This is a genomic window from Rugosimonospora africana (assembly GCF_016862975.1).
In the GTDB taxonomy this organism is placed as follows: Bacteria; Actinomycetota; Actinomycetes; order Mycobacteriales; family Micromonosporaceae; genus Rugosimonospora; species Rugosimonospora africana.
The window spans coordinates 1-46,848 of record NZ_BONZ01000109.1; the positions used below are offsets into that span (position 1 = coordinate 1).

The following is a 46,848-nucleotide window of genomic DNA, read 5'->3' on the forward strand; positions in this document are numbered from 1 at the left end:
AAAAGGCTCAGTGCCTGCGGCGGTGGTTGTACTCGTCTTTCCAATCGCTGATGACGACACGGGCGTGGGTCAGGGATCAGAACAGGTTGATGTTCAGGCACTCGTCGCGCAGCATGGCGTTAAACGAACTGACCATGACGCGCGCGGCGCGGGCTACTGCCTACCCGACCCCAATCATCAGCTCGCGACTGCACACACCGACGATCCCTAAACCCTTGCATTCGCCCGGTCTCGGCTCGGAAGGCTAGGAGTCAGGACCGGGCGCACGAGCGGTAGACCAGCTCGGTGATGACGAGCCCAGCCCAACGATGTGGACGCGGCCCAGTCACCCTTGGGAACCCACGCCGCCGCCGGTCACTTGGAGGGCCACCTGGCGGCTGGCCGCGGCGCGTTGAAACTGTCCGCCTGCATACTCCTGACGTGGCGGGCGTGTAGTAGAACGATTAGTCATGACTATTCCCGTCCCGACGACTGTCCTTACGCCAGGTACACCTGTACTCGGCCTTGAGACCACCGAGCTTCCCCAAGTCCTCGGCTTCTCTTGCGACGCCGCTCCGGTCGACACCCATGCCCGGCGGGCGAAGCCGTGATGAATAGGAGGGAGGAGCGCAAGAGGATTGACGAACTGCGCCGCAATCACCGCGGTTCTGTTAAGGACATCCTGACCGACCCCGCCTATCCGCCCGACGACCCCCATAACATCCCTGGGGTTTACTTCATCGTCCAGTATGCCGACTGGGTCAACGGCGGGAAACCCTACCAAGTCAAGATCGGTAAAAGCGACGATCCCCGTCGCAGACTCGCTGACCTCCAGACCGGCAACCCGGCCGAACTGGACTTGGCGCACGTCATCTACGCACCCGACAGCGTCCGACGTCATGCCCTCGAAACTGACTTGCAGCACAGTTTCCGCCACCTTCACGTAGTCCGCGAGTGGTTCAGCTGGTGTGACGAACTGAGCGACTACATCAGCACCTCGTGCAGAGAGCAATGCTGGGAGAGATGGTACCTGTGAGCGTGACTCGCCCGCGATCACTGGCGAGCGAGATCGGCCGGACCCGACACCTGATGCGCCGCATCAAGAAGCACCTCGACGACCTCACCGAGGACGAACGCGCACAGATCCAGGACGCAGTCACGTTGACCCGCCGCACCCGCCCCGCCGTCTCACTCGGCATGCCGACGATCCGGCCACGCTCATGACGGCGAACCCCGCTGCTTCCACCTGGGCCCGTCGAGACGACACCGCCCGCCGCCGGCAACGCGTCTCGACGCGCTCAAGACCGTCGCCGGTTCGGCCGCCGAGCCGACCGCTTTCGCATTGCGACCGCAGCCCACGTCCACCGCAGCTTCACCTATCGACACCCCACCACGGAAGATTTCTTCACTGCCGAAGTAGACCGAGCCTTCACGACCGTAGGCACATCAAAGCAGGTAAGTCGTCCCATGACGATCAGAGCTGTTGAGCAAACGGATCGCGGCGTGGCAAGCACGAGTCTAGTGATCATCGATGAAAGCACGATGAGACCCATGTTCCCACGCGGGCCACCCGCCCTCGATACCGCCGGCCTACTCCAGTTCGCGGCCCGGGTGCACATGACACCACCAATGCCCGCTGTGCCGTGATGGAGGACGTCACGCGACGTCAGTATGGCCTTCGCAGTTGTCCTCGTTGTCCTTCTCCATGCTATGTCTGCGATACTTCCCTACGTGAAGCTCAGCCTCGGAACTTTGGCCATGGCGGCGCTTTTGGCCGCCTCGGTGGCTGTGCAGATGATGGGTGGCTTAACGGCCGTACCCACATTGTTCCAGGCAGTGATGATATCGCTTGCCGCGGTTCTGTCAGCGCTGGTCAAGCTGCTGGACGACCAACAGGGTTTAAAAAAAGTCCGCACTGTAGAGTTTTACTCTACAGTCGATGATCGATTGTAGGGATGGGCCCATAGCACGGGCGACTCCTTGTCATCGCGATCGGCGCGCCGGAAACGGTACTCCGACCGGGAGTCCATCTCGAGGTACGCGTTCGTGGCAGCGTCCAGATCATGGACATCGTCAGACGTCGGCTTCTGGAAATCCCAAATCATCGGAATGGTCAATTGCGCTCGTCGTCGCAGTTACCCGGCGAGCGACCCCCGCCCAGTGGTGCGGCGTTCGTAGTCAAGAAGCTGTGCCCCGTGCATCGAACCCGGCATCACCGATCAATGGGGTGACCATGTGGCCGGGCGCTGCGGTCGTGGCAGTGCGTACGTGCTGCCGGTGTTCGAGTCCGCCCGCGTGAGAATGGCAGATCTGTGCAACCAGATCATCCATAGCTGGGTTTGGTCCTACGCCGTTGAGGAAAGGGCGGCCTCGCTGGTGTCTACGTTCCTTCGGATGGTGAGCGACCAAGCTGTGCGTACCTCATCGACGTCGACACGCTCGTCGAACTGTTCCGTTCCAACGAATACGAGGACATTGTGGGGCTCGTGGCCGCGCTTCCGTCATCGGCACCGACGAGGAGCCGCCAGGCAGGTGGAATTCCGCTATTGCTGCATTCCACCAGTGGGCATCGACAGTCACACGCTGCTCCAAGACGTGTCGCCGCGGCCGGGCCAGTTCCTCATCACACTCAACGGGCAGCCGCAGTGCGGGCAGGTCGGTCGGCGTCGATGGCACCTGGCAACCGTTTCAGAAGCCCGGCCACATCAGGTCATCGCGGGGCACGCGTTCATACAGAACCTTCGACGCGGCTACTACGAACTCGCGGCCGACACACCGCCCGCGCTGCGGGTCGCTGCTGCGTTCAACGAACTCGCCCAGGCGACCTGACCCGGACCCCGAACACGGTTCAACGCGCCGGCCGATCCCACAACGCAACAGCCCCGTTATAGGCCGCCGGAGGCCGGATCCAGGTCGTAGGGCCGGAGGCCCCACCCGCCGGAGGCGTGGGCCTGTTGAGGCCGTACGGAACCCCATCCGGTCCTGATCCCGTAGCTGTTCCGGCTATGTTCCGGGACTGCTCTGATTCGGTCTTATCTATTTCGGCACCACAGCCGCTTCAACGATCGGGGGTTCGGAAGCCTGAGAGCCCAGCTGAGCGTGCGTTCCGCTTGCAGAAGGAGCAGGCACGGCAGGCGGCTGAGGCCGCTACGCGCTCTGCCGAACAGAACCGGCATGCTGTAGCGGAAATGCAACGAGCCGAGATGCAAGAGCTAGTCGGCCAGATTATGCCGCGACTTGCCGAACAGAACTGGCGCGAGCAAGTCGGCGTCCCATTGGTCCAGGAAGTTCGGAAGTGGGGCAGGACGCACCGCGTCGAGATAGAGCAGCATGGACGGTTCGTCGCCCGCTACAGCTACGAAGCCGGACCTCGGTTTTACGGAGAGACGACCAAGATAACCGTCACGGTTTACCTCGATGAACGCGGGAGTCTCCGAGACCAGCAGTGAGAGCCGATCGGGAACATCGAACCCTTCGCGGACGAGACTCGCAAATGGGTCTACCCTCGCGACTCGATACTCCTTGGCCTCAGAGTGCTACACCGTGCCCTGACCGAAGGCTCGCCCCTGCCAAAGAGAGTCTGAGTAGAGGCGAGTCACACGGTCCCTTGCGCCCTGGCCTGCCCCGGTCACGTCCAGTGGCGTGGTGTAGCAATACGCCGCGACCGGCGATCTTTGTCCTAGTTTAGGCGGCGGTGGTCAGTTCTGGCTGTGGCTTGGCGTTGGTGTCGTCGGGCTGATCGTCGGTGGTCTCTTTCCGGGCTTTGGCGAGTAGTTCGGGTCCCATGTAGCGGCGTTGCTCGGTCCACTCGTCGGTCTGTTCGGCCAGGACCGCGCCGACCAGGCGGATGATCGCGTCGCGGTTCGGGAAGATCCCGACGACGTCGGTGCGGCGACGGATTTCCTTGTTCAGCCGTTCTTGCGGGTTGTTCGACCAGATCTGGCGCCAGATCTCGTGCGGGAACGCGGTGAACGCGAGCAGGTCGTCGCGGGCCTCGTCGAGATGGATGGCCGGGTTCGGGTACTTCCCGGCGACGGTCTCGACGACCCGGCTGAACTGAGCGGTGACCTGGTCGGAGTCGGGTTGGTCGAAATTCGTCCGCACCAACGTGGCGATCCAGGGTTGAGCGGACTTCGTGACCCGGGTGAGCAGGTTGCGTAGGTCGTGGGTGCGGCAGCGTTGCCAGGCGGCGCCGGGCAGCGCAGACCCGATCGCGGCGACCAGGCCGCGGTGAGCGTCGGAGATGACCAGGCGCACCCCGGACAGGCCACGGGCGGTGAGGCTGCGCAGGAACGCCAACCAGCCGGCGCTGTCTTCCTCGGCGCACACGTCCACGCCGAGGACTTCCCGGTGCCCGTCGGCGTTGACACCGACCGCGATCAGGCACGCGACGTTGACGGTGCGGCCGTCTTCACGGACCTTCATCGTCAACGCGTCCAACGACACGAACGTGTAGTGCGCCGAGTCCAACGGCCGGCTGCGAAACGCTTCGACTTGCCCGTCCAGATGTGAAGCCATCTCGCTGACCTGCGACTTCGACAACCGGGTCACCCCCAGTTGCTCAGCGAGCTTCTCGACCCGCCGTGTTGAGACCTCGAGCAGGTATGAGGTGGCCACGACGGTGACCAGGGCCTGCTCTGCCCGCCGGCGGTGCTCCAGCAACCAGTCCGGGAAGTACGAGCCTTGCCGTAGCTTCGGGATCGCCAGCTCGAGCGTTCCCGCGCGAGTGTCCCACTCCCGGGCCCGGTAACCGTTACGCCGATTCGTGCGGTCGTCGCTGCGTTGGCCGTACTCGGCCCCGCAGACCGTGTCGGCCTCCGCCGACATCAACGCGTTCGCGAACGCGGTCACCATCGTGGCCAACACGTCGCTGCTGCCATCAGCCGCCTGCTGGCGAAGCCAGCCCGCAGCGTCCGCACTCTCAAGTGCGGTCATCGGATACTCCTTCAAGATCTTGGTCGGTCTCTGAAGGATCTGTGAGTCTGTGGTGGCCGCTCTTGGTGGTGTACTGCCAGGATCGGAGCCGGTGGTCGCGGTTGACCCACGAAGGATCTGGCCGCCCTGTGCGTGCCTTGGGATTGACACGTCGCCGCGACCACCGACGCCGGCCTGGCTCACCCCGCTGACCTGATCAGAAGCCTGTCCGCTCTTCGGCGTGACTCATCACAGATATGTACGCGTGGTGTCTCCGCCCAGGCCGGCGCCGTTCACGGCCCGCCTTTGAGAGGAGACCGCATCGCCATGCTGGCAGAAACCGTCGACGCCGTCATCGGCGTGGACACGCACCGCGACACCCACAGCGCGAGCCTGGTCAACGCTCTCGGCGGAGAACTCGCCGCGATCACTGTCACAGCCGACACCGCCGGATACAACCAGCTGATGAGCTGGGCGCACCAGCACAGTCCAGGACCACGAGTCGTCTGGGCGATGGAAGGAACCCGCAGCCATGGTGCCGGCCTGCCCCGCGCCCTCAGGGCCGCGAAGCGGTTCGGCTGTTATTGACGACCCGCGACGGAGCGATCCGGGCCGCACGGCGGCGACCAACCAGCTCAAGGCCGTTATCATGGCCGCCCCTGACGACCTGCGCGAACGACTTCGTCATCTCACCGGCGCCCGCCTGGTCGAGGCATGCCTACGCTTACGCACCGGCCGCCGCGCGGACACCGAGACGCGTGTTCGCGCGACCACGCTACGCCGGCTGGGCGGACGCATCCGTAGCCTCACCGAGGAAATCAACTCAGCAGACAAGGACATCACCGAACTTACCCAGCAGCACGTCGAACCGCTGCTGGCACAGCCCGGTATCGGGCCGATCACCGCAGCCCAGGCATGGATCAGCTGGTCCGAGACCGGTCGATTCCGCAGCGAAGCATCATTCGCCGCCCTCGCCGGCGTGTGCCCCATTCCCGTCAGCAGCGGCAAGAACGAACGGCATCGCCTCAACCGGCACGGTGACCGGGCGCTCAACCGGGCGATCCACCAAGTCGTCGTCTGCCAGGAACGCTCTGACCCACGAACCCGTGACTACATCAGCCGGCGAGTATCTGAGGGCAAGACGCGGCGTGAGATACGGCGATGCCTCAAGCGCTACACCGCGCGCAAGATCTTCAAGATCCTCGAACGAACGCTGACCGCTGCGGCCACTTGACAAACATAGAAGTGTCAATCCGATGACCGTCTATGTAGTTACGGTCAGGTCAACGACCCAACCGCCGTACACCACCTCCGTGGACGTGACCTGCGAGCCAGATCACCGGTGGTCAGGATTCCAACCACCGCATCAGCGGCGGGACCAGCCTGACACTGAGGGAATTCTGAGTCCGGCACGCCGACGGGCGGCCGTTGACCACCTGATCCGCGTGATGGGGGTCAGCCAACGGTTCGCCTGCCGCGTGACCGGGCAGAACCGTGCAACGCAACGCCGCCCACCCCCGCGACCAGCGACCAACCGATCCCGACCGGGCACTGCGCGGCTGGCTGCGCGACTACGCCAAGACGCACCCGAGGTGGGGGTACCGGCGGGCCTACCACGACGCCCGCGGCGAGGGCTGGCACGTCAACCACAAGAAGCTCCAACGACTGTGGCGCGACGAAGGCTTACGAGTACCGCAGCTGCGCCGGCGTAAACGCCTGGGCGTCACCACCGCACCGACCCTGCCCGCAGCGGACGCCCCGAACCGGGTCTGGGCAGTGGATTTCTCGTTCGACGTCACCACCGACGGCCGACCAGTCAAAATCGCCTCGATCGTCGACGAGCGCACCCGGGAATGTCTCGGTGGCTTGGTCGCCCGGTCCATCACTGCCGACATCCTGATCAACGAGTTGGATCGTATCGCCGGGCAGCGCGGGTATCCGCAGGTGCTGCGTAGCGACAACGGCCCTGAGCTGGCCTGCGTCGCGATGGCCGACTGGGCAGGCGAGCGGGTCGGGCTGGCGTTCATCCCACCCGGTCAGCCCTGGCGCAACGGCTACGTCGAGTCGTTCAACGCGAGGCTGCGCGACGAGTGCCTGAACATCAACCTGTTCTGGTCCCTGACCCAAGCCCGCGTCGTGATCAGCGACTGGAAGGACGAGTACAACCACCACCGCAGGCACTCGGCCCTGGCCTACCAGACCCCGGCCGGATACGCTGCCGCCTGCACCCACCGATAACCGACTCTCGCAAGGCCCGGATCAGCTCACGGGGTCACGCCAGCTCCGAGCGGAACGGTACGAGGGATCGCACGAGGCTCGAAACCTCGAGGATGAGATTCGGGCAATGGCAGTCTGAAGACAGGCTCCGCTGTCTGCCTGGCTGCCTGTACCGATCTTCTTCGAACACATGTACTATACCCTACGAAGGCCTAGCGCCGATCTTTCGGTTTCTGGGCTTCCGACCGGCAACGATGGTTGCGATGGGTCGCCTTCGTAGAGCTCGACCGACGCTTAACTGGCAAGGTGGCCGGGTAAGTGGGCGTGCAAAAACGTCATACGCCGGATGTCTGTCTCGTGCGTACGGCGGACTGCCTCCTCTGGTCCTTGGAGGTAGAGTCGATGTACGGGCCTGTTACCGAGGAGCTACTCTGAGTGAGAGCCGTGTCAAGGCAATGACGAGCCAGGCCGACGAGACCTCTGCATGGTCGGTAGGCTTCCGTGCAGCTCTACAAGCATCCAAGCGGCCAGTCGAGGAGCTTTACCAATGCCTTGGGCTACCGGCCGGAGGTGGATGGCTGCGAGAAGCCCTCGACGGACGTAGGCGACCACCGACTCGCGACCTAGCTCTGCTCTCGGCCTTCTCCGGCGTCCCGTTGGCTGTGCTGACCGGAGAGGTGCAGCCAGAGCGTAGCTTGGCCGTGGCGCTTCGTGCTGGCCTGCTCCATACGCCGGACGAGGTGAGCCGGGCGACCAAACGCGCGGAAACAATCCTCGGCGATCTTCGCCTACTGCTGTCATGGTTTCCGCAGGAAGACGTACGGACGCAGGAGACGCTAAGCCGAGCGCGGCGAGCTGTTTCGGGTGACAACTTCGCCCAAAGGGCGGGCGTCCGGACCGCTGAGCGGCTCCGCGACCTTCTCGACTTGGGGGATGAACCCGTAGCAGACATCGTTCCGATTGTTGAGAGCTTTGGCGTGCCTGTCGTTCTTGAGTCGATACCAAACTCGATCCAAGGTCTGACGGTTCATGATGACGCTGGAGCGATAAGACGCTCGGTTGTGGTCGTCAATACCGAAGACTGGTGGGGGCGTCAGCGTTTCACCCTAGCGCACGAACTCTGCCACATCCTGTTCGACGATGCTCGTCCGGTAATCGTGGAACGCAAGGAAGTCGATCCGGAAGACTACACTGAGTTGCGGTGCGAGACCTTTGCGCGCCACTTTCTTGCGCCGACTGAAGCTGTAAGACATTTCTGGCGCGAGCATCGACCGCAAAGAGGCCACTCCTACGCTCGTTTCATAGCGATGCTTATGATGCATTTTGGTATCAGTAGGCAGGCAGCACTGAATACTATGCAATGGGACCTTAAAGTACCCGCTAGCGATCTTGACCCCTATCGCCGCGGGCGTATAGATCTGCTGATGCGGTCATCCGGTTTGAGCGAAGAGTGGGATGAAGCATGCCGGACGCAGCACGACCGCTCCGCCTCAGAGTGGTTGTTAGCTATGGCCCTGGATGCCTTCCAAAGTAGTTTGATAGACGCGTCAGTTGTTGCGAGCGTTCTCGGGAGAGACGACGACCTAAGCAACGTCCGGCAGGAACTCGTAGACAAAGGCTGGGCGCCGGCGCCTCCTCGTGGCTAGGCCTCAGAATTGCGTATTAAGTCACAGGTCGCGCAGGCCTGCTCTGCGGCGTCGCATACAAGTGTGGTCGCCGCTACGGGAAGGTCGTCGAGCGGAATACCGCTGATGCGCTGAGCTGCCACGAGAACTTCGAATGCTTCATCAGGACCGAAATGGCCGGCGCAAACCAGCTCCCTGAGGACGTGTCCAAAATTCCGCGTTGGCACATGATGAAAGGTCGCAACGACGCTTGCTCCACCGTCGTTACTTAAAAAGCTCACGCGCCGGCTCTGGCGTCGGCGCTTGATGCATATCGCGATTGTAAATGCTTCACCGACATTTGCGCGTTCGTGCCGAAGACCCTTTCCCGAGGCATGCGGTAACCGCGACAGCTGACCGTACACTTCGTCGAAGATCTTGCTCTCTGGTTCGTCATCGTCGACGACCACGGCTCCACTATCTAGGAAACGACCGCGTGCAGTTCGTGCTGCATTCTGCACTGCTCCGTCGATCCATGCTGAATTCGCCGGATCGGCGGCCCGTCGTACCTCGCCTTCCACTGTCGAGACGACAAACAGCCGACCATCATAATGGACCAGGAATGCGTTGAGGCAAGCCACCCGAGATGAGGCGGAATACATGACTCCCGTATCGAGATAAGCCCAGGCGCCGCTCATTCCGCAAGGTGGAATACTTGTACTGAATGCAGAACGTTGCGTCAGGTAGGCTGGTGGCCGCTGCGGGATAGATTGGATACGCTTCATCATGAGGGGTGTTGGCTTACGCGATTGGTCAGCCACTACGCGTCCCTAACCTAGGCTCTAGAACGGGGGGGTATCGTCGGACAGTTCGGCCCCTGGTCTGCTACTGGACGTGGCCGGTCTCTCCGTCCAGATGTCTCTGGCGTCGCACCAGCGTCGAACTGTGCAGGTCGGGCAACCGACGTAAGGCGTGGGTTCCCACCGTATGTCCGTCAACCAACTTCGGGCCAGACGACCGTGACGCCCGCGAGCCATCTTCATGAGATCGGTATCATCAGTGTCGAAAGTAAATACGCGTCCGCCAGTTGCCGTCAGCACTTCTAGTTGAACCTGACCCCGAGCAGCATGGAAATGATGGATGAGCGCTTGGTCCAACATCACAAGATCCCAAGCGACAGCGAAGAAGCGATCGAAGATCGAATCGCCGTCTACAGCTTCGCTCAATTGGTCCTGTGTGGTCTTGACTTCTCGGATCACGAGGGTGTCGCCCCGACGCCAGACCGCGTCAGCCTTGGTCGCCAACACAACATCACTTACGCGATCGTATGCGTACAACGTCTGTTCAGAGGCAACAAGTTCCAAAGGGTCCTTTCGTGGGCAGCATTCGAGGTGCGATAGCAGATATGGGTAGGCCAACGCGTACTCCGTCCGATCCAGCACCTCGTTGCCAACCGCAGGCTCACCATCACCAGGTACCGGCAGATCCGCTGCGCCGCACGGAGTCTCGCGTTGGTGGGCAGCAGCCATCCATCGATGGACTGCCGCGCCACGAAGCTGTTGCTCGTTTCCTTCTCGAGTCTGCGGCAGATGCGCTGCCCGCTCCATATGCCACTGCGAGGGGCATTTCTCATAACGCTCCAGATCTAACGCGGACACAGATCGGGTCCATAAGCCAGGCATTTCCGTCTGTATAAATCCGGGAGCGGGTATCAGCGCCCGACAGGCGCCGGCGAGCTTACAAGACGAGCAGTTGCGCCCTGGCTTCGCCTCGATCCCAGCAGTAGCTGCCAGGACGGCTGGTCTAGCGTGTTGCTGGTACAGACTCGCTGCCTCGGATCGCGAAATTCCGTTAATCAGGTGACGTTCGACCCCAGTCTCCAGACTAACTTCTGTCACCCAGATACGAACTGGTGCGTATCTGCCCGTTGTCTCGGCAGCGACGTGGGCCGCGACATAGGCCCAAGCAGTAAGCTCATCATGCGTGGCGCCGTAACGAAGCCTACGCATCTCACGATCCCCGTTGGCCGATTCATACAGAGCTCCCCAAGCCGTCAATCTAGCTGATCTTCCCTTGTCGAACCCGGGGAACGTGTCGATGAGATAGAGACGCCCTAGTTGTTCCTCCCGCGCCTCATGATACTGAAAGAAGCAGTCGAGTGCGTGGCGTAGGAAGTTGCGAACTCCAGTATGTTGTTCCTGGTTCAACATCGCCATGGACTTCTCGACAGCGTCCCACAGCTCCATCCCGCCGAGAAGGCGGCCGTTCACAGCCTTAATCGCATCGGTGAGAACTCCGAGCGCGAAAGGCTCCTTGCGCAGTAGCCAATCTCCGGTTTCCGGGATTGTTCGCGGGCGAACCTTGAGCGCTAAGTGCAGACGACAGTTCCTGTCGTCCTCAACTGCTTCGGCATCTGACGCGCCGACACGGAACGTCTGCTCATTCTGTCGAAGGCCCATTGGCGGGTTCCAAGACAAGCTGATACGCCTCCAGCAGCATCTTCGGTAACGAGGCGACTGCCCAGCGTCAGACTAGGCGTTCGAGTCCGGAAGAAACCAGCCCACAACAGCCGAGTGTGCGTCATACGTTCGATCGATGAAAGACGTGTCTTGACGGCTACCTCTCATACGCATGTCTAGTAGCGAAATCGCCTTCGTACGGATGTTCGAGAAGGGTCAATGCCCCAGCGCCTAGCAGTGAGAACTTGCCGACGAAGGGTTTGACCTCGTTGCGAAGCGTGAGGTCAGCGTCCTCGACGAAGTAACGTGCCAATGATCTGTCGGGCCCCAGGGCGTCCGTGACAGATCAGTCGCGGGACATGGGAGACACGTCGGGCTAGACGATCATGGTTGCGTCTGATTTTAGAGGTAGTCGAAGTAGCGGATCCACCATGTCGCTTCGGATGGCCCGAGGATGGCGGGGTCATAGACGCCGTCGTAGGGCTCCCGGAGGGGCTGTTCGGGGATGCGGATGTAGTGGAGGTCGGCCAGGGCGGTGTGGACGTGGTGAGCGTCGTCCGGGTGCAGGAGTTGGGCGGCTTCGTTGTCACTCCACACGCCGGGGTTGTCGACGGACAAGACCGCCAGGGGACCGAAGTTGCTGATGCTCGCGACGAGGGGCCGGCCGGTGGCAGTGGCCGTTGCGGGGATGTTGATGCGGCCGTAGAGGCTCGCGTCCTGGATGCTGCCGTCGGCCTGGCAGTGACCATCGAAGTACACGTTGAGTCGCTGCACCAGTTGATCGAACCGGATCCGGGCGCGGTGGTTGTCGAAGCCGGCGGGACGTTCGAGGTGGTCGGGGTCGTCCAGGGCGTGGAGCACGTGCCAGAGCTCGTGCTCGTCGAGAGGCATCGGGTCATTGTGCCGGATCGAGCTGGCATGGCGGTTCGGGTTTCGGACCTTGAACCGGGCGATCGGTCGGGTGGTGGTGCGGGCGACCTCGGTGAGTAGCTCGGGGCCGTCGTAGACGCGGAAGGTGTTGCCGGAGGTTTCGACGGTGACGGTGCGGCCGGCGTGGGCCATGCCGACATGGATGCGTTGTCGGGCAACGGCCAGGGAACCGCGGCAGCTGACCCGACGTTCGACCCGCACGGGTTCGGGTGCCGGTTGGGGTGGTGGCCCGGCGGGTCGGGCGTCGCGGATGCGGGTCAGATCGGCGGGGGTCAGCGGGGGCGGGTTCAACCGGTCGTCGCAAGGGCTCGATGAGTCGACGAGAATACGTCGATTCGATCGAGGGAGTTGTGATGAGGCGCAATCTGACGATGGAGCAACGCCAGCTGGCGCGGCGGCTTTCTGCGAAGGGCTTGTCGTTACGGGAGATCGGCCGCCAGGTCGGCTGTTCACACGAGATCGTGCGCAGCATAGTGCGGCGGGAGTCGAAACGTCCCGTGCGATCGGACTCATGGCGGCCTGGTCCCGGACGGCTGACCCTGACTGATCGGGAAGAGATCAGTCTTGGCCTGCGTGCCGGTGATTCCTTTACGGCGATCGCGGCCGGGCTGGGCAAGGCCGTCTCGACGGTGTCTCGGGAAGTGGCTGCCAACGGCGGTCGGGGTGACTATCGTGCCTGGCGGGCGCATCAGCGTGCGCGTGTGCAGGCGCGGCGGCCGAAGCCGTTCAAGCTGTCCGGTGGCCGGTTGGCGAGCCAGGTGACCGAATGGTTGAGGCAGTGGTGGTCACCGCAGGAAATTTCGCATCGGTTGCGGATGGAGTTCGCGGACGATCCGATGATGCACGTGAGCCGCGAGACCATCTACCAGTCTCTGTTCGCGCAGGGCCGCGGTGAGCTGCGCCGTGAGCTGGCTCGGTGTTTGCGTACCGGGCGGGTTAGGCGACGACCGCGTCGACGTCCAGAGAACTGGGGGCAGTTGCGGGACATGGTCATGATCAGCGACCGGCCGGCTGAAGTCGAGGACCGGGCCGTGCCGGGTCACTGGGAAGGCGACCTGATCATTGACAGAGACATGCGTTCGGCGGTCGGCGTCCCTGGTCGAGCGGACCACCCGATACGTGCTGTTGCTGCACCTGCCCGACGGTCGCGACGCGGTGGGCGTCGAGCGGGCGCTACGCGCCGCCATCGGCACGCTGCCAGACGAGCTGCGCCGTAGCCTCACCTGGGATCAGGGCAAGGAAATGGCTCACCACGCCCGTTTCACTGTCTCCACCGGCGTTCAGGTCTACTTCTGTGATCCTCACAAGCCATGGCAACGCGGTTCAAACGAAAACACCAACGGCTTGCTGCGCCAGTACATGCCCAAGGGAACCGACCTGTCGGTACACAGCGCGGAAGACCTCGCCTGCTATGCCCGAAGCCTCAACAACCGACCCCGCAAAACACTCGGGTATATGAAACCATCAGAGCGACTCGCCGAGCTCCTTGCGCACACCGGTTGAACCCGCCCACATCACCCGCCGGTTGTGGCTGGAAGAGGGCCTCAAACGGCCGCCGAGGGTACGTAAGAAACGCCGTACCGGTCCTGGCCGGCACCAGCGGATGCGCGCGGCTCGTCCGGACCAGATGTGGGCGTTGGACTTCCAGGTCGACGTCACCGCGGATGGCCGGCAGGTCCGCTTCCTGAACATCATCAACGAGTACACCCGTCAGGCACTGGCCACGAGGGCGGCCCGGTCCTTCACCGCGGACGCCACCATCGCCGTCCTCGACGAACTGGTCACCACCCTGAGCAGGCGTCCGGAGCACGTCCGGATGGACAACGGCCTCGAACTGACCGCGTACGCCCTCCAGGGCTGGTGCCGGTTCACCGGCGTGGATCCGGCCTACATCGACCCGGGATCGGCACCTGTGAGTCGTTCAACGGCCGGTTCCGCGACGAATTCCTGACCTGCGAACAGTTCGACACGCTGCTGGAGGTGCGGGTACTGGCCGAAGACTGGCGCACCGAGTACAACAGCTACCGGCCCCATGGCTCCCTCGGCTGGCTCACCCCAGACGCCTACCGAGAACAGTGGATCAACAACAACCGGCACACGAAACGCTCATAGCCGGTGGACCACCAACCGGGACCCAGTCACCGCGGTGATCTAGTGGTCGCGCAGCTATCACCGTGGCCGCAGATGTGCTCCCCGCGTATGCAATGCAGTTGGAGGAACGCTTAAACGTCTAGGGAGAGAAGGATCTCTCGGGCTAGCTGATCGCTGCCGGCGGCGACGAAGGTTTGTCGCGGGTTCATGGCCTTGGCGATGTCGTCGAGGGAGTCGAGGTTGTAGTCGAGTGGTAAGGGCCGGCCGGTCAGATCCAGTACGGTGCCACCGGCAGCGTCGAGCACGTAGTGGCCTGGTGCGAGGTCCCAGATAGCAAAGCCCTTGGCGAACTCGACGACGGCCTCGGTGAATCCGGCTGCGACGTGGCAGAGGCTGACTGAGCCGAAGTCGACGCCGATGCGTCCGCGGCTCTTGCCGTGCTCGTCCAGCTCGTCGAGTGCCTCGATGAATCGGCTCTGTCGACATAAAGGCAGGAGGCGTTCCGTGCCGCGCATGAGGAAGTTCGTGACTAGCGATTCCGACAGCCTTCTGGCAGCACGCGGAGTGAGTGGGTGGTGGCTGTCGTCGCTGGTGATCGCGTAGGCGCGGTCTTGTCCGTCGTCGCACCGAGCCGCGACGTAGAAGCGGATGTGGTGGTAGATGTCACCGATCACCGCGACGACGGGTCGACGCAGCGACCGCGAGTAGATCATGACGTGGGTGTAGCCGAGCAGGCCACGGACCGCCAGCTCGCTGGTGTCCAGAGGATCGACCAGAACACAGAGGTCCGGGTTCGGATCGCCGCCGATGATCTGGGGTTCGGCTTCTTCAGAGGCGTAGATGAACGAAGGGATGTATTGGCTAAGCGTGTCGCGGTAGCGTTCATGCATCCAGAGGTCGTGCACAGTGAGCAGGTTGTCGTGGTGCCGCGTATTCTCGCTCTCGCCGATGTCGCCTGTAAGCGCGGCTCCGATGAGCTTGGGACGGAGCTCCGACATGAGAATGTCGACAACTCCGATGGTTTTGCGGGCAAGACGGGGTAACGTCTCGTCAAGATCCATGTCGACCTCCCACGTCTACCGATGACGGTATGACTTCGTGTGTAGCTCAAGGCTGATCACGCGGACGTTCCTCCGCCACTGTAAGAGGACCGCGGTTCACATCGCCGCAGCGGGTCGTCCACACCGATCGGCCGCGTAGCCTCTCGCGTGTCCGGGCCCTGCTACCGAAGTTCCAGAGGCGGTTCGATGCCTGGCGGACTCATGGTCGCGGCGATGAACACCGCTTCTAGCTCCGCCGTACGCATGATCTGCGCGCCGGCCAGGTCGTCGAAACTAGCGACAGCCAGATCGGCGCTCTTTGTCATGGCGCCGAAGACAGCGAAGTAGAGGGATGCATCGGGGTATCGCCTGCGCAGCTCGCGACATGTGAAACCAATGACGTCAGCATGTTTGACCTCAAAATCGCAGATCAAGATCGTCGATCCTGGCGATGCGTCTGGGTAGAACGACTCAGGTGCGAGGGCGACGGTGTCGCGCACCTTGTGACACCGTAGGTATCCAATGGAGCACCGAGCGAACTGAGCCGAGGCGAGGAACGTAGCCATGACGAGGCCAGCCTCGTTGATGCCGAAGCATACATCCGCATCAAGGCGGCGCCCCATGTTCTTGATCTGGCGGATGAGCCGCTCGATGCCGAACCCGAAAGTCTCCCAAGTCAAGTTCAGTAGTTGACCTGGCTGAGGGTTCGGCAGTGTGAAGACGCAAACTTCAGGATTTCCATAAGCAATGGTAGGCACGCCGAGATTGAAGTCGGGCCCCACGATGTTCTTCCTAATGGCAGTCGTCGGTGAACGGCTCACGAGAAGATGCGTGTTGAGGTCTCCGGCAGCTGCATTTGGACGCCGGTCGTTGTATCGCTTGAGCGAGAGCTGGTCCTCTGGGGCGAGACGCTCGTATGCCTCTGATACAAGGTCGCTTGGTGAGATGTCCTCCGTTGTGATCCCGAGAGGTCCACGCCCGTAGGCTGTTGCCAGGACGAGCAGACTCGAGAACGTCGGTGGCGAGCCAGCCCCGCGCGTGCGGGCCCACGTTTCCCAGGCGTTGATGGTTGTTCCACCGAGGCTGGTCTGGTGGTCATTGACCTCGTTGTAGCGCACCGCGGCTTGATCCTGGGAGAGCCCGGCCGCGTATCGGTACGCCTGGATGCTCGGGACGTCGGGGTTCCGGCTCATCAGCTCGGCAGCTGCCGACTTTACTGAGCGTAGCTCCTTCCAGAGCTGTTGGCCATGGCGTGCTAGCTCTCGACCTCGGGCTTGAGGGCTGGGTTCGGCAGTCTTTCGCCCCTGTGTCGACGTCCCCATGCTGCTGCTCCGTCGTAGATGTCCCACTGCTATGAACCGTACGCACCGATCACATTACCGATTTGAATGGGTAACTGTCTTGTCCTCCGGCGTTGACGCAGGTCAGGGCGCCCAGAAATCCGAGCGTCTTTAGGCGTCCCGTGAGGTGCGAGGACAGAGCAGGGTTTGGGACGGTGTTGGTGGGTGTCCGGCACTGGGATTGAGAGTCTCGGACGGACCAACGCGACCCGGATGTTGGAGCGCCCCGCCAAAGACAGGAGGCGATGTGTTCGATCGGAGGGACGCGGAAGTGGGCTGGTTAACTGTGGGCAAGCGTGGCCCGATCGCTACGTCTGGCAGATGACTTCTGGCTTGCTTCCTGCAGCGGCATCACGGGCCGCCGCAAGCTCGGCCCGGCTGCTGGGAATCCGGTCTCAGCTGCATGTACGGGCCTGGTTGATGCACATAAGCTCTCGTGCCCACGACACGGTGGCCAGCTGATTGGTACGACTGATCCAGCCGGGCTGGACTGCTGAGCCCCGCACCGTCCGATCCGCGGCGTCCGGTCGAACGACGACTGATCCGACCTCTCACCCCTGCGGTTTCACGAAGGAGGCATATCGCCATGACCACCAACTCTCTGGCCGCCCCCGCGATGGTTGGGCGGCGCGGCGCCCAGATCCTGGCCCGGCTGTGTGGCGACGCCGAGTTCGCCGCGCTCCGCCGTTCGTCGCTTCGCTACGCCGACTGCTGGTCAACCTACACCGGCTATCCGTTGATCGCTGAGTGGAATCTGGATCTGGACGCGCCGCCTTTGTTCGACGAGGCGGTGAAGGTTCTCGCGCTGAAGGCTGCGGTATTCGAGCTGACCCGCGACGATGCTGCCGCGGAGCTGCTGGTGTCTCCGCCGGTCGATGAGATGGTGCACGCGGTCATCGCCCAGGCCGGGTTGGTGGCCCGGGTGTTCGCCCGGGCGGGTGCCACGGTGGTGCATCAGACCGACCATGAGCAGTTCGGTTGGACCTGGGGTGACTACACCCAGCAGTGCTACGTCGAAGCGGGTTTCGGTGTTCCTCCGGGCCGGTATTGGCTGGATGCGCGCGAGACGCGGTGGCGCCGGCAGCTGCTCAACGAGCGGTACCAGCGCATCGGGATCGGCAGGGACGGCTGCAGCCATGACATCAAGTTTGCGGATCCGGAGCTACTGACCGCGTAGCTGGGCCGACAGCACCCGGCGCATCGCCGCGACGATGTCTTTGGCGGGGAAGCGTTGGGCTGCGGTGGCCTCCGCCCGCCGGAGGGCGGAGACCATCTGATCGGCCGGCACGACCCGGAGCGACGCGACCAGCCACGCTCCCAGGTCCACCGGATCGTGCGGCAGCTCCAGCTGCGCCGGACTGGGCGCTGGCGGCTGTGTCGGGATCGGTAGCAGCGTCTGGCCGCTGCTGGCATACAGGCCGGGTGGCAGCCCGACGCGGAACGGGTGCACACAGGTTGGTTTCCCGGTGTGGATGTTGATCCGCCAGCCGAGTGCCGGGTCGTAGCGGTTGTCCGGGCCGGGGCGGTCGACGACGTCGAAGCGGCCCAGTCCGAGGCACTGCGCGGGGCACACGGTGCAGGTGGCGCCGTCCCACCCGGGAAGACGTCGACCGGTCAGGTCATCGGGTTCAGACACAGGGCACCGCGCAACGGGTTCGGGGCCAGGGACTTCAGGACCGCACAGGGATCCAGAAAGGAACGCTACGGTGAGTGTACTGACGAGGCCGCATCATCCGTTGGTCGCCACGGCATTCGGATTGGCTCGGCAATGGTGCGCCGGGCGCGAGATCGACGGCCATCCGACGCTGTCCCATGCGGTGCGGGTCGCGGTCAAACTCGACCAGCACCTACCGGCCGTGCCGCCCCAGCTGATTGCCGCCGTCCTGGTCCACAACAGTCCGGAGTTCGCCCCCGCCACCGTCGACGTGGACGCCGCGTTGACCGTGTGGCTGGGGCCGGAAATCACTCGTGTCGTCGCGGCGATGCATCGTGAACACGCCGCGATGGATGCCGGAGTGCCGGCGGTGCCGCCGCTGCGCGACCTGTGGACGCTCTACGCGAGTGCCGCCGACAAGATCGTCAGTGTCGGGTCGATTCTGGCCAGGGCCGCCGCAGCCGATGATCCGAAGGATTTCTGGTGCGGGCGGCAGGCGTTCGTGGCGCTGGTGCCGTACTTCCGGGAGTTTCACACCGCGACGTCGGCCAGGCTGCCAGCCGGTCTGCGCGACGAACTGGGACTCGCGGTGGCCCTGGCCGAGTCCGCCACGGCCGCACCGGCGTCGACGGCTGCCGCGGGCGATGCCGGCGGTTCCTCCTGCCCCGGCCGGTGGGGGAGGGCGTCGTGAGGTGGAGTGCGTCCACGGGTGCGCCCTCGGAGGGGCTGCGGAGTGCCCGCTCGGGCATCGACACGTCGGTCGCGCACCCGGCACGCCGCTACGGGTACTGGCTCGGCGGCAAGGACCATTTCACCGCCGACCGGGCCTCCGGGGACGCGATCGCCGCCGCGTTCCCTGACATCCGGACCGCGGCTGCCGAGAACCGGCGCCTGCACCGGCGGGTGGTCACGTTCCTCGCCGGTCAGGCCGGCGTCCGGCAGTTCCTCGACATCGGTGCCGGGATCCCCGGCCCGGACAATACCCACGAGGTCGCCCAGCGGATCGACCCAGCGTGCCGGGTGGTGTATGTCGACAACGACCCGATCGTCATCAATCACAGCCGGGCGTTGCTGTCCAGCAGCCCGCAGGGCGCGACCGCCGTTCTCGACGCGGACGTGCGGACACCGCAGGACATCCGGCATCACTCCGACGTGACCGGCACGCTGGACCTGACCAGGCCGGTTGCGCTGCTGCTGTTCGCCGTCCTGCATTTTCTACCCGACGAGGACAAGCCCCATGAGGTCGTGGCGGAGCTGGTCGACGCTCTGCCGGCCGGCAGCTATCTCGCGGTTTCCCACGCCACCTACGACTTCATGCCGCCGCACACGATCACAGCCCTGGAAGCGGCCACCGCCGTCCACGACCGGTTCCAGCCTCGCACTCTGGATGAGGTCGACCGGTTCTTCTACGGGCTTGAGGTGGTGGCACCCGGTGTCGTGCCCACCCCGCACTGGCGCCCCGACGACCAGGCCGCGTCGCAGCCCACACCGGCGGAGGCCGCCGCCTACACGGCCGTCGCCCGCATCCCACCTCGCCGGTGACCCGCCCATGCACGCGCTGAACCCAAACCGCACCCGTCAGTTCACCACCGTGGTCTCAACGGCGGCGGACGAACAGCCGCCCCCGCGCACCCGTCGACTGTGAGGAGATGATGATGAACCGCCAGAACCCGCTCACCGCCACCTCGATGAGGAGTTCAGCTCGGACGCAACCTGGCGCCAGGCCGGCAGGCGCACATGTCGCTGCGACCGTTGATCTGGGCGAGTCCGACATCACCGCGTTGATAGGTCAGCTCAAGACTTTGGATCTGCGTCTGGCGGTCACTCGGCTGGTCGTCAGGGATGTCAGCGAACACCTCGGCGACGATGAGGCGGGTATCGATCTGATCGTTGAGGACGTGTTGCGGCTGTGGCAGCAGTCCGGCCAGGATGATCCGGCAACGTTGGATGGGTCCGACGGCTTCTGGAACCGCTACGCCGACCGGATCGAATTCGCACCGGCTGGCGGCGACGACCGCTACCGGGCAGAGTACTGGCCTCCCGGCCAGGGAATCGGCTTTGAGGAGTACTACCGGGCTGTCTGGCGGGCGCACCTGTCGCAGCTGCGTGACGCTCACCGGGCAGCTCAGTCCCCATCACAGCCACAGGCTCCCCAGCCCGGATCGAACTGAGTCCGGCGCGAGGTGCAGCCGAAACACAGTGGACGGTCCTTCGAGTGGCAGACCAACGGGGCTATCCGTATCGCCATGGCAGTCCACCGGCAACACGTCACCAGCGCCGGAGATCCGGTGGTGTGTTTCGCTTTAGGGAAAGCACGTGAACGGTGTACGACGGCAAAGGAGCAGCGCCACCGGTGTCGGCGCCGTGACAGGTATGTCCGGGCCGGCAGCGCTGACCGGCTGCGGCGAGCACCGGACCGCCGGCGGCGGCCCCTCCCATATCGTGGCCCTGCCGAGCTGTCACATGCTCGTCAGCCGAATCCCGGCCTGCGCACTGAGGAGTCCGGTGCGGCGGTTCCCCAATCCACCAGGCCGGCACACCGACAGATGCTGCAGCCGAATCGGCACTGCTACACCCGATCATCGGGCGTTGCCGTCGACGGCACGGCTCCGTGGCGGAGTGCGGATCTGGCTGCACCGACCCGCGAGGGGCCCCGACGGTGGCGGCGACGAGCCGCCAGCCGTCGCGACCTGGCCGTGGAAGGGACGTCGCGGTGTTGAGCCACGAGCAGCCGGCGCTCGGAGCCGACTGTCGACGGCCAGATGGTGGGCGGCCTGGCCGTCGACTGTGGGCCGGTCGTCATCGGCGTCCGGATCGGCGCGGCACAACCACCCGACGCAGACGCACGGCTGCCGCGGGCCGTAGCGCAGGGCATCGCCGACGCTGTTTCCGCTGGTCTTTAACTGCCACGCATCCGGTGGTGAATCGAGTTGCTCGCCACGCACGACGGGTGCGGCCGGGCGTGCGTGCAGGAATGGGAGTGGACAGGGTGACGGAGTTGACGGTGCTGACCGTGAAGCAGGAGCTGGTGCAGGCCCGCGTCGAGAGAGCGTCGATGGCTGGCAGCTACGCCTTTTCCCAGAAACACTCTCCGCAGGAGACGCGGTGGTACCCGCTGGCCTCGGGCGTGCGTGCCAGTTCGGCGATTCCTGGTCGTCGGGCGGGAACATGAACGCGATCGCTACGGTAACCATTGCCACGTCGGCGACCGGACTGACCGCCTACGCCGTCGCCCGGCGCACCCGGGCCAACGCCGCGACATGGCTGCGACGGGCACCCACGTGCCGCCCGGCCGGTCCGTACCTGCTGTGGCGATCAGCTACCCGTCAGCGGTGTGCCCGCAGGGTAGGACTCCACCGACTGATCAGCGCGAACGACGGTGATCGTTGCTGGCGAAGTCGCCCGGTCCTGTGGGCCGAGCACCACGAGGTCGTGCGCGGGCAGCACGAAGACTCCTTTCGGGGGGCGGATTTCCACGCGTCCCTCAAGCTCCAGTTGGGTGATCGCTTTGTGGACGGTGGTCCGGCTCAGGTTTGTTCGCTGTTGGATGCTCAGCTCCGAGGGCAGGCGCTGACCGGGCTTGATCCGGCCGGCGTCAATGTCGGCACGGAGTGCGTCGGCTACCTGCTTCCAGAGCGGCCGGTCGATCGAGGGGTCGATAGTCATCACGTACCTACGTTACTCGCGGCTCAGGTCTGTCGGCTGCCGGCCTGCGGGCCGTCGGGGTCGCTCGGGTCTGGCGATCGAGTCTCTCGCCATCGCGGGCAGCCCCGACTTCAGCGGTCCGCAGCGCGACCCGGTGCCTTTCCCAGCGGACGCACCATGCCGGGGCGGGGTGGGGGACTCCAGGGGAGGCGCAAGTGATTGTCACGAGGGCTGGTCGGCGACTGGCTGCGGTCGCCCTGGGCGCTGTCCTCCTGCTGGCCGGCTGTTCAGATCGCACCGGAAGTGAGCCAGCCGGGCGTCAACCATCCAGGACCGTCGCTGTGGAATCCGCCGCGCCTTCACCGAGTGCCCGACCGGCTACGACACCGGCCCGATGCCCCGGCCTACTTCTGCAGTGGGCCGGTGTGATTTTCGACCATCCACACCTGCGGACGCCGTTACCCGTCGCCATGTCCCCCTTGGGCAATCTGGATTGCGCGACGGACACCGCCGAGTATCGCCGGCTCGGCGGGCACGGCCTCGCGCAGGTGTTCCTGGGAAGACCAGATCCGGCCAAGGTGCCTGCGAACATCCCACTGGCTGACTGGCTTGAGCAGGACGCCACGGCGATGGTCAGGATCGACTGCGGGCCAGGAACTCCTCCCGCGACCACGGTCGGTCCGGTCGTCGAGCAGCGCTGCACGCATTCGACAACGGCGCCCGGCTTCACCGCCGCGATCGCAGTCTCCAACGATCGGGCAGCCGCTGCCGCGATACTCGATCTCACCGGAGACACGGCGCCGGATACGGCAACGCGGCACTACCTCGTAGCGCAGGCACGGACACTGGCATACGCCATGTTGGGCAGTTTGTGAGGCCCAGGGATCGGCTGACTCACGTGAGCGGCGAGCGGCCCTGTGGTGACGGTCCGGCGGTGGGCCGGGTCCGTACCACGTGCAGCGGTAGGTTGCGCTTCGCCGCTGCTCGCGGGCCCCAGGCCAGGTTGGCGTTCGCGTGTCGCGGCGGTCCATGCGGCGTTAGACCGATCGGTGCGTGTTGGCATTCTCGCGAAAGGGTATCGGTTGTCGGTTGATGAACACGCATCGGCGAGTCAACGTCGCCAACTTGTCTGGATGAGATGTCCAGCGTCCAGAGACATGCGGACAGTTGGCGGCTAACCTCGAATCAAGGAATCGTCAGCCGTCAATCAATGGCAGTGTGTCCGTTCCAGGGATTGCGATGGTACCGGTGTGTCGGACCAGTTCGCGTGTCTGTCCGCGAGGGGAACGGCCGTGTGTCTATGCCAGAAGGGGAACCGCATGGCGCTGCTTCGTGATCTGCTGCGGATCGTGACGATCACCGGCCGTTCGCCGGACCGGTCCGTCACGGTCACCGCCGAGGGCTCCCCGGCCCGGATCGATGTGAGCCTGGCCCCCGGATGCAGCCGGAAACACAGTGAGCAGTCCTTCGAGCGGCAGATCAACGGGGCGATTCGCGTCGCCATGCTGGCCTACCGGCAACACCTCACCCGGGCCTGGGAACAGGCAGCCGGAATAGCCGAGGAACACACGTGAACGGTGTACGACGACTGAGCCGCGCTGTCGGTGTCGCCACAGTGGCAGGTCTGTCCGGGCTGGCAGCGTTGGCCGGCTGCAGCGACCGCCAGCCCACCGGCGCCCACGCCGCGGCGCTGCCCAGCTGCCGCACGCTGGTCGGCCGAATCCCGGCCAGCGCGCTGAAAAGTCCGACCGAGCGGTTCGCCCAGCCCACCAACGCCGGCACACCCACCGACTTCGTCCCTGCATCGACACGGCTGTGCCCGCTCATCGGGGTGGCAGCCGACGGCAAGACCCCGCTGCAGGTGCAGATCTGGCTGAACCGGCCCACCTTGAGCCCCGGCGGCGGCGACCAGGCACAGACCCTCGGCGACCTCGTCGTGGACGAGACGTCGCAGTACTGCGCCACCGTTCCACCAGTCACCACCGGAGATCCGGTGACCAGCAGTCGATGCTCCGGGCCAACAATCGACGGCCAGGTCGCGGGCCTCGCCATCGTCCACGGGCCGTTCGTCATCGGCGTCCGGATCGATTCGGCACAGGCACCCGGTCCCGACGCGCAGTTCCCGCAGATGCTGCAGACCGAAGCGCAAGGCATCGCCGACGCCGTCGCCGGCGGTCTTTGAGCACCCCACCGGACCGGAAGAACGGAGGACGGATGCAGACCCTCTTGGACCGGTACGAGCAGGCCACCCAGCGGCTCCCGATCGCTGTCACCTCACCGGGCGGGTGGGTGACGGTCCGGCGCAGCGAGACCGGCGAGGTGAGCGTGACGCTGCGACGCCACACGCTGGCCCGGATCACCGAGCGGGAACTGGCCGCGGAACTGCGGCACGCACTCAACGACGCCTACCGGACCTACCGCGACGAATGCCGGAAGCTGCGGCGCGCGATCTTCGGACCGGACTACGACGAGATCCACACCAGGAGCGGGGAATGGGCACCGGATATCTCTCGGTAGACGTGCAGCAGTTGGCCAACCATGCCAGCGCACGGTATGAGGATGCCCTGATCTGCGAGGCGCTGCGTTCGTTCCTGCTGTTCGCCGGTGACGTGCCCGCCTTCGCCTGGGGGACCATGGAGTGGTCCACGCGGTGGGCCAAGGACTGGGCAAGCGCCCTGGACTGCCGGGTGGATGAGGCGGTCACGGCGCGGGACGTCCAGGCTGAGACCGCCGCCGTCCTGGCCACGGTCGCCGCGGACTACGCGGATGCGGACATCACCTGTGCATTGACCTTCGACGACATCGCGGCTGTCAACGACTTCTTCGTGCCATGGCTGACCGACAGCGGCCAACAGGCCATCACCGTGCACCCCGGCGGCAGCCCCACCATGCCCGACTACGCCCATGGCACACCGCGTCCGAGGATCCCGAGGGGCGACCCTGGAAATCCTGACGATCTCAAGACCAGGGTCAGTTTCGCCAGCAGCGACCACGCTGTGAACAGCCCCTGGGTGGAAAGCCGCGGCGCGGTGACCGATCGGGACATGATGTTCCGGACGCTCGGCGAGACCCCAGGACGGCGCAGACTGCTGGACTTCATCCGGCAGAACGGTGGCCACGTGCGGCAGGCAGAGCGCATCGTCAGCCAGCTCGGCCTGGCTTCGGGAAGACTGCCGATGGAAGGCTTCATCAATGAGGCGGCGACGGCGTGGCCGGGCATCATCGCCAACCGCGCGGAACTGGTCAACGCGGTCAGCGCGGAGTGGGACGAGCGCCACGCGGACATGAGCGCGCAGACCACCGCGCTGACGGACTACTGGAGCAGCCCTGGCGCCGCGACCGCCTACCTCAACCACGCCAACCGCTGCATCACCTACTACGACGTCCTGCGGGATCAGGCAGCGTGGCTGGGTGGCCAGGGCAAGAACGCCGCCCAGGCGATCGACGCACTTCAGCTCGCCTACGCCAGGGTCGGCTACGACCACATCGACAACCTCATCACTAAACTCGAGGCGTACCTCGACGCGGCGGACAGCTTCACCGGCAGCCTCGACTCGCCGGCCAAGGCGCTGGCCGCGGCACTGTCGGCCATGGCCGCCGACATGCTGGCGAGCTGGCGGGAGGCCAACGACGACGCTGCGTCGGCGCTGCAGATCGCGCAGGCGGCACATGACAGCGCCCCGGATCTCGGCGACGCCACCCACCGAGCTCGGCCCTTTCCCAGCGAGCGCGGACTGCCGGGCTACGGCGACGTTGCCGGGTGGAAACCCAACCAGGGTTGACCCTCTGGCGTCGTCCCCTGACCAGCCATCAACGGCGGCAAACGACCGGCCGGCACCGGAGCGGGGCCGGTGTGTGGCGAGATGCCTCGCTGCTCACTGATCGGCCCGGTATCGCAAGACCAGCGCAGCGGCGGCCTGTCATCACCGAGCGGATCGCTCCCGCCGGCGCACGTGGCTCCCGGGACCTGCTGCCCTGCCGGGGGTCTGTTCACCCCGGATCAGGAAGAGCACGGCGAGGGACGGCGATGTGGCCGAAGCCGCCGGTACGGCGCTGAGACTTGCCGGTGACCCCCGTGGTCTGTCTCGTCGGCGGTCATGGATTCGTGGTGCCCGAAGGCCAGCCACCAACGACGGCTCGTGGACAACGCAGGGTCCAGGACGTCCTGAGCACGGGCATGCGTCCGGTTGTCCCGGCATGGCACGTCGCGATATCGGCTGATGATCGAGGCAGATATGCCGGTCCGGTACGTCCGTCGGAGGGCGGTAGATTCCACTCGTCACGCTCGACGTCCTCGAACACCTGTGCGATTGTGGTCGCCGTGGAGCGACGGCGGAGGCATTGGTGGAACGGCAAGTGGGGACGCATCGCCAGGCGGGACGTCTTCCTGAGTCTCGATGATGGGACCGGGCTGTGGTGGGTCGAGGCCCGCGAAGGCGGGGCCGAGGGCAGGCAGGTCCGCCAGGAGTTCGACTGCGAGCCGGACGCCCTGCGACGCATCCGCCGGCTGACCGAGGGCTCGCCGATCGACAACTGGCGCGAGATGCCGGCGGGCTAAGCGATGCCACTGGAATGCCAACTCTTGGCTGAGGGTGCTTACCTGATCACGAGCAGGTGGGCTCGGCTCGCCGGCTACTTCCTGCGGCAACACCGGGTGGAGCGAGCCTGGGTGACGGTCTGGAGAGGGTGATGCGCTTCAGCGCCGCCCACTGCCTGTGGCTGGCACCAGTACTCCGGAGAGACTGTCGCACGGTTGCCGCGGTAAACCGCGAGCAGACACGGACACCGGCGAGTGGCCGGTTCCACCTGCGCGCCCCGGGACCGGCTGGCCCCCGACGACTGGTGGTGGACGAGGCGCGGCTACGTTTGCGCGACGGGGAAGGCGCCGGGTTCCTGTTCCGCATGTCCAGAGCCGGCCGCAAACGCAACGCCGACCTGACCGTGATCACTCAGGACGACGTGGCCGACGTGCCCGGCACCGAACTCGGCCGAGCCGTGGTATCCAACGCTGCCCAGATCCTGCTCAGACAGGCCCCGCAAGCCATCGACGCAGTCGGCGACGCATTCGGACTCACCGCGGGGAAACGGCGGGTGCTGCCGCCCGTACCGGCCACGGGCTGGTGGTCTGCGGCACCAACCGCGCATCGTTCGAGGCTATCTTTTCATTGGCCGACCATCAGCTGGTGCTACTTCTCCTGGTCACGTCGTAAGTCTGCGAAATTACGATGGGAATTCTGAGACGGCGCAGCTGCGGCTGTCCGGAGTAGGGCGAGCTGTGCACGTCGTCATTTCTGTCACGCCGCTCGGCAGGCACTAGCTGACCTCAAGGTTGATTCGTCTGTCGGATCATGGATCGCCTAATGTCGGGGACGTACCGGTGCGCCACGACTTGACTGGCAGCACGCGAGTATATGCACCGAGTTGGCACTGGGCGCGTGGATCCGCTTTGCGATCACGCTTTTATGGCCACACTTGCTTCGCCGTGAAACAATCGGGTCCCCCTGAAGAGGCGAAGCCGGATGCGAGGGGAAGTCCTCGATGTCAGATCCGCTAACTTTGGCAAGTGTCGGCGCCGTCGCGCTGACCGAAGGAATCAAGTTCCTCTACGCGCAGGCCGGTGAGGCGATTAAGGCTTGGCGGACGAGGCGAAATTCGAATGAGCCTTCAGCCGAGGTGGAACTCGCGGCGCCGGACGCGGCGTTCGACCATGCCCCGCGACAGGCCAGGATCGACTTCGCGGTGGTGGGAGGACTGGAACAGGACCTACGCGATCTTCGAGCAGCGCTCGCCGATCTCAACGACGGCATCGAAGAGGTCGACCCCCATGACCACGCAACACTGGAACGCGTGGACGGCCTACGCCGCCTCCTGGAAGCTGTCTACGGCGAACGGTTCGTCTTCCGAGGCGAACCGGCGGTCTCGTCGAGCGCTGCGATCGTCAAGGGCGAAGCCGTAGTCGAGGACGTGCGCGGGTACGTGGCCGGTCTGCGGGCGCGGAAGATTCTCGGTGGCGCCGTCGCCGGTCACGTGCGAGCGGGACGCGTGGAGACCGGGGGCCGCGCGGTCGGCGTAGAAGTCGACAGTGTCGGGTGATGGCCTCGGGTCGTCCGACTTCACCGGGCGCCGGTGGTTGTTTCGGCAACTCAGCGCCTGGCGGCAGGGCGATGGTGTGGCCCTGCTCATCGAGGGCCCGCCTGGCAGCGGGAAGTCGGCGATCGCGGCACAAATGGACTCGGCGAATGCGGGAGAACTGGCGGAACCAGATCTACCCACGCCCGGCTGGCTGGCCTACACCCACTTCTGCCGGAACCGCGAACCTTCGACGCTGAGCCCCCTGACGTTCGTGGAACGCCTCAGCGAGGCGCTGGCCAGACGCGACGAGGGGTTCCGGCGAGCACTGCTTGAGGCTCGAGCGATAACGGTGGCGCCCGTCGGGGTCGTCCAGGCCGGAGAGATCCATCCGGGCGCCTCGGTCAGCGGCGTTCAGATCTCCGTCAACCTGCACAGCTACTCACCCGCTCTCGCGTATGAGGAGCTTGTCCGCAAGCCGCTCGCGCGGGCATCCGCCGGATCGGACGAGCGGGTGGTTCTTGTCGACGCCTTGGACGAGGGGAGCGAACTGGGCAGCGACAGCATCGCGGAGCTGCTGGCCCGGATCATCACCGACCGGGCGCCGGGAAGGTTACGCTTCGTGCTCACAGCCCGTAGCGCAGACTCCCGCATCGACGATCGCTTCCCCCGGGCCGGCCGCATTCACCTCGTGCGGGATGCACCTGTGGGAGCTCCGGACATTCGGGAGTACATCGCCGCTCGTCTGATGGAATTGCCGGCTCGGGAACGTGAGATCGCGACTGGCCGGATCACCGATGCCAGCGATGGAATCTTCCTCTACGCCAAGCATGTCGTCGACGCGTTGCTCGCCGACCGCAGAGCTTGGTCGAATCCGGAACGCTTCGCACTGCCCAGGTCGTTGACCGAGGTCTACAGCAACTTCCTCACCCGCGAGCTGGCCCGCGATCGGCAGCATCGCGACTGGCAGGAACGTTTTCGGCCGGTCCTTGCCCTTCTCGCAGTCGCTCGCGGTGAGGGTCTAACGCGTGAGGTCCTCGTCGGGGCCTCACGGCAGCTGTCCGACGCGCGACCGGCGCAGCTCTGGGACGCGATCACAGCTTGCCAGCCGTTCCTACAGGTCAACGCGGAAGGTCGCGTAAGGATCTTTCACGAGTCCTTTCGCGAGTTCCTCCTTGCTGCGCCGCCCTACCCGATCTTCGTTCCTGAGGCGCAGGATGCTCTGTGCGATTTCCTGATCGATCATCACGCCGCGGACTGGCAAGGGCAGGATGATCGATATTCGGTCGAGCATCTTCCGGCCCATCTGCTGGACGCGACTCGGGTAGCCACGCTGACGGCTCTGCTGAAGGAGCCCACTTTCATTGAAGCTAAAGTCTCCCGCTTCGGCGTTCCCGCGATCATGCGTGACCTCGCCGGTGCGGTCCACGCGTCGTCCGGCACCGAGGCCGGTGACCAGATGCGGGAGTTGTACGACCTGATCGATCGAGTCGCCCATCGACTCCCCGGCGCCGCCGAAAGCGATCGCCCGGGCCAGATCAGTCAGCACCTTCTCCTGGCCGCCCAGGAGAGCGGCAGCGAGTGGATCGGCGAACTCGCAGAGCGTCACCTCATCGGGATCGGCAGGCCCTATCTCCGTACCAAATGGCATGCCGGGTCCGCGAGCCCAGCGCTTCGCCGGACGCTTGTCGGGCATCAGGCGCCGGTACTGTTCGTGACGATCGACGCGCTGGGTGAGCGGGCGCTTTCGGCATCCGAGGACGGCACGGCACGGTTATGGGACGTCGAGACAGGCGAGTCTCTCCGCGTGTTCGGGCCGCACCCGACGGCTCTGGTGACGGCAAGATTCATCAGGGATGAGTCGGCAGTAGTGACCGCGGCCGGAGACGGCTCGGTCCGAGTCTGGGATATCCGTACCGCTGCGATGACAGCTGAATTCGACGTCTCGGCAAAGATCACGGCGTTCGAGGTCGGATGCGACCAGGCCTCGTGCCTGGTGGGCACCTCTACCGGCGTTGTCACCACCTGGAGCCTGAACGGCGAGGCCACACGACTGTCGCCCACGTGCGATTCTCCCGTGGGGATTCTGCGATGCAACGACCACGTCATCGTCGCCGGCACTCGTGGTGGCGACATACACGTATGGCGCGCCGACGGCCGCTACCACGGTCCGCTGCAGGGGCACACGGATTCGATATCTCAACTTCTCATCATCGACGAGATGCGAGCCGTCTCCGCCTCCTCGGACGGGTCGGTGCGGTTCTGGGACCTCGACACTCTCAGCTGTTCCCGCGACATGCGATCGGAGAATCGGGTTCAGTGCCTCGACCTGGCGTGGGTGCCCGGCTCGGACGTCGTGGTGTGTGCGGGGAACGCCTGGGCGATCCACGTCTACGACCACGAGACTGGCGATGAGGTCGGCACGATCACCTCTGACAAGATGCTGCCGAACTTGATGACCATGTCGCCGGACGGGACGATGCTGCTGGCGACCTCGACAGAGGACAGGCGCATACGGGTCGTCGACCTCTCGTCGATGGACGTCGTGGACGAGTTGAGTGGGCACAGCAACGGCGTGTACGGCATGTGCATCACCGCAGACTCCCGCCGCGTGGTCACAGCGTCCTATGACCGCACAGTACGAGTCTGGGACCTCACTACAACCCCCAACGAGGGCTTTGCCGGTCACGGCGCCTCCGTCCTCGCCGTATGCGCCGCGCCGCGCCACAACCTCCTGCTTTCGAGCAGCTTCGATGACACATTACGGGGCTGGGACCTGGAAACGGGCGAACCGAGGCTCTTCTACTCGCGTGTCATCCAGCAGTTCATCAACGTGATCCACGCCGGCGCGGCCGACAACGGCGCGTTGGTCGGCAACGCCCGGGGAAACATCGAGTTCTTTCCGATGGGCGAGGGCGCGCAGATTCATGCGCTCAACTACAGCCTCCGTCGCGTGGAGTGGATATTCGCCAAAGGTCTGAAGAGTGTCAGCTCACTCGCCGTGCTCAAGCACCAGAAGCTCCTGGTCTCGGCGTCCTGGCACGACACCCCCATCCACGTCTGGGACCTGTCCAACGGCAGTCTGGTTCACACGATGACCGGCCATACAGCACCTGTTCGGGCACTGGCAGCATTGCCGAATGACCTGGTCGCCAGCGCGGCGGAGGACGGCTCGATCCGAGTGTGGGACCCAGGGGAGGGAAGGCTCTCCTACACGATGAGCATGGACGACGGCGTGGGGATCCACGAACTCAAGGCCAGCCCGGACGGGCATCTTCTGCTTGCAGGTTGCGCCGACGGCAGCCTGCGTCTGTGGGACGTCGCCAACCGCCGGCAGATCCGTAACATCGACGCCCACCGGCTTGCGGTGAACGCTGTGGCCTGGTGGGCACCCGATCGGGCGTACTCGGTCAGCGACGACGGCTGGGTGGCAGAATGGGACCTGGCACAGGGCTCACGGACGCTCAGCGTGAATATGAGTTCGCCCATCAACCAGATAGTGGCCGAGAATGGCGCTCTCTACTTCGGCACGGCCGCCGGCGACATGCATTGCCTCGTCCGTGCCCCCGTTCAGCAGGCTTCGGTCTGCCAGGGAACGCAGATCATTGACGCACGGGAGTATCCCGGCCATGTCAATGATCTCAACACGCGCCTGCGCCTAGCCGATCAGCTCAGCAGATCGGGCGACCCCTCCAGCGCCGCCGAAACGTTGAAAACACTACTGCCTGAGCTCGAGCGAGCGGTCGGTCAGGATGATCGACGGAACTTGAACGCGCGGAGTCAGCTCGTCCTTTGGCACGGTGAGGCAGGCGACCCGGTCGCCGCGCTGGAGGCAGCCGGGGAACTGGTGGCCTACGCGCTCCGAATATTCGGGCCCGATGACGCCGACACTTTGAGGGCCCGTGGCACGCAAGCCAACCTTCGTGGCGAAGCTGGCAGTCCAGACGGCGCGGTTACGGCGTTTGAGCAACTGCTGGCCGACCGGCTCAGGCTGCTCGGTCCGGAACATCCGGACACACTGATGACACGGAACAATCTGGCCTACTGGAGCGCCAAGGCGGGTGATCCGGCTGGTGCCGTCGACGCGTTCGAACAACTTCTGGTCGACCGCCGCCGAGTTCTGGGCCCCGACCATCCCCACACGCTGGACACCTATCTCAACCTCGCCCACGCGCGCCTCGACGCAGGCGATGCAGCTGGCGCCGTCGATGCCCTGAAGCAGCTGGCGCATCATCAGAAGCGCGTTCACGGCCCTCGCGATCCTCGCAGTTTGGGCACTCTGCTGAAGCTCGCGAGCTGGCATGCCGAAGCAGACGACCCGGATAGCGCAGCCAAAGTTCTCGAACAATTGCTGCCGGACCTGGAACAGGCGCTCGGTGTCGACCACGTCACGACCCGGGCTGCACGCACGACCCTCGCCCAGCGGCGTGCTGAGGTCGCCGGAAGCGCCGGTACCCCAGACGCCGCGAACAATCGATGAGCACGGAGAGACGTCCACGGGACGGAGGCGCCGTCCCGGACCCTGTCGCTCAGGTCCTGCCAGGTCGGCCATGAACGATGTCGGCCGTAGCGGGCAGGCGCATCGACCTTCTGGCCATTCTGATCATCTGGTCTCGCGCGTGCCACAGCCTGGCATAATTCACCGCCCACGCGTCGTCATCGGGCGGCGACGGCGCATCAAACGCAAGTGAGACGAGGCGATGCTCGTGCTCATGAAGTAGTTCGGCGGCTGCCACGACGTCAGCGGAAGCAAGTAGCCTGAGGCGCGTCATTGTGGAGCGCTGTGTGTCGTGGGCAACCTGAGCTTGCTGTCGCAGCGTGGGAATGTCAGCAGAATCTTGTTCCCCTCTTCTGATGTCTATCGCAACCCGGCAGGCATGGCCTGCCACGTAGCTGGCCCCCATGTACTCCATGAATGCGTCAACGAGTGCCTCGCGCGCCCATTTGCCGTGCTCCCGCCTTCCGGACACTACTAAATTGATGCCGGCGAGGATCGCGGCTGCGGTTGCGGCAATTGGCGATAGCGCCGAGGGGATATCAGTCACGTCAGTCTCCTTCGGGGTCGCCGAAGTTCTCAGCATGCGGGGTCAACTCAAATCAATCCATGTTGGCTGAATACTCGTCCATGTTTCGGCCGCAGTAACGACAGATACCGGGCAGGGTCGACGTGAAGCGGGTCGGGGGAGACCTTGCGGACCAGCTCGGCGAGACAGCAGAACCGGGAACGGTCGTCCATCCACGCCACCACCTTGGCCTCAGTGCCGGTGGCCAGCCGCACGCCTCCGACGATGTCCGGTGGCCAAAGTTCCATGGGTACCTCGTGCTTCCACCGCCTGTAGTCCTCCCGGCGGCGTCGCCGAGGGACGACTTCGGCCAGGCCGTACCGGACCAGGACCGATGGACGATCCGCGATGGGATCGGTCCAGGGGCAGCCGTGGCGACCGAGTTCCTTTTCGATTCACCGGGCTCCTCATCGTGGATGGTGGCGGCGTAGTTCGCAGATCGCCGCTTTCACTTCCGGTGGAGTCTGCCTCGATGAGATACGTGGGAGCTCGGCCGGCCGATGGCCTTCCACGCCTTGATCGTGGTACCGGTGAATCCCAAGTCGCGCGCGGTCATTGGCGGGGGCGCAGATTGCGAGCACGGGGTCGGTCGCAACGGCGCTGAACGGCCCGCATCGGTCGTGAACGTTCGGCCCCGACCTGGGGCGCGTCGTGATTGCGCTGGTCAGGGCTCATTGGATGTTCGCTGACACAACCGCGCCGAGCGTCCGCTAACGGCGCTGAACGGCTGCGCGTCGGCCGAGGTCGGGTGCGTATTGATCGAGGTCTGCGAAAGGGGCCGGTGGAATCGTTGCTGGTCACTGGTGGAGCAAGCTGGGAGCAGGCTTCTGACCTCTGAGCGTTTGGAGAAGCGCTCCGTGGTCTCGCGGTCGAGTCGATGGTGATGCGTTCACGGCGCAGCACGAAGTACAGGCGGTGCAGGGCCGCGTTGCCAGCAGTGAACGGATAGGCGAATGCGTCGTGGACACAGAGGTTCCACGACGCCTGCACGTGGACGTCTAGCTTGGGTTGCTGGATGCCTTCAATGCGGCGGCGGCGTGCTTGGCGTGCGGGCCCCGCTCGCGGTACGCGTGCTGTGCGGCCTCGACGTGCGCGCGGGCCGTGGCCTCGGCGCGTTCCTCGTCGCCGGATTCGATCGTGCGCGCCATTTGGATGTGCTCGGTCCAGGTATGTGGAGCCCGTTCGGTGACGTCTGGCAGGTGGACCCACTGTGCGCGCTTGATCGTCGGTATGGCGATGGTCATGAGGTACGGGTTGCGCGCCATCTCCATGATGCCGATGTGGAACTCGGTGATCAGGTGGGGGAGCCTGTCCAGCTGTCCGTTGGTCAGGGCGGTCAGTGCCTGGGTGACAACGTCGTTCAGTGGCGCGACGCCGAGTTCGGGACCGTTGCGAGCGGCTAGCCGGGCCCCCAAGGGCTCCAGGGCCATGCGTACGTCGAAGAGGTTCTCGGCGTCTTGGACCGTCAGGTGGGCGACGAAGGCCCCGCGTCGCGGTGTGATCTCGACGAATCCTTCGGCGGTCAGGACACGGATCGCCTCGCGCACCGGGTTGCGGGACACGCCGAGCCGCTCGGCGAGCCGTGTCTCGACCAGATGTGTCCCCGGCGGCAGTTCGAATTCGAGGATGAGTCGACGAAGCTCGCCGGTCACGACGCTCACCAGTTGCGGATGATGATCGCCGACGGGCGAGGCGCTCAACTTCGAGAGCTCCACCGTTGCCATGGCGCTGATCGTATACAGCAGACAAGAAAGCGCCCAGCCGGGGGGTCAATCGTCGTCGATGGCCGCGTGTGAGGCGAGGCTTACGTGAGGTTCCACCCTCGATGTCGGAAAGAGCACGGCGCGATACCTGATTGTTACGGTGAGATCTCTAGCGCACCTCTGCTCATTGTATACATTGAACCGAACCAGGAAGATCCACAAAACTAGGTGGACAAGGTGGAGGCGATGGAACGCGCTACTGCTCCAACCGCACCCGACGCCGCCGACCGCGGTGCCCGTGCTGACTTCGGGGATCAGGCTGACCGGGCTGCCGGAGCCGGCCCGGCATCGCGGCCCCGGTCGCCTGCGCTGGTCAGGTTCTACCGGCGCTACGCGACGGTTCTGCACACCATATGTACGCTGATCCTCGGCGCCGTCATCTGGCAGGTCGTTGCCTGGCACTCCAGCAAGCTGGTGCTGGTGCCGCTCGGCGACATCCTGCACGCATTCACGGCCTCGATACGCAGCGGGCAACTGGGCACCGACGCCGCCGCGAGCCTGCAGGGCTTCGCCGAGGGGTTCGTCCTCGCCGCGGCGGCCGGCATCGCCGTCGGCGTCCTGATGGCGGTCAACCGGGTGATCTTCGACTTCCTGGACCCATGGATGTCGGCGCTGTACTCCACGCCGCTGATCGCCCTCGCCCCGCTGTTCATCATCACCTTCGGCATCGGGATGACCTCGCGTATCGCGGTCGTGCTGACCATGGCGTTCTTCCCGATCGCGTTGAACACCACCGCCGGTATCCGGATGACCGACGCCAACCTGATCGAGACGGCGCACTCCTACGGTGCGAATAAGTTCCAGATATTCCGCAAGGTGTTGCTGCCCTCGGCCGTGCCGTTCATCGTGACCGGCCTGCGGCTGGCCGTCGGTCGGGGCCTGATGGGTGTCGTGGTGGCCGAGTTCTTCGGCTCCACCACTGGCCTCGGCCACACGGTGTTCACCGCGTCGCAGAACTTCGCTACCGCTGACGTGTGGCTGGGCGTGTTCGTCCTGGCCGTGATCGGCGTGGTCTTCATCCGGATCATGCACATCATCGAGAAGAAGATCGCACCTTGGCGTAACAGCAGGCAGGGAGGAATCCTGTGAATGTTGTCGACGTGGCCGAGCCGAAGCTCGCACGGGCGGTGCCCAAGCTCGAAGCGCGCGGTCTGTACAAGCAGTTCTATCGCGGCAGCAGCCGCATGGACGCGCTGTATGACGTGAACCTGGTGATCCAGCCGGGCGAATTCGTCGCGGTCCTCGGTGCGAGCGGGTGCGGCAAGACGACTCTGCTGCGCATCATCGACGGCCTCGAGCAGGCCACCGGCGGGGAGCTGCTGATCGACGGCAATGCCTCCCGCGGTACCGGCGTCGACCGTGGATTCGTCTTCCAGCAGGACAACCTGTTGCCGTGGCGCAACGTGCTGCGCAACGTGATGTTCGGGCTTGAACTGCAACGACGTCCGCGGGCCGAGACCAAGGCGCAGGCCATGCAGTACATCGACATGGTCGGGCTGTCCGGCTTCGAGAAGCACTATCCGCACGAGCTGTCCGGCGGCATGCGCCAGCGGGTCAACCTGGCCCGGGCGTTCACCATTTCACCGGATGTGCTGCTGATGGACGAGCCGTTCGCCGCGCTCGACGCGCAGACCCGTGAGGTGATGCAGACCGAGCTGTTGCGGATCTGGAGGCAGGCCGCCGGTGGCCGCACCGTCGTGTTCGTGACCCACCAGATCGACGAGGCAATCTTCCTCGCCGACCGGATCGTGGTGATGACGGCACGGCCCGGCCGCATCAAGGAAGTCATCGACGTGCCCTTCCCTCGGCCGCGGGACCTGCACATCAAGCGGACCGCCGAGTTCGGCGAGATCTACGACTCGATATGGAAGACGATCGAACAGGAGGTACGCGTCTCCATGGGAATGTCGACCTCCTGAGCGAAGGTCGCAGCGCAGCGCCAGATTCCGGCGCGGGGGTGGCCGCGTGCGCCGCCCCGCACTACGCCGACTCGGGTCTCCGACAAGCGGCGCAGTCAGATCCCGGTGTGTTTCAGCACATCCGTGTTCCCCATGTCCCCTGCACGGAGCGGCGGTTCACCGCGCCCCGAATCGACAGACAGAGATCACGCCGACGGCGGCGTCGTTTCAATGAGGTGGGAAAATGGCCAGGAACATCAAGACACTCGTCGCCGGTGCGTTAGCCGCCACGGTGGCCCTGACGTCGGCCGCCTGTGGCAACGGCAGCGACAGCGGCGGCGGCGGGGCCGCGGGTGCTCAGACGGTCTCGATCGGCATCAGCTCGCTCAACGCCTCGCACATGTGGGAGTTCATCGCCCGGGACGAGGGCATCTTCTCCAAGTACGGCATCAATCTGAAGCTGGTGGTCTTCCAAGGCGCCTCGCAGGTGCTGCCCTCGCTGCTCGGCGGATCGACTCAGGTGTCCGAGCCGAGTGCACCGCAGGCCGTGGCCGCGATGCAGAAGCAGCCCGGCCTCAAGATCGTCGTTGGTTCGTTGATGGGCAGCCCGCTGAGCGTGGTCGGGCGCAAGGGCATCAACAGCATCGCGGACCTGAAGGGCAAGAAGGTCAGCGTCAACGCGGCCGGATCGAGTTCCGATTACTATTCGGCTCTCGCATATTTCGGCGCACACGGCCTGTCCAAGACCGACGTCACCTACGTGACCGGCGGTGCCACCAGCGCCCGGGTTTCGGCGTTGCTGTCCGGTGCCGTGGACGCGGTGCTGTGTTCGCCGCCGGACATCGAGCGCCTGACGAAGACCGGGAACAAGGTGTTGGGCAATGTCAACGACCTGCCCGACCAGAAGAACGCGCTGGCCTACGCGCTCATGGTGAAAAGCTCGTGGGCCCAGGCCAACCACGACACCGTGGTGAAGTTCCTTGAGGGGTATCAGGCGACGCTGGCGTTCATGCGTGATCCGGCCAACCACGACAAGGTCGTAGCGGACATCGCCAAGGAACTCAACACCGACGCCCAGGGTGCCGACGACGTCTATACCTACTTCATCAAGGACGCTGAGGCGAACCTCGATCCCACCGGTGCGGTGACGGTACCGTCGCTGACCCTCGCGCTGAAGGCGGCCGAAGTTCCCTCGGTAACGGAAAGCACGCTGTCCGGCTACGTCGACAACTCGTTCGCGCAGGAGGGCGCCCAGGCCACGGGAGCCACGCCGCTCGCCTCGTCCTCGGCGACCAGCTGACACCCGCGCCCGCGGACAACCGCAGCCAGACAACCGCCCACAAGACTGACAGAGGAAAGGCTGACCCGGTGACCGAGTCACGTATCGCCGACGGTATGCGGATCGACTTCGACGTCCCCGTCGAAATGGACGACGGATTGGTCCTGCGAGCCGATGTCTTCCGTCCCGTCGAGGACGGCCAGTATCCGGTCCTGATGACGATGGGTCCCTACGCCAAAGGACTGGCGTTCCAGGAAGGCTGGAAGTTCAACTGGGACCGGCTGGTCGCGGCCTGGCCGGAGGTGGCCGAGGGCTCGACCAACAAGTACCAGAACTGGGAGACGGTGGACCCGGAGAAGTGGGTTCCGGACGGGTACGTCTGCCTGCGCGTCGACTCCCGCGGTGCCGGCCGCTCGCCGGGCCTGCTCGATCCCTGGTCCGCACGTGAGACGCAGGATCTGTACGAGTGCATCGAGTGGGCGGCCGTTCGGCCGTGGAGCAACGGCAAGGTCGGGCTCAGCGGCATTTCGTACTACGCGATGAACCAGTGGCACGTGGCCGCGTTGCAGCCCCCGCATCTGACCGCGATGCTCGTCCAGGAGGGTGCCTCGGACTACTACCGCGAATTCGCCCGCCACGGCGGCATTCTGAGCGGTTTCCTCAACAGCTGGTACCGCGGTCTTCACACCACGGTGCAGCATGGGCTGGGGGAGCGCAGTGCTCGCAGCCGGGTGACCGGTGAACCGGTGGCCGGGCCGGAGACTCTCACCGAAGAGGATCTGGTCGCCAACCGGGTGGACGTCTACGGGGAGGTGCGCGCCCGGCCCCTGGTCGATCAGCACTACCGTGACCGTACTGCCGATCTCGGCAAGGTCGTCACGCCGTTCCTGTCCACGGCCAACTGGGGTGGACAGGGTCTGCATCCGCGCGGCAACATCGAGGGCTTCCTGGCCGCCGCCAGTGAGCAGAAGTGGCTGGAGATCCACGGGGACACGCACTCGTCGCCCTTCTACACCAACTATGGCGTGGCCATGCAGAAGCGGTTCTTCGGTCACTTCCTCAAAGGCGAGGACACCGGCTGGGACAAGCAGCCCAGGGTCGCCCTGCGGGTGCGCCATCCCGGTGAGGTGTTCGTCGACCGGGCCGAGAACGAGTGGCCGCTGGCCCGTACCCGATGGACCAGGTACCACCTGAACCCCAACGACATGAGCCTGGGCACCGGCCCGGCGAGCGGACCCAGCCTGTCCTACCAGGCGACCGGGGACGGACTGCTGTTCCGCAGCGCCGCACTGGCCGAACAGACCGAGCTGACCGGTCCGGTCGCCGCCCGGCTGGTGCTGTCCTCCGACACCACCGACGCGGACGTCTTCTGCTGCCTGGTCGTCTTCGACGAGAACGGACAGGAGGTGACCTTCCAGGGTTCCAACGACCCGCGTACCCCGATCGGGCTGGGATGGCTGCGCGCCTCACACCGCAAGCTCGATGCGCAGCGGACGCTGCCGCACCGGCCGTACCACACGCACGACGACCCGCAGCCGCTGACGCCCGGCGAGCCGGTCACGCTGGACATCGAGATCTGGCCGACCTGCCTGGTCGTGCCGGCCGGCTACCGGATCGGCCTGATGGTCCGCGGCCGGGACTACGACAACGGCGCCGAGGCGTTGCCGGGAGCCAAGTACCCGCTGCGGGGAATCGGGCCGTTCACCCATAACGATCCGGTGGACCGACCGGCCGAGATCTTCGGCGGTACCGCCACCCTGCACTTCGAGCCGGATCAGGAGTCCTACCTGCTCCTGCCGGTTATTCCGGAGTGACGGGCCGATCATGATTGTCGATCTGCACAGCCACTTCTTCCCGGCCGAGGCCGCGAACGCCGCGCGGTCCTCGGTCCGGGTGGAGGCCGGACCGTCCGCGGGCCAGACTCATCTTCGCGTTGACGGCCAGGACTTCATCGTCCCGGCGGCGATCACCGATCCCGCCACCCAGGCACGTGAGGCCACACAGGCCGGGCTGGACGCGAGGGCGTTGCTGCCCCCGCCGTTCGCGGTGCGCTACGAGTTGGACCCGGACGACGGCGTGGACTGGAGCCGCCGCTTGAACGAGGGCACTGCGGCGGCCGCGGCGAGCGATCCCGAGCGGTTGATCGGGTTCGCGTCGGTGCCGCTGCAGGCCGGTGGGGAGCGCGCGGCTGCCGAACTCGACTACGCGATCGGGTCGCTGGGCCTGCGCGGTGTCGAGCTGTTGACCAGTGTCTGTGGGACCGGGCTGGACGCGGCACAGTTCGACACGTTCTGGGCCGCGGTCGCCGAACTCGGCGTGCCGGTGGTGATCCATCCCCACTACGTCGCGGGCGCGCAGCACATGCGGCAGTACTACCTGCGGAACCTGGTCGGCAACCCGACGGAGACCGCTCTGGCCGGCGCCCGGCTGATCTACAGCGGGCTGCTGAGGCGCTACCCCGGGCTGCACGTGATCCTCTGCCACGGCGGCGGAGCGCTGCCGCACATCATCGGCCGGCTGCGGCACGGTTTCCGGTCCCGGCCGGAGCTGCGCGACGCCGCTGACCCTGACGAGGGACTGCGGCGACTGTTTTACGACACTGTCGTGTTCGACCCGACCGTGCTGCGGCACCTGGCCGAACTCGTCGGGCATCGACAACTCGTCGTCGGCAGCGACTACCCCTTCGACATGGCCGAACCGCGCCCGGCCGCCTTTGTCGCCGATTCGGGCCTGTCCGAGCAGGCCGTCGCTTCCGTCCTGCACTCGGCCGACCGGCTGTTCGCCAGCTGAATTCCCATTACCCGGACCTCGCCACCGAAAGGACTCATCATGGCATTGCCGCGCAGCGTCGCGGACTCCTTCGCCCTCGCCGAGACTGCTCTGCTGCTGATCGACCTGCAGCGCCGGCATATGGACGTCGACGGAGTCGGCTACCACACCCTGCCCCCGGAGCGCGCCCGCTCGGTGACCGAACGCGCCGGTGAGGCGCTCGCCGTCGCCCGGGAGGTCGGGCTGCCGATCGTGCACGTCGGCACCTGGAAGAAGCCGGCGGCGCCGTGGGGCAACCGCAACGGCAACAACCCGTTCTTTGCCTGGCAGAACGGCAAACCGATTCCTGGAGCCGGCTTTGTGCGCCAGGCGGACCTGTGCATCGAGGGCAGCGTCTACGCCGAGTTCATGCCGCAGACCACGCCGCTGCCCCACGAGCCACTGGTGCTGAAGTTCCGCTACAGCGGCTTCTACATGACCGACCTGGAGCTCGTGCTGCGCGGCCTCGGCATTCGGCAGCTGTTCATCGGTGGGGTGAACACCAACAACTGTGTGCTCCACACAGCGTTCGACGCCCAGGCGCGCGACTTCGGCGTGGTGCTGCTGGAGGACGCGGCCGGCAGCATGAACGGGCCGGACTACCACCAGGCAGCGGTACGTCAGATCGAGGCGTCCATCGGCTGGGTCAGCGACGTGTCCTCCTTCGCCGACCTGGTCCGGGCCAAGCCGCCGGCGTCCGCGGCCGCCGCTGCCGCTGGAGTGGGAGGGTGAGCGACCCGATGGGCGGCGACGCGCTGCGCGGCCGGGTGGCACTGATTACCGGTGCCGGCAGGGGATTCGGTCGGGCCATCGCCGAGTTGTTCGTCGACAACGGGGCGGACGTGGTCCTGCACTACCGCACCAGTGCCGAGGGCTGTGCCGAGGTTGTCGAGCGCGCCGGCAAGCGGGGCGTGCGCGCCGTGGTGTTGCAGGCCGACCTCGCCGAGCCGGCCGCCGCTCGCGAGCTGGCCGCCCGGGCCCGCGAGGAGCTGGGACCGGTTGATGTGCTGGTCAACAACGCCGGGGTGATGCGCGTGGGCTCGTTCCTGGGTTCCACCGAGGAAGACTGGGACGCTGAGCTCGACCTCAATGTCCGGGCGGCGCTGCGAGTGACCCGCTCGGTCGTGCCGATGATGATCGAGCGGAACTACGGCAAGATCATCAACCTGTCGTCGCAGCTGGCCCTTCGTGGCTGGGGTCGGGGCGCGGTATACGCCGGTACCAAGGGTTTCCTGCTGACGTGGACCAAGTCACTGGCGGTCGAGCTGGGCCGGTACCGGATCAACGTCAACGCCCTCGGCCCGGGCTCGATCCTGACTGATATGAATCGCGAGATCTTCCCCGACGAACAGACCATCCAGCGCAAGGCCCAGGAGCTGCCACTGCGACGCATGGGACACCCCAGCGACGTCGCCGAATGCGCACTGTTCCTCGCCTCCCCAGCCAGTGACTTCATGACCGGCCAGATGTTGGGCATCAACGGTGGAAGCCAGATGTAGCCGCGGCGGCGGCGACGAGACCGATCGAGGCACCACCCGTGCGCGATGAGGGAGACGGAAACGGCATGACTGAGGTTCGCAGCGAACCCTGGCAGTGGGACGAGACGACCTGGCGCGGGCACGTCGAGCTGGTCCAGGCCGGTTCGAGCCTGGCGCCGGGCAGCTGGCCCAACGGTGCCCGGGCGGCGGTGGCGATCTCCTTCGACTCCGACCACGAAACGCCGGCCATGCGCGACGGCAAGACCAGCCCGGGCATGCTGGCCCAGGGAACCTACGGCGCCCGCGTCGGTGTTCCCCGCATTTTGGCGATGCTGAAATCCCGCGGAATCCCGGCGACGTTCTTCATGCCGGCGGTATCGGCACTGCTGCACCCCGACGAGATTCGCACCTATATCGAGCAGGGGCACGAGGTCGCCCTGCACGGCTGGATCCACGAGCGCAACCTGCTGCTGCCCGGCACCGCCGAGCGCGAGCTGGCCCTTCGGGCGGCCGACACCCTGGAAAAGCTGACCGGCGTCCGCCCGGTCGGCGTGCGCACCCCGTCGTGGGACTTCAGCGCGAACACCCTGCGCGTCATCCGGGAGCTGGGCCTGATCTACGACTCGTCGCTGATGGCCGACGACGATCCGTACGAGCTGCTCGATCGTGGTGAGCCGACAGGCGTTGTGGAGCTACCGGTCGACTGGATCCGCGACGACGCTCCGTACTTCATGATGGACCGCTACACCGCGCTGCGCCCGTACGCCACACCACGCCACGTCGGGGACATCTGGCGTGACGAGTTCACCGGCGCCTACGAGCGTGGCGGCATCTTCCAGATCACCCTGCACCCGCACATCATCGGACACCACTCCCGGCTGGTCGTCCTCGCCGAACTGCTCGACGAAATCACCACCCACGACGACATCTGGTACGCGACTCACGCGCAGCTCGCCCGATACGTGCGCGACCAGACCGGATTGGACTGATTGCCATGCCCACACCAACTCTCGACGCGGCCACGGTGGCGGACCTGACGGCGGTGCGCGACTGGCTCGTCGCGCACCGCGCCGATCTGGTCGCGGACCTGCGCACGTACGTCAATCTGGAGACACCGAGCAACGATAAGGCCCTGCTGGACAAGGGTCTGGCGTGGATCAGCGACTGGATCGTCAGTCACCTCGGCCCGCCGGCCGGTACCACCCGGATCGGCGGTGGAGACCGCGGCGATGTGCTGCTGCTCGACTATGCCGGCGAGGGCGAACGACCGGTCCTGCTGCTGTGTCACTACGACACCGTCTGGAACGCCGGCACGCTGAACGAGTGGGCGTTCCACGACGACGGAACGAAAATCACCGGTCCCGGTGCCTTCGACATGAAGGCCGGCCTGGTGCAGCTGGTGTGGGCTCTGCACGCGCTGCGCGAGCTGGGTCTGCCCCGTCCGCCGGTGCGGTTGCTGCTCAACGGGGATGAGGAACTGGGCAGCACGACCTCCCGTTCGGTGATCGAGGAAGCGGCTCACGACGTCGCCGCGGTGCTTGTTCTCGAGCCCTCGGCCGACGCGGCGGTGAAGACATCCCGCAAGGGCGTGGGCATCTTCGAGCTGGACGTGACCGGGGTCGAGGCCCACGCGGGCCTCGACCCGACCAAGGGAGCCAGCGCTATCCACGAACTCGCCCGCCTGATCGTGGCACTACGCGAGTTCGAAGACCTCGAGGCCGGTACGAGCGTGAGTGTCGGCGTCGTCGCCGGCGGCACCCGTACCAACGTCATCGCCGGGCATGCCCGCGCGACCATCGACGTACGCGTCAGCAGCCAGGCCGAGGCCGCGCGGGTCGAGGCTGGCCTGCGCGGTCTGACCTCCTCCGATCCGCGGATATCGGTGGTGCTGGGCGGTGGCTGGAACCGGCCGGTGATGGAGCGCACCGACGAGATCGCGCAGATGTACCAGCTGGCGCGACAGGTCGCAGACCGGATCGGTTTCGAGCTGCCGGAGACCGCCGCGGGCGGGGGTAGCGACGGCAACTTCGTGGCCGGTTGGGCACTGCCGCTGCTGGATGGGTTGGGGCCGGTCGGGGCCGGTGCGCACAGCCGCGGCGAGTGGGTGGACGTCGCGGCGATGCCGCTGCGTGCAGCCCTGGTCGCCGGCCTGCTGCACGTGCTCCGCGATGACGGGCGGGGCAAGGGGACTGCGCAACACAGCGGGGTTCCAGCGGATCGCCTCGTCGCGCCAGACGGGGCGACGCGATGAGCGCGACGACCGTCCGGGACGGCACCGAGGCATGGAATCTGCGACTGCTCGCTCAACATCGGCTCGACGGGCACGGCGACACGATGCACGTCAACGTGCACGACGGCTTCGCCTACGTGGGGCACATGGGTGACGATCGGGTCGGCACGTCGGTGCTCGACGTCAGCGACCCGAGCCGTCCACGGCTGGTGACTCAGCTGCACACACCACCCGGCACCCATTCACACAAGGTGCAGGTTGTGGGCGAGCTGCTGCTCGTCAACCACGAGCGCAACCCGGGCGAGATGAACGACCTCTCCGGCACGACGTGGAGCGCCGGACTGGCCGTCTTTGACATCAGCCGACCCTGGAAGCCCGAACAGATCGGCTTTCTCGCCACACCGGGCAAGGGTGTGCACCGGATGACGTTCTGGCAGTCCCCGTACGTCGTGATGAGCGGCAGCGACCACGGATTCACCGATCAGTTCTTCATCGCGGCCGACTTGAGCGACCCGACTCAGCCGGTGGAGGTGGGGCGCTGGTGGCTTCCGGGGATGTTCAGCGCGAACGGGGAGGCACCCGGGTGGCCTCCTGGGCGGGCCTACAAGCACCACCACTCGATCATTCGCGGCCAACGGGCGTACGGCGGCTGGTGGGACGCCGGACTGGTCATCCTCGACATCAGTGACCTGAGCCAGCCGCGGCTGGTCAGCCGGCTCGACTTCGGGGCCGAGGTGAGCGGAGCGACGCACACGGCGATGCCGGTGCCGGGCCGCGATCTGCTCGTGGTCACCGATGAATGCGTCAAGGCCGGACCGGGGCGACCAGACATCGAGAAGCACGTGCGTCTCGTCGACATCTCGGACGAGACGAACCCGACAGTCATCTCGCAGTTCCCCGTGCCGGCCGGCGACTACCACGACCGCCCCGGGCGCAGCGGCCCGCACAACCTGCACGAGATGCGGCCCGGATCGTTCAGCTCGTCACGCACGATCCACGTCACATACTTCAATGCCGGCCTGCGCGTGTTCGACATCGTCGATCCCTCGGCTCCGCAGGAGATCGCCTACTTCGTCCCGCCGGCGGCACCGGGCTGTTCCGCGCTGCAGTTCAACGACGTGACCGTGACCCCGGACGGACTCATCTACGTCACCGACCGAGCCGGCGGAGGTCTCTACATCCTCGAACCCGAGATCGAGCTTTCGTGATGCGTACCGAACTTGTATCGATACCCACCGACACCGTGCCACTGGACGGGGCGTACTACGAGCCCGACGGCGGCCCCATCGCCGGTGCCGTCATCTTCTTCCACGGCAACACGATGAACTTCTACGTCGGGGCGCCGCGGTTCATGCCGCCGGCCCTCACCGAACTGGGCTTCGCCTGCCTGGCGTTCAATCGGCGCGGGCACGACATCCTCAGCGTTCGCGAGGACAAGGAGACCATCGAGGGAGCGGCCTTCCAGACGACCGCCCAGGCGCAGGCCGACCACGAGTACGCCGGCGCCTGGCTAGCCGAGGCCGGCTTCCCTGACCCGGTCGTCATCGGCCACAGCAACGGCGGGATGATGTCGCCCCCGTTCGTCATCGCCCGCCCGAAGACCCCGGCGCTCGTGCTGTTGTCGGCCGGGCGGGGCGGACCGCTGCGGGGCGTGCAGCGGCCGGGGCTGCTCGGCGGCGCCGATGTCGAGCAGTTCGCCGCCAAGGCCCGCGACATGGTGGCGCAGGGGCGGGGCCGGGAGCTGATGATGGTGCCGGGCTGGTGGTACGTCATCACCGCCGAGAGTTTCCTGGACCGGTTAGCGACTGTCCCCGACGTCATCACGCTCGCCGCGCAGATCACCTGTCCGGTGCTCTACGTGCGGGGAGACCAGGAATCCCCGCAGACGTTTCCCGGCGAAACGTATCAGGCCAACGCGGCAGGCCCGTGCGAGGTGGCGGTCCTACCCGATTGCGGACACTTCTACGTCGGCAAGGAACAGGCCGTCACCGATCTGGTGTGCGACTTCCTGAACCGCAGCGTGCTCGGGAAATGAACCCCTGAGCCGGCCCACGGCGGTCTCGGCTGACGCCTGACATGATCACCGGCGAAGCCCGCAGGCCGGTCGACGACCAGAATGCTCGGCGGCCTGGGCGCCGGGTATGAGGGTCGCGGCCTTGACGCGTCAGCTCGGGCTGTTGAAGCCGCAGGAGGCGATCTCACGGCGCAATTGCGCCGCTTCCTCATCGAGGTCGCACAACAGCAACACCTTGAACGGAAGGCCCTTGCTGCCGGACTCCTGGTGACGGCATCGATGAGGTCGTTGGGCCGGCGGTTGGCGTGGCGGGTAGCGCGGGCGATGTTGGGTTCGCCGTTGTTGCGGTGGGAGACCGATCGCGGTGTTACCT

Annotated in this window: 45 protein-coding genes and 4 pseudogenes; 36 read left to right on the forward strand and 13 right to left on the reverse strand. The window is 65.5% G+C overall.

Going from position 1 to position 46,848, the window contains the following annotated elements; translation table 11 throughout:
* Nucleotides 1-10: 10 nt before the first annotated feature.
* Nucleotides 11-133, reverse strand: a pseudogene (locus Raf01_RS45015) (integrase core domain-containing protein); the annotation flags it as partial.
* Nucleotides 134-589: 456 nt separating this feature from the next.
* Between Raf01_RS45015 and Raf01_RS45020 the strand changes: the two are divergent.
* The 4 genes from Raf01_RS45020 to Raf01_RS51120 all read left to right on the forward strand — a co-directional run bounded on the left by Raf01_RS45020 (nucleotide 590) and on the right by Raf01_RS51120 (nucleotide 2,808).
* Nucleotides 590-1,015 (forward strand): GIY-YIG nuclease family protein, encoded by a 426-nt coding sequence (locus tag Raf01_RS45020; protein WP_203924308.1) that lies wholly within the window; start codon nucleotides 590-592, stop codon nucleotides 1,013-1,015.
* Between the two features lie 2 nt (nucleotides 1,016-1,017).
* On the forward strand, nucleotides 1,018-1,203 hold the full coding sequence (locus Raf01_RS45025) for a hypothetical protein (protein ID WP_203924309.1): 186 nt from the start codon (nucleotides 1,018-1,020) through the stop codon (nucleotides 1,201-1,203).
* A 507-nt stretch (nucleotides 1,204-1,710) separates the two neighbouring features.
* Entirely contained in the window at nucleotides 1,711-1,932 is a 222-nt protein-coding gene (locus Raf01_RS45030) for a hypothetical protein (protein ID WP_203924310.1), read from the forward strand.
* A gap of 609 nt (nucleotides 1,933-2,541) precedes the next feature.
* Nucleotides 2,542-2,808 (forward strand): hypothetical protein, encoded by a 267-nt coding sequence (locus tag Raf01_RS51120; protein WP_373319766.1) that lies wholly within the window; start codon nucleotides 2,542-2,544, stop codon nucleotides 2,806-2,808.
* A gap of 855 nt (nucleotides 2,809-3,663) precedes the next feature.
* On the opposite strand, the gene Raf01_RS45040 is transcribed toward Raf01_RS51120, so the two are convergent.
* On the reverse strand, nucleotides 3,664-4,914 hold the full coding sequence (locus tag Raf01_RS45040; protein ID WP_203924311.1) for an IS256 family transposase: 1,251 nt from the start codon (nucleotides 4,912-4,914) through the stop codon (nucleotides 3,664-3,666).
* 306 nt (nucleotides 4,915-5,220) lie between these two features.
* Here Raf01_RS45040 and Raf01_RS45045 point away from each other — a divergent pair, with 306 nt between their 5' ends.
* The 4 genes and pseudogenes from Raf01_RS45045 to Raf01_RS45060 all read left to right on the forward strand — a co-directional run bounded on the left by Raf01_RS45045 (nucleotide 5,221) and on the right by Raf01_RS45060 (nucleotide 8,756).
* Entirely contained in the window at nucleotides 5,221-5,481 is a 261-nt protein-coding gene (locus tag Raf01_RS45045) for an IS110 family transposase (RefSeq protein ID WP_203924312.1), read from the forward strand.
* A gap of 61 nt (nucleotides 5,482-5,542) precedes the next feature.
* On the forward strand, nucleotides 5,543-6,127 hold the full coding sequence (locus tag Raf01_RS45050) for a transposase (protein WP_203924313.1): 585 nt from the start codon (nucleotides 5,543-5,545) through the stop codon (nucleotides 6,125-6,127).
* A 163-nt stretch (nucleotides 6,128-6,290) separates the two neighbouring features.
* Nucleotides 6,291-7,131: pseudogene (locus Raf01_RS45055) on the forward strand (IS3 family transposase); the annotation flags it as partial.
* A 641-nt stretch (nucleotides 7,132-7,772) separates the two neighbouring features.
* On the forward strand, nucleotides 7,773-8,756 hold the full coding sequence (locus tag Raf01_RS45060) for an ImmA/IrrE family metallo-endopeptidase (RefSeq protein ID WP_239134481.1): 984 nt from the start codon (nucleotides 7,773-7,775) through the stop codon (nucleotides 8,754-8,756).
* On the opposite strand, the gene Raf01_RS45065 is transcribed toward Raf01_RS45060, so the two are convergent.
* The 3 genes from Raf01_RS45065 to Raf01_RS45075 all read right to left on the reverse strand — a co-directional run bounded on the left by Raf01_RS45065 (nucleotide 8,753) and on the right by Raf01_RS45075 (nucleotide 12,235).
* Complete coding sequence (locus Raf01_RS45065; protein ID WP_203924315.1) at nucleotides 8,753-9,535, reverse strand: hypothetical protein; 783 nt, start codon at nucleotides 9,533-9,535, stop codon at nucleotides 8,753-8,755. The two genes, Raf01_RS45060 and Raf01_RS45065, sit on opposite strands and share 4 nt — an antisense overlap.
* 21 nt (nucleotides 9,536-9,556) lie before the next feature.
* Nucleotides 9,557-11,173, reverse strand: a complete 1,617-nt coding sequence (locus Raf01_RS51125; protein ID WP_203924316.1) for a PD-(D/E)XK nuclease family protein — start codon at nucleotides 11,171-11,173, stop codon at nucleotides 9,557-9,559.
* Between the two features lie 402 nt (nucleotides 11,174-11,575).
* Complete coding sequence (locus tag Raf01_RS45075) at nucleotides 11,576-12,235, reverse strand: hypothetical protein (RefSeq protein WP_203924317.1); 660 nt, start codon at nucleotides 12,233-12,235, stop codon at nucleotides 11,576-11,578.
* Nucleotides 12,236-12,456: 221 nt separating this feature from the next.
* Between Raf01_RS45075 and Raf01_RS45080 the strand changes: the two are divergent.
* From Raf01_RS45080 to Raf01_RS51130, 3 genes and pseudogenes are all read left to right on the forward strand, one after another.
* A pseudogene (locus Raf01_RS45080) lies at nucleotides 12,457-13,606 on the forward strand (IS30 family transposase).
* Nucleotides 13,607-13,706: 100 nt separating this feature from the next.
* Nucleotides 13,707-14,054, forward strand: coding sequence for a DDE-type integrase/transposase/recombinase (locus tag Raf01_RS45085; RefSeq protein WP_203924318.1), 348 nt, complete (start codon nucleotides 13,707-13,709; stop codon nucleotides 14,052-14,054).
* On the forward strand, nucleotides 13,964-14,215 hold the full coding sequence (locus Raf01_RS51130) for an integrase core domain-containing protein (RefSeq protein ID WP_203924319.1): 252 nt from the start codon (nucleotides 13,964-13,966) through the stop codon (nucleotides 14,213-14,215). The genes Raf01_RS45085 and Raf01_RS51130 overlap by 91 nt, the downstream gene beginning before the upstream one ends.
* Nucleotides 14,216-14,325: 110 nt before the next feature.
* Here Raf01_RS51130 and Raf01_RS45095 read toward each other — a convergent pair whose 3' ends face one another.
* Nucleotides 14,326-15,255 (reverse strand): inositol monophosphatase family protein, encoded by a 930-nt coding sequence (locus Raf01_RS45095; RefSeq protein ID WP_203924320.1) that lies wholly within the window; start codon nucleotides 15,253-15,255, stop codon nucleotides 14,326-14,328.
* Nucleotides 15,256-15,416: 161 nt separating this feature from the next.
* A complete protein-coding gene (locus Raf01_RS45100) occupies nucleotides 15,417-16,352 on the reverse strand; it encodes a phosphoribosyltransferase (RefSeq protein WP_203924321.1) in 936 nt (311 codons plus the stop codon).
* 808 nt (nucleotides 16,353-17,160) lie between these two features.
* Here Raf01_RS45100 and Raf01_RS45105 point away from each other — a divergent pair.
* On the forward strand, nucleotides 17,161-17,751 hold the full coding sequence (locus Raf01_RS45105) for a hypothetical protein (protein WP_203924322.1): 591 nt from the start codon (nucleotides 17,161-17,163) through the stop codon (nucleotides 17,749-17,751).
* On the opposite strand, the gene Raf01_RS45110 is transcribed toward Raf01_RS45105, so the two are convergent.
* Entirely contained in the window at nucleotides 17,737-18,210 is a 474-nt protein-coding gene (locus tag Raf01_RS45110; protein ID WP_239134478.1) for a hypothetical protein, read from the reverse strand. The genes Raf01_RS45105 and Raf01_RS45110 overlap by 15 nt on opposite strands.
* A gap of 70 nt (nucleotides 18,211-18,280) precedes the next feature.
* On the opposite strand from Raf01_RS45110, the gene Raf01_RS45115 reads away from it, so the two are divergent.
* The 4 genes from Raf01_RS45115 (at nucleotide 18,281) to Raf01_RS45130 (ending at nucleotide 21,400) form a co-directional block, all read left to right on the forward strand.
* The gene (locus Raf01_RS45115) at nucleotides 18,281-18,919 is read left to right on the forward strand and encodes a metal-dependent phosphohydrolase (RefSeq protein ID WP_203924323.1); all 639 of its coding nucleotides are present in this window, start codon (nucleotides 18,281-18,283) and stop codon (nucleotides 18,917-18,919) included.
* Nucleotides 18,916-19,770: an SAM-dependent methyltransferase gene (locus Raf01_RS45120; RefSeq protein ID WP_239134479.1), complete on the forward strand. Its 855-nt coding sequence runs from the start codon at nucleotides 18,916-18,918 to the stop codon at nucleotides 19,768-19,770. Before Raf01_RS45115 ends, Raf01_RS45120 begins: the two co-directional genes overlap by 4 nt.
* 107 nt (nucleotides 19,771-19,877) lie before the next feature.
* Nucleotides 19,878-20,399, forward strand: a complete 522-nt coding sequence (locus Raf01_RS45125) for a hypothetical protein (protein ID WP_203924324.1) — start codon at nucleotides 19,878-19,880, stop codon at nucleotides 20,397-20,399.
* A gap of 809 nt (nucleotides 20,400-21,208) precedes the next feature.
* Complete coding sequence (locus Raf01_RS45130; RefSeq protein WP_203924325.1) at nucleotides 21,209-21,400, forward strand: hypothetical protein; 192 nt, start codon at nucleotides 21,209-21,211, stop codon at nucleotides 21,398-21,400.
* A 143-nt stretch (nucleotides 21,401-21,543) separates the two neighbouring features.
* Here Raf01_RS45130 and Raf01_RS45135 read toward each other — a convergent pair whose 3' ends face one another.
* Nucleotides 21,544-21,894: a winged helix-turn-helix domain-containing protein gene (locus Raf01_RS45135; RefSeq protein WP_239134482.1), complete on the reverse strand. Its 351-nt coding sequence runs from the start codon at nucleotides 21,892-21,894 to the stop codon at nucleotides 21,544-21,546.
* Between the two features lie 404 nt (nucleotides 21,895-22,298).
* On the opposite strand from Raf01_RS45135, the gene Raf01_RS45140 reads away from it, so the two are divergent.
* From Raf01_RS45140 to Raf01_RS45180, 9 genes and pseudogenes are all read left to right on the forward strand, one after another.
* Nucleotides 22,299-22,748 (forward strand): hypothetical protein, encoded by a 450-nt coding sequence (locus tag Raf01_RS45140; RefSeq protein ID WP_203924327.1) that lies wholly within the window; start codon nucleotides 22,299-22,301, stop codon nucleotides 22,746-22,748.
* A 444-nt stretch (nucleotides 22,749-23,192) separates the two neighbouring features.
* On the forward strand, nucleotides 23,193-23,447 hold the full coding sequence (locus Raf01_RS45145; RefSeq protein WP_203924328.1) for a hypothetical protein: 255 nt from the start codon (nucleotides 23,193-23,195) through the stop codon (nucleotides 23,445-23,447).
* Nucleotides 23,444-24,055, forward strand: coding sequence for a hypothetical protein (locus tag Raf01_RS45150; protein ID WP_203924329.1), 612 nt, complete (start codon nucleotides 23,444-23,446; stop codon nucleotides 24,053-24,055). The genes Raf01_RS45145 and Raf01_RS45150 overlap by 4 nt, the downstream gene beginning before the upstream one ends.
* A 32-nt stretch (nucleotides 24,056-24,087) precedes the next feature.
* Nucleotides 24,088-24,390: a hypothetical protein gene (locus Raf01_RS45155; RefSeq protein ID WP_203924330.1), complete on the forward strand. Its 303-nt coding sequence runs from the start codon at nucleotides 24,088-24,090 to the stop codon at nucleotides 24,388-24,390.
* Nucleotides 24,366-25,655: a hypothetical protein gene (locus Raf01_RS45160; protein ID WP_203924331.1), complete on the forward strand. Its 1,290-nt coding sequence runs from the start codon at nucleotides 24,366-24,368 to the stop codon at nucleotides 25,653-25,655. The genes Raf01_RS45155 and Raf01_RS45160 overlap by 25 nt, the downstream gene beginning before the upstream one ends.
* Before the next feature lie 539 nt (nucleotides 25,656-26,194).
* Nucleotides 26,195-26,431 carry a hypothetical protein gene (locus Raf01_RS45165; protein WP_203924332.1) on the forward strand — a complete coding sequence of 79 codons (237 nt, stop codon included), beginning with the start codon at nucleotides 26,195-26,197 and terminating at the stop codon, nucleotides 26,429-26,431.
* Nucleotides 26,432-26,685: 254 nt separating this feature from the next.
* Nucleotides 26,686-27,083 (forward strand): annotated as a pseudogene (locus Raf01_RS45170) (conjugal transfer protein TraC); the annotation flags it as partial.
* A gap of 328 nt (nucleotides 27,084-27,411) precedes the next feature.
* Nucleotides 27,412-27,966, forward strand: coding sequence for a hypothetical protein (locus Raf01_RS45175; RefSeq protein WP_203924333.1), 555 nt, complete (start codon nucleotides 27,412-27,414; stop codon nucleotides 27,964-27,966).
* Nucleotides 27,967-28,042: 76 nt separating this feature from the next.
* Nucleotides 28,043-32,422, forward strand: coding sequence for a tetratricopeptide repeat protein (locus Raf01_RS45180; protein WP_203924334.1), 4,380 nt, complete (start codon nucleotides 28,043-28,045; stop codon nucleotides 32,420-32,422).
* 49 nt (nucleotides 32,423-32,471) lie between these two features.
* Here the strand turns inward: Raf01_RS45180 and Raf01_RS45185 are convergent, their stop codons facing one another.
* The 3 genes from Raf01_RS45185 to Raf01_RS45195 all read right to left on the reverse strand — a co-directional run bounded on the left by Raf01_RS45185 (nucleotide 32,472) and on the right by Raf01_RS45195 (nucleotide 34,729).
* The gene (locus Raf01_RS45185; RefSeq protein WP_203924335.1) at nucleotides 32,472-32,987 is read right to left on the reverse strand and encodes a hypothetical protein; all 516 of its coding nucleotides are present in this window, start codon (nucleotides 32,985-32,987) and stop codon (nucleotides 32,472-32,474) included.
* Between the two features lie 47 nt (nucleotides 32,988-33,034).
* Nucleotides 33,035-33,220: a hypothetical protein gene (locus Raf01_RS45190; protein WP_203924336.1), complete on the reverse strand. Its 186-nt coding sequence runs from the start codon at nucleotides 33,218-33,220 to the stop codon at nucleotides 33,035-33,037.
* Nucleotides 33,221-34,003: 783 nt separating this feature from the next.
* Nucleotides 34,004-34,729, reverse strand: coding sequence for a GntR family transcriptional regulator (locus tag Raf01_RS45195; protein ID WP_203924337.1), 726 nt, complete (start codon nucleotides 34,727-34,729; stop codon nucleotides 34,004-34,006).
* Between the two features lie 225 nt (nucleotides 34,730-34,954).
* On the opposite strand from Raf01_RS45195, the gene Raf01_RS45200 reads away from it, so the two are divergent.
* The 11 genes from Raf01_RS45200 to Raf01_RS45250 all read left to right on the forward strand — a co-directional run bounded on the left by Raf01_RS45200 (nucleotide 34,955) and on the right by Raf01_RS45250 (nucleotide 46,496).
* Nucleotides 34,955-35,857, forward strand: coding sequence for an ABC transporter permease (locus Raf01_RS45200; RefSeq protein WP_203924338.1), 903 nt, complete (start codon nucleotides 34,955-34,957; stop codon nucleotides 35,855-35,857).
* Nucleotides 35,854-36,687 (forward strand): ABC transporter ATP-binding protein, encoded by an 834-nt coding sequence (locus Raf01_RS45205; protein WP_239134480.1) that lies wholly within the window; start codon nucleotides 35,854-35,856, stop codon nucleotides 36,685-36,687. Before Raf01_RS45200 ends, Raf01_RS45205 begins: the two co-directional genes overlap by 4 nt.
* A 223-nt stretch (nucleotides 36,688-36,910) precedes the next feature.
* Entirely contained in the window at nucleotides 36,911-37,966 is a 1,056-nt protein-coding gene (locus Raf01_RS45210) for an ABC transporter substrate-binding protein (RefSeq protein WP_203924339.1), read from the forward strand.
* 68 nt (nucleotides 37,967-38,034) lie between these two features.
* A complete protein-coding gene (locus Raf01_RS45215) occupies nucleotides 38,035-39,759 on the forward strand; it encodes a CocE/NonD family hydrolase (RefSeq protein ID WP_203924340.1) in 1,725 nt (574 codons plus the stop codon).
* 10 nt (nucleotides 39,760-39,769) lie between these two features.
* Nucleotides 39,770-40,735 carry an amidohydrolase family protein gene (locus Raf01_RS45220; RefSeq protein WP_203924341.1) on the forward strand — a complete coding sequence of 322 codons (966 nt, stop codon included), beginning with the start codon at nucleotides 39,770-39,772 and terminating at the stop codon, nucleotides 40,733-40,735.
* A 39-nt stretch (nucleotides 40,736-40,774) separates the two neighbouring features.
* Nucleotides 40,775-41,485, forward strand: a complete 711-nt coding sequence (locus tag Raf01_RS45225; protein WP_203924342.1) for a cysteine hydrolase family protein — start codon at nucleotides 40,775-40,777, stop codon at nucleotides 41,483-41,485.
* Complete coding sequence (locus Raf01_RS45230; RefSeq protein WP_203924343.1) at nucleotides 41,482-42,252, forward strand: SDR family NAD(P)-dependent oxidoreductase; 771 nt, start codon at nucleotides 41,482-41,484, stop codon at nucleotides 42,250-42,252. The genes Raf01_RS45225 and Raf01_RS45230 overlap by 4 nt, the downstream gene beginning before the upstream one ends.
* 65 nt (nucleotides 42,253-42,317) lie before the next feature.
* Nucleotides 42,318-43,220: a polysaccharide deacetylase family protein gene (locus Raf01_RS45235; protein ID WP_203924344.1), complete on the forward strand. Its 903-nt coding sequence runs from the start codon at nucleotides 42,318-42,320 to the stop codon at nucleotides 43,218-43,220.
* 5 nt (nucleotides 43,221-43,225) lie between these two features.
* Entirely contained in the window at nucleotides 43,226-44,482 is a 1,257-nt protein-coding gene (locus tag Raf01_RS45240; protein ID WP_203924345.1) for a M20 family metallopeptidase, read from the forward strand.
* Nucleotides 44,479-45,669 (forward strand): LVIVD repeat-containing protein, encoded by a 1,191-nt coding sequence (locus Raf01_RS45245; RefSeq protein WP_203924346.1) that lies wholly within the window; start codon nucleotides 44,479-44,481, stop codon nucleotides 45,667-45,669. Before Raf01_RS45240 ends, Raf01_RS45245 begins: the two co-directional genes overlap by 4 nt.
* On the forward strand, nucleotides 45,669-46,496 hold the full coding sequence (locus tag Raf01_RS45250; RefSeq protein ID WP_203924347.1) for an alpha/beta hydrolase: 828 nt from the start codon (nucleotides 45,669-45,671) through the stop codon (nucleotides 46,494-46,496). The genes Raf01_RS45245 and Raf01_RS45250 overlap by 1 nt, the downstream gene beginning before the upstream one ends.
* 129 nt (nucleotides 46,497-46,625) lie before the next feature.
* Here Raf01_RS45250 and Raf01_RS45255 read toward each other — a convergent pair.
* Nucleotides 46,626-46,848, reverse strand: a 223-nt coding sequence (locus Raf01_RS45255; RefSeq protein ID WP_203924348.1) for a hypothetical protein, incomplete at its 5' end; no start/stop codon positions are given.

What these genes read in the sequence shown, in the direction of transcription:
- Raf01_RS45020 (WP_203924308.1), top strand. Translation starts at nt 590, where the DNA reads ATGAATAGGAGGGAGGAGCGCAAGAGGATTGACGAACTGCGCCGCAAT.
- Raf01_RS45040 (WP_203924311.1), bottom strand. Translation starts at nt 4,914, where the DNA reads ATGACCGCACTTGAGAGTGCGGACGCTGCGGGCTGGCTTCGCCAGCAG.
- Raf01_RS45045 (WP_203924312.1), top strand. Translation starts at nt 5,221, where the DNA reads ATGCTGGCAGAAACCGTCGACGCCGTCATCGGCGTGGACACGCACCGC.
- Raf01_RS45050 (WP_203924313.1), top strand. Translation starts at nt 5,543, where the DNA reads ATGGCCGCCCCTGACGACCTGCGCGAACGACTTCGTCATCTCACCGGC.
- Raf01_RS51125 (WP_203924316.1), bottom strand. Translation starts at nt 11,173, where the DNA reads ATGGGCCTTCGACAGAATGAGCAGACGTTCCGTGTCGGCGCGTCAGAT.
- Raf01_RS45075 (WP_203924317.1), bottom strand. Translation starts at nt 12,235, where the DNA reads ATGGCCCACGCCGGCCGCACCGTCACCGTCGAAACCTCCGGCAACACC.
- Raf01_RS45085 (WP_203924318.1), top strand. Translation starts at nt 13,707, where the DNA reads ATGCGCGCGGCTCGTCCGGACCAGATGTGGGCGTTGGACTTCCAGGTC.
- Raf01_RS45095 (WP_203924320.1), bottom strand. Translation starts at nt 15,255, where the DNA reads ATGGATCTTGACGAGACGTTACCCCGTCTTGCCCGCAAAACCATCGGA.
- Raf01_RS45105 (WP_203924322.1), top strand. Translation starts at nt 17,161, where the DNA reads ATGACCACCAACTCTCTGGCCGCCCCCGCGATGGTTGGGCGGCGCGGC.
- Raf01_RS45125 (WP_203924324.1), top strand. Translation starts at nt 19,878, where the DNA reads ATGATGATGAACCGCCAGAACCCGCTCACCGCCACCTCGATGAGGAGT.
- Raf01_RS45135 (WP_239134482.1), bottom strand. Translation starts at nt 21,894, where the DNA reads ATGACTATCGACCCCTCGATCGACCGGCCGCTCTGGAAGCAGGTAGCC.
- Raf01_RS45145 (WP_203924328.1), top strand. Translation starts at nt 23,193, where the DNA reads ATGGCGCTGCTTCGTGATCTGCTGCGGATCGTGACGATCACCGGCCGT.
- Raf01_RS45155 (WP_203924330.1), top strand. Translation starts at nt 24,088, where the DNA reads ATGCAGACCCTCTTGGACCGGTACGAGCAGGCCACCCAGCGGCTCCCG.
- Raf01_RS45160 (WP_203924331.1), top strand. Translation starts at nt 24,366, where the DNA reads ATGGGCACCGGATATCTCTCGGTAGACGTGCAGCAGTTGGCCAACCAT.
- Raf01_RS45175 (WP_203924333.1), top strand. Translation starts at nt 27,412, where the DNA reads ATGTCAGATCCGCTAACTTTGGCAAGTGTCGGCGCCGTCGCGCTGACC.
- Raf01_RS45195 (WP_203924337.1), bottom strand. Translation starts at nt 34,729, where the DNA reads ATGGCAACGGTGGAGCTCTCGAAGTTGAGCGCCTCGCCCGTCGGCGAT.
- Raf01_RS45200 (WP_203924338.1), top strand. Translation starts at nt 34,955, where the DNA reads ATGGAACGCGCTACTGCTCCAACCGCACCCGACGCCGCCGACCGCGGT.
- Raf01_RS45210 (WP_203924339.1), top strand. Translation starts at nt 36,911, where the DNA reads ATGGCCAGGAACATCAAGACACTCGTCGCCGGTGCGTTAGCCGCCACG.
- Raf01_RS45220 (WP_203924341.1), top strand. Translation starts at nt 39,770, where the DNA reads ATGATTGTCGATCTGCACAGCCACTTCTTCCCGGCCGAGGCCGCGAAC.
- Raf01_RS45225 (WP_203924342.1), top strand. Translation starts at nt 40,775, where the DNA reads ATGGCATTGCCGCGCAGCGTCGCGGACTCCTTCGCCCTCGCCGAGACT.
- Raf01_RS45235 (WP_203924344.1), top strand. Translation starts at nt 42,318, where the DNA reads ATGACTGAGGTTCGCAGCGAACCCTGGCAGTGGGACGAGACGACCTGG.
- Raf01_RS45240 (WP_203924345.1), top strand. Translation starts at nt 43,226, where the DNA reads ATGCCCACACCAACTCTCGACGCGGCCACGGTGGCGGACCTGACGGCG.
- Raf01_RS45245 (WP_203924346.1), top strand. Translation starts at nt 44,479, where the DNA reads ATGAGCGCGACGACCGTCCGGGACGGCACCGAGGCATGGAATCTGCGA.
- Raf01_RS45250 (WP_203924347.1), top strand. Translation starts at nt 45,669, where the DNA reads ATGCGTACCGAACTTGTATCGATACCCACCGACACCGTGCCACTGGAC.